Source organism: Acidovorax sp. 59, from assembly GCF_002754175.1.
In the GTDB taxonomy this organism is placed as follows: Bacteria; Pseudomonadota; Gammaproteobacteria; order Burkholderiales; family Burkholderiaceae_C; genus Acidovorax; species Acidovorax delafieldii.
The window spans coordinates 110243-166653 of record NZ_PEET01000001.1; the positions used below are offsets into that span (position 1 = coordinate 110243).

Sequence of the window (56411 nt, forward strand, 5' to 3'; positions counted from 1 at the left end):
GATAGTGCAATATGCGCTGGCAGCTATCAATTTGCTAGTAAGGCAGCTGCCGCAAGCGCTTGGCGCTGATCACGCGCGTGTTCACGCCCATCCAGCCCAGGCCGCCAAACAGACGCGCGTGTTCGATCTTCACGCAGCGGTTTTGAATGACTTGCAGGCCCGCCGCCTCGGCGCGCAGGCCGGCGGCCTCGTTGAACACGCCCAGCTGCAGCCACAGGCACTGTGCGCCGATGGCGACGGCTTCGTCGGCCAGTGGCGGGATGTCCTCGCTCTTGCGAAAGCAGTCCACCATGTCGATCTTCTGGCCTTGCGCTGCCAGCGCTGCGGCCGCCTCGGTCACGCTGGCGTACGCCGTCTCGCCCAAAATCTGCCCGCCCTCACGCGCCACCAGCGGGTTGACCGGCACGATGCGGTAGCCATGCGCCTGCATGTACTTGGCGGCAAAGTAGCTGGGGCGGTGCCACTGCGGCGAAAGACCCACCACCGCAATGGTGCGGCAGGCGGTGAGCAGGTGGCGCAGGGTGCTGATGGTGTCGGGGGTGTGGAGCATGCAAACAGTGTACGCATGCCCCGGGACCGTGGACCAGCGTCACCGCAGCCGGTCAGGCCGGCGACTTGTACTTGATGCTGCACCCATACGGCGCCGTCGTCGCCGCCGAGATCGGCTTGCCCGCCAGCGCTTCGCCCAGCCCCACCTTCACGTAGTTGGTGGCCTTTTCGATGTCGGCCGGGCGGGCCGAGGGGATGCTGTCGATGCCGCCCGCGTAGATCAGCTGGCCCTGTGGGTTGACGATGTACAGGTGCGGCGTGGTGCGGGCGCCGTAGCTCTTGCCCACGGTGCCTTCCTCGTCCATCAGCACGGCGGTGGGGGCGGCCTTGCGCTCCTGCTTCCAGGCCATCAGCCTGGCGGGCTCCAGGTAGTCGCTGCTGGCCTTTTCGGTGGAGTTGATGGACAGCCACACCACGCCTTGGCGGGTGGCGTCCTTCTGTGTGGCGGGCATGTTGCCGCTGTCGTAGTGCTTGCGCACAAAGGGGCAGCCGGGGTTGGTCCACTCCAGCACCACGTGTTTGCCCTTGAAGTCCGACAGGCGCACGGTCTTGCCGTTGGTGTCCTTGAGCATGAAGTCGGGCGCGGGCTGGCCCACGGTGGCGGCGGCCTGTGCGCCCAGGGCAACCAGGGCGGCGGTGGCAATCAACGTACGGCGAAGCAGCTTCATGGCGGGGTCTCCTGAAGGGTTGGCAGGTGGTCGAAAGCGGAAAGGTCGGCTGGCAGCGATCTACAGCTGGGCGATGGTGGCGCGCACCTCGTCCACGCTGAGCACCTCGGTCAGCACCACCGGCGGTTTGCCGGGGCGGTAGAACACGTACACCGGCACACCGCTGCGGCCCAGCGACGCCAGGGCGGCGGTGATGGCAGGGTCGCGGCGCGTCCAGTCGGCGCGCAGCAGGGCCACGTTCTTGGTTTGCAGGTCGGCGATCACGTTGGCATCCGCCAGCGTGGTCTTCTTGTTGTACTGGCAGGTCACGCACCAGGCGGCGGTGAAGTCCACAAACACGGGGCGGCCACCGGCCACGATCTGCTCGGCCGCGCCGGGTGCCCAGGGCTGCCAGCCGGTGGTGGAGACTTGCGGGGACGACGTGGCCGCCTGCGTGGCAGGCATGTTGGCGACGTGCGGCGCAAAGGCCCAGACCAGCAAGGCCATGGCCGCGATGGACACCGTGGCCATCCACACCCGCGCCCGCCCGGCCAGCGACAGGGCCCACACCACCAGCGACAGGCCCACCAGCAGGATCAGCAGCGCCCCCGCGCCGTCGATGCCGCTTTGCTGGCCCAGCACCCACACCAGCCAGACCACGGTGGCCAGCATGGGGAAGGCCATGAGCTTGCGGAAGGTGTCCATCCACGCGCCGGGGCGGGGCAGGGCGCGCGCCACGGCGGGCACAAAGCTGGCCGCCAGGTACGGCAGCGCCAGCCCCAGGCCCAGCGCTGCGAACACGGCCAGCGCCTGCGGTGCGGGCAGCGTGGCGGTCAGGCCCAGGGACGCGCCCATGAACGGCGCAGTGCACGGCGAGGCCACGGCCACGGCCAGCACGCCAGTGAGAAAACTGTCGGCCACCGGGTGGCGCGCCTGCAGGCTGGCCACCGAGGACGGCAGGAAATGCCCGAACTCGAACACGCCCGCCAGGTTCAGCGCGATCAGCGTGAACAGCGCCGCCAGCGATGCCACCACGGCGGGCGACTGCAGCTGAAAGCCCCAACCCACCGCCTCACCCGCCGCGCGCAGGCCCAGCATGAGCGCGCCCAGGGCGATGAACGACAGCACCACGCCCGCTGTGTAGGCGATGCCGCTGATGCGGTGCGCGCGCCGGTCTTGCGCATGCTGTGTGAAGCCCACCACCTTGATCGCCAGCACCGGGAACACGCAGGGCATGAGGTTGAGGATGAGGCCCCCGAGCAAGGCGCCGAGCAGCGCGGCCGTGAGGGTTAGGGACGATGCGCCGGAGGCTGCGGCAGGCGTTGCCGAGCCGCCAGCCTGCGCCGCATTGGCTTTGAGCGCGGCCTCCAGCGCGGGCGACACGCTGGCCACCGATGCGCCCTGCGGCCAGGTGCCCAGCACCTTCAGTTCGGCGCGGTAGCCGGTGCGGGTGTCGGGGCCGGTGCCGTGGCCCGGGGCCGCCTGCTCGGCCAGCACCACGGGCATCAGGCTGGGGCTGGCGCTGCGCTGGGCCGATAGGGGAATTTGCGCGGTCCAGACGCTGCCGTTCCAGCTCTGCTTCCAGCTCGCCGCGTTGTCGATGACCTCGGCGGTTTCGGGGAACAGGTCCAGCGTCTTGCCGCGCAGCGCCACGGGCAGGCCCTGCACGCTGACGTTCAGCAGGTTGCCGTCCGCAATCTGCGCCTGGCTGTCGGGCACGATGCCGCTGGTGCCTGCCACCACGGCGCGGGGATGGGCCTTGGCGGCCGCCTCAAAGGCAGCACTGCTCAGTGCCGTGGTGCTCTGGATGGGCAGCTGCAGCGTGAATTCGCCTTCTTCGGGAATGCACTCCTTGCGGCACACCAGCCACGAGGCACGCAGCTTGATGGTGGCATCCTTGGCCAGCGGGCCGGGGGCATAGGTGCTGGCCACGGTGACGGGCACGGGCAGCAGCACCGTGCCTTCATAGCCATAGTTGGCCAGCGTGCCGATGGGGATCTTCTTGGGCAGGGGCCAGGCAATCTCGCCCGCATCCAGGCCGGCGGGCAGCGTCCAGGCCAGGTCGGTGGGCAGGCCGGAGTCGCCAGGGTTCTTCCAGTAGGTGTGCCATTCGGGCTGGTGGGTGATCGAGAGGCCCAGCCACAGCGGCTGGCCGGGCGCCACGCCCTGGGGTGCATGGGCCAGCAGCTCGGCCCGCACATAGGGCGTGGTGACCACGCTGGTGCCCTGTCCGCTGGTTTTGGTGCCCAATTGGGCGCTAGCGCTAGTCCATAAAGCGCTGGCAGCTATAAAAAAGAGAGTGGCTGCAAGGCGGTGGAACAGGCGTGAAGGCATGGTGCAGTGTGGGAGCGGGCGGGGCGGAATTGGTTCCGGCGCTGCCGCCGTTTCGATTCTCGATCCACCATTGTGCTTGGAGCCGTCCATGTCCGTGGAAACGGGCGCGGCCAGTACCAGGGCCCCCGCGCAAGGGCCGCCCCGCCGCGAAAGCGGCGTATCCAGCCTTTTGCGCTGGGGGCGTCCCCCTCCCGCGTAGCGAGAGAGGGGGAAGGCGCCGTAGGCGACTCAGGGGGTGTTGCTCATTGTGTCGCCAGGCTCAATTCCGCACGCGGTGTCCACTTTTCTGCCTGTTTGCCCGCTTTGGGTGCCGCGACAAACAGCCGCTCCACCGGCAGCTTTTGCGACACCAGGTACGCGCGGATCGCCTGGCCGCGCTGCGTGGCCAGGTCGGCGGCCATGGCCTCGGTGGCGGGCTGGTTGGCCAGCAGCAGGGCTTCCATCTCGGGCACGGTGAGGTCCTTGGCCATGCCGACCAGGTTGCGCGGCTTGGGCATGTCGGCGCGGCGGTACACCTCCTTGAGCAGGGCGGGGTATTCGGCGGCCGATACGGGGGCGGTATCGCCGGGGCTGGCGCGGCGCTTTTCGGCCAGCACCAGTTGCCGCAGGTGCTCGCGCTGCAGGCCTTCGCGCTCGTCCTGCAGGCTGGCCATGCCGGTCACGGTGATCTTGAGCGCGGGTCGGTCGGTCAGGGCCTTGACCACCTTGCCCAGGTTCTGCTCGGCCTCGGGCGTGAGCGTGGCGCTGCCCGGGGCAAAGGGCACGTTGCTCATCTCGTCGCCACCGCCAAACGCGCTGGCCAGCAGGCTGAAGGGCGAGGTCAGCGCCTTGCCGATGAGGTTGACGATGATCTTGAAGATCACGGGGCCGATGCGGAACTGCGGGTCGTTGAGCGAGCCGCTGATGGGCAGGTCCAGGTCGATCACGCCCTGGCGATCGGCCAGCAGGGCCACGGCCAGCTTCACGGGCAGGCTGTTGGGGGCGCCCTCCACGGGCTCGCCAAAGGTCAGCTGGTTGAGCACCAGCCGGTTGCTGGCGGTGAGCTGGCCGTTGGGCAGCACCTTGTAGTTCACATCCACGCTGAGCTTGCCGCGCTCGATGCCGTGGCCCGCGTATTTGACGGAATAGGGCGTGAGCGGGGGGAGCTCCAGGTCGCGCACCTTGCCCACGATGTCGAGGGCCAGCGGTTTGGCCAGCGGGTTGAGCTTGCCGGTGACTTCGAGCGATGCCGAGCCCTCGGCGCGGCCGCGCAGCTCCAGGTCGGCCAGCACGGGCTCGCCGCCCGAGGCTTCGGACGAGAACGCGCTGAGCTTGCCAGTCAGCTCCGTCAGGTCGGCCGAGTAGTTGGGCTTGATGAAAAAGTCCGAGAACAGCACCTTGCCGTTGACCAGGCTCACGGGGCCAAAGACCACCACTGGGGCCAGCGGGTCGGCCTGGGCCACCGCCGCAGGGGCAGGGGCGGTGGGCGTTGCCGATGCGGTTGAGGCGGGGGCTGATGCCGTGGGGGCGGCCGTGCTGGCTGCGGCGCTGGCCGCATTGGCCGCCCGTGCCTCGGCCGGGGTCTTGGCAATGTCGCTCAGGTTGATGCGGCCGGCCTCGTTGATGGTGACCCGGGCAAAAAAGTCCACCAGGCTGGTCTCCTTGACCTCCACGCGCGGCGCGGTGCCGGGGGCGGTGGCCACGGCCAGGCCGCGCAGGTTCAGGCTTTTCCAGGCCAGCAGTTCCTCACCCACCTGGGCCTCGGTCTTGGGGGTGAAGGCGGCGGTGCTGTTGGCCTGCAGGTCTTCCAGCACGGCATCACCGCTCAGACGCAGGCTGACTCCTTTGTCGGTCTGCGCCAGGGCCACCTGGCCCCGGTAGCCCACGTCGGCGCGCAGCAGTTCTACCGACAGCTGGCTGGCCAGGTAGCCGTCCAGTGCGTGCAGCGGCAGGCGGGTGGCGTCGAGCTTGCCCTGGGTGGTCAGCGGCTGCAGGGCCAGCGTGCCCTGGTAGTCGAGCTTGCCCGGCGCGGCCTTGCTGCCCTTGCCCGGTGCGGCGGCGCGGGCGGTGAGCATGAAGGCTTCGGGCTTGCTGCCGTCGCTGGCCAGGTTGCGGGCGGTGATGCCCAGGGCCGTCACGTCCAGCGCCACGGGGCGCGGCTGGGCGTTGTCGGCCAGCGAGACGGTGCCGCCCTGCAGCGAGAAATCGGCCACGCGCAGCTTCCAGGGTGTGCTGGTGCTGGCGGGTGCTGCGTCAGCCGTTGCCGCCGGGGCCGTGGTGCTGCCGGGCGCTGCCTTCAGCCAGCGCTCGAACATCCAGCGCCCGTCGGCGCCCCGTTCCACCGCCAGGTGCGGCTGGCTGATGGCCAGGCGCTCCAGCGTGGCAGTGCGCGCATCCAGGGGCACCTCGGCGCCAGCAACCTCCAGCTTGCCCAGGCTGGCCAAGGTGGCCTTGCCTTGCTTGACGGCCAGTTGCTCCAGCGCCAGGGGGCCTGCCTTGAGGGTGACGCCGGTGGCGCCCGCCTGCGCGGCCTGTGGCGTGGGCGCTTGCCAGGCCACACCCACATCGCCGCTGAGCTGGCCGGTCACCGTGGGCTCCAGCGTCTGGGCCAGGTAGGGTGCGGCCAGTTGCAGGGCCAGGGCGTTCAGGGTGGCGTTGACCTGGGCCTTCTGGTCCGTGGCTTCGCCGGTGAAGCTGAGCGTGCTGCCTTGCAGGTTGAGCCCGCCTTTGAAGCTGAAGGGCTTGGCGTTGTCCTTGGCAAAGGGCAGGGCGACATCTGCCGCATCCAGCGTGATGTCGGTGGCCTGCAGGGCGGCAGCGGGGCGCGTGGTGGCGTCGGCCCAGCGCAGGGTGCCCCCACGCACGGCGGCGGTGGCGACGTCCACCGCCCAGGCGGGGGCGGCTGCCTTGGCCTTGGCTTTGCCTGTGGAGGCGGGGGACGCTGGGGCGGATGCTGCGCTGGCCGGTGGCGAAGCGGCAGTGTCAACTGAGGCGGATGCCGCAGGTGTGGCGGGCTTGCCCTTGGCGGGCGTGGAATGCTGCGCTGGCGGGGTGGGCGTTGCCAGTTGCGCCAGGTTGATCTGACCGCTGGCGTCGCGGGTGGCGGTCACCACGGGCGCCGTCAGCTCCACATGCTGCAGGCGCACCACCTGGTCCAGCGGGCGCACATCGGCCATGTCGATCTTCAGGCGCTCGTAGCTCAGCAGGTCGGCGCCCTGGCGGTCGGCCATGCGCACACCGCTGGCCTGTACGGTGCCTGTCAGCTTCACGGCCATGCGCGGGTGCTGTTCGAAGGCCACCTTCACATCCGCATCCAGTGTGGCACCCAACACCTTGACGGGCAGGTTGGCCGGCAGGTAGCCCAGGTAGGGTGCGAGGTTCAGGCCATCCAGCCGGATCTGCGCGTCGGCTTTGCCGGTCTGTGCAAACGGCGTGCCCTCGGCGGAGGAGTCAAACCGGCTGCCGTCCAGTGTGAACGCCAGGTGGGGCTCCACCTTCACCTCGCGCTGCGAGGGCAGGGTGCTGATGAACGGCACTTTCAGCGCCAGCGCACGCACCTCGTGGGTCTCGCTGACGGTGTTGTCGATGAAGTCGATGCTGCCGCCGGTGAGCGCCAGGTTGTAAAGCGCCAGGCGCGCGGGGCCGGTGTCTGGCTCGGGCTCGCTCTTGGGCGCGGTGACCTTGGCAATGATGTCGTCCACGTCGTAGCGGCCATCGCCCAGGTGGGTGATGCGCAGCACGGGGTTTTCGATGGTGAAGGCGTCCACCACGGGCGCCATGCGCAGCAGCGACTGCAGTTCGCCGTCGGCATAGACGCGGCCAATGGTCAGCTGTGGTGGAGCTCCATTGGCGCCTGCCACGGTCACGTCACGCAGGGCGAATTCCAGGCTCCAGGGCTCAAAGTCGATGCCGCCCACCGTCACGGTGCGCCCCAGTTGCTCGGACGCGATGCGCTCCAGCGGGCCCTTGACCAGTGGCGGAATGGCGAGCCAGGTGATCAGCCACAGGGCGATCAAACCCGCCAGCGCGCGGACGGCGGGGCGGAACCAGCGGTGCTGGCGCAAAGAGGCAAAAGAGACGGAGCGCAGGGAGATCGGCATGGCGGCAGGCAAGGGTGGGCGCCGCAGCCCCGGAACGTTGAGCCGGTCACCGCCGCCCGAGGGCCGGGCGGGTGCTGCGCGCGGGCGCTATTGTCCCCGTTGTCAGCCTGCCTGCGTAAGCCAATGCAACGGGCGGCTGTGGTGGCTCAAGATTGTTGACAGTGAGTGCGGTCGTCCGTGACTGCGCTCACTGGGCAAAGCCCGGCACCACCCTGCGGGTGGTGGCTCAGGACCGTGTCTTTTGGTGCGCACTCACTTGCGCTGCGCACAAGTGAGTGCACCCCAAAGAAAAGCGCTCCTCGCTGCGCTCACTGGGCAAAGCCCAGTACCACCCGCCGGGTCGTTGCGCTCTTTTTCTCGATTTTGGTCACCACAATGCTGCCGATCTCCGACGTGTTGGCCACATGCGTGCCGCCACAGGGCTGCAGGTCGATCAGTGGCGCGTCGGCTTCGCCGCCGATGCGGATGGTGCGGATGCGCCCGGTGCCGCGTGGGGGCTGCACGCTCATGCTTTTGACCAGCGCGGGGTTCGCGTCCAGTTCTTCATCGCTGATCGAGGCCACGGTGAGTGGGTGCGCGGCAACCACCAGGGTGGCGATGGCGGCGGTCAGCTGCTCCTTGTCCAGCGGGTCTGTCATCGCAAAGTCCAGCCGCGCGTAGTCGGGTGTGATGGAGCAGCCGTTGACCAGCTGCGGCACCACATGGCACAGCAGGTGGCTGGTGGTGTGCAGCCGCATCATGCGGTGGCGGCGCTCCCAGTCGATGCGGGCCGTGACGGTGGTGCCGGGCGTGAGCTGCGCCACGCGGTCTTCCTGCCCGGGGGCGGGGATGTGCACGATGTCGCTGGTGGGGTTGCCGTCGGCGTCCTTGCCCTTGCGGGTGTCGGCAATGGTGATCTGTGTGCCGTCTGCCAGCACCAGCACACCGCTGTCACCGGCCTGGCCGCCGCCCAGGGGGTAGAACACGGTCTGGTCCAGCACGATGCCGGTATCGGTGACAGCGGTGATGTGGGCGCTGCATTCGCGCAGGTAGGCGTCTTGGCGGAAGAGGTCTTGGGTCATGGTGGCATGTTAGCGGCGCCAGTGGCCGTTTCCCAGAGGCCGGCAGCGCCGCTACCATGCACGCATGACTTCTGCTGCCTTGACTCCCTTGCCCTCCCGCTTCTGGGCCGACTTGTCCACCCGTGATTTCGCGGCGCTAAAGGCCAGCGGGCGGGCTGAACAGGTGGTGGCCGTGCTGCCTGTGGCGGCTGTCGAGCAGCATGGGCCACACCTGCCCCTGTCGGTCGATGCGACGCTGCTGCAGGGCGTGATCGATGCCGCGCTGCCGCAGCTGCCCGCCGAGTTGCCCGTGCTGTTCCTGCCGCCACAGAACGTGGGCCTGAGCCCGGAGCACATCCGCTTTCCCGGCACGCTCACGCTGTCGCCCGCCACGGTGATCGCGCTGTGGACCGAGATCGGCGAGTGCGTGGCCCGCGCGGGCATCAAGAAGCTGCTGCTGTTCAACGGCCACGGCGGACAGGTGAGCGTGATGGACATCGTGGCGCGCGAGCTGCGCACGCGCTGCGACCTCATCGTCTACAGCGCCAGCTGGTTCAGCCTGCCGCTGCCCGATGCGGTGGCGGGCCAGTTCAGCGCCCAGGAGCACCGCTTTGGCATCCATGCGGGCGACATCGAGACATCGATGATGCTGCACCTCGCGCCCGCCACCGTGCAGATGGCACAGGCGCAAAACTTCCGCTCCACCTCGCAGGACCGGTCGGAGCGCTATGTCATCCTGGGCAATGGCAAAAGCGCCAAGCTGGGCTGGCAGATGCAGGACTACCACCCGGCGGGTGCCGTGGGTAACGCGGCCGCAGCCACGGCCGACAAGGGACAAGCGGTGGTGGACGCTGCAGCGCAGCAACTGGTGGCGCTGCTGCAGGAGCTGCAGGCGCTGCCGCTGTCTACCCTGGCGGATGGCCCCCACTTGCGCTGAATCGGTTTGATATATTTTTCATAGCTTCCGGCGCATGATCCACTAGCGCAAGCGACCTGAAAGGCTCAGAAAAACGAAATATCGGTGCTCAGGCGTGCGTCACCCACTGCGCGTGCTCCAGCTCGTTCAGGTGCGGCAGCGTGTTGAAGGTCTGCAACATCAACCGCTTGGGCGAGATGGAGAACTCCGTCACCGCGCTGTTGCGGATGCGCATGTTCAGCGCAATGGTGACCTCGGGCGCCGTGCCCAGCACCTCGCCCACGGCGGTCGAGATGGGGCCGCCGCTGCTCACCAGCAGCACGTTCTGGCCCGCATGGTGGTGGCGCACATGGTCCAGCGCGCTGCGCACACCGGCCGAAAACTCGTTCCAGCTGGGCATGCCCTGGGGGCTGATGACGCCTGCCATCCACTGCGCCAGCGCGTCGCACAGGATGCGAAAGTGCGCGCGGTAGCGCTCGGGCGTGTCGGCCGGGCCCAGGGGCTGGGGGTGGATGGCGGCGATCAGCGCATGGCTGTCGTATTCATTGAGGCCTGGCAACTGCAGCACTTCGGGGGTGGTCTGCAGGCCCTCGGCGATGCCTTCCAGCGTCTGCGTATGGCGGCGCAGCGTGCCGGTGATGACGGCGTCAAACCCCAAGCCGCGTGCGCGCCAGTGCTCGCCCAGGCGCACTGCCTGCTGGCGGCCCAGAGCGCTGAGCTGGTCGTAGTCTTCCGCGCCAAACGAGGCCTGGCCGTGGCGCACAAGGTAGAGGGTTCCCATGAACGCATTGTGATGAGCAAGTTGACTTGAGGTTTGTCACTGGAGCGACTTCGGGACAGTCTGCGACCGCGCGTTGTTGCTGTGAGGAACGTCTTTCAAGCTCCGCATTCAGGTCGCCGTAAACGCTTTTTCTGCCTTTCCCCGTAGCTACAATTTGCGGAGCAAGGTTGGAGGGGAGGCTGGATGGCAATGCGCCGGGCCAGTAAACCTTGCTGTCATCTGTCACATCAAAAACCATGAAAAAAACCATCTACATCGCGCTGGCTGTTTCCATGCTCATGACCGGTTGCGCGTCGGTCAACATGGCCACCAAAGAGCAATCGGCCGCAGCCAAAGAGTTTCAGCAGCCACCGGCAGGCAAGGCCGGGGTCTACCTGTATCGCAACAGCGTGTTGGGCAAGGCGTTGACCAAGGACCTGCGCATTGACGGCGCTTGCGTCGGTACCAGCGCTCCCGACGTGTTCTTCTACGCGCAGGTCGAAGGCGGCAAGACGCATACCGTCGAAACCGAGTCTGAGTTTTCTCCGAACAAGCTCGAACTTCTGCTCGAGTCAGGCAAGAACTATTTCATCCGCCAGTTCATCAAGATGGGTGTCTTTGTCGGCGGCGCCGATCTCGAGCAGGTGTCTGAAGAGCAAGGCAAGGCGGACATCGCGAAGCTGGAGCTGGCTGAAGGTGGCAAGTGCCGCCCACCCGTGAAGTAACTAGCGTCCTTCGCACATCAAAGAAAAAGGGGGCCTCGCGCCCCTTTTTTTGTTTGGCTGTTTTGCGGGCCAGTCAGGCAGCTTGCAAAGCGTGTGCAAACACCGGCGCATCGACGTTTCCGCCCGTCAACGCCAACCCCACGTTCAAACCCTTCAGGCGGTCGTGCTCCTGCAGCGCCGCCGCCAGCGCCGCAGCACCTGCGCCTTCGGCCACGTTGTGGGTGTCGGTGAACAGGGCATGCATGGCGGCGGCCACCTCGGCGTCGCTCACCTGCACGATGTGGTCGATGTGTGGCGCCATCACGGCCAGGGCCTCGGCATCGGCCACGCGGCAGGCCATGCCGTCGGCGAGTTGGGTGGTCACCGGTGCCTCCACCACGCGGCCTGCGGCCAGCGAATCGGCATAGGTGGTGGCGTGGCTGCTGACCACGCCGACCACGCGCACGGGGTGCTGCAGCGCCAGCTTGGCGGCGATGGCCGAGCACGCGCCCGAGCCCTGGCCGATGGGCACGTACACCACATCGAGCTGCGGCACGGAGCGCAAAAATTCCCACCAGTAGGTGCTCACGCCCCGCAGCAGGTCGGGGTGGAAGCTGGGCACCATGTGGGCCCCGCGCTGGGCTGCGAGCTGGATAGCGTGTTCGCGCGCTTCCTGAAAGTCGTCGCCGTGTTCGATGAGCGTGACGCCCAGCGCGCGCATGGCGGCGTTCTTCTCCACCGAGTTGCCGCGCGGCACGACGATGGTGCAGGCCACGCCGTGGCGGCGCGCGGCCCAGCCCATGCTTTGGCCGTGGTTGCCGCGCGTGGCGCTGATGACCTCAGAGGGCAGCGTGCCGCGCTGGGCGAGCTGGTCAAAGTAGGTCAGGCCGCCCCGGATCTTGAAGGCGCCCACGGGCGTGTGGTTCTCGTGCTTGAGCCAGCAGTCGGTGCCCAGGCGCTGGCTGAGCAGGCCCCAGCGGTACTGGGGCGTGGCGGCGAAGTCGCGGTACACCACCTGGGCAGCGGCTTCGATGTCGGCCAGGGTGGGCAAGAGGGATGCGATGTCGAGGCGGGCGTTCATGCGGCGGCTTTCTTTTCGGTGAGGAGGCGCAGGGCGAGCAGACCGAGCACGGTGCCCATGAAGTAGCGCTGCGCGCGCATCCATGCGGCGTTGCGGTTGAGGAACAGCGCCACGCGCGCGGCGCCCAGCACCAGCAGGGCGTTGACGGCAGCGCTGGTGCTGATCTGCACGGCGCCCAGCGTCAGGCTTTGTTGCAGCAATTGGCCGCGCTCGGGGTGCAGAAACTGGGGGAAGAACGACAGGTAGAACATGGCCACCTTGGGGTTCAAGAGGTTGGTCATGAAGCCCATGAGGAACAGTGTGCGCGGGCTGTCGTGCGGCAGGTTGCGCGCTTCAAACGGCGCAGCGCCACCAGGCTTGACGGCCTGCCAGGCCATCCACAGCAGGTAGGCAGCCCCGGCGTAGCGGATGGCGTCAAACGCCAGCGGCACGGCCGCCAGCAGCGCGGTGAGGCCCAGCGCCGCTGCCAGCAGGTGCACAACAAAACCCAGCACCACGCCGGTCAGCGAGATGAGCCCGGCGCGCGGCCCCTGGGTAAGGCTGCGCGAGACGCAGTACACCATGTTGGGGCCTGGCGTGAGCACCAGCACTAGGGAGGCGAGCGCGAAGAGCAGCAATTCCTGCAAGGAAAACAGCATGGCGGTTTACTCCTGGGGGGTGAACGAAGTGAGGGTGACGGGGCCCCGTGGCGTGCTGAGCTGGGCACTGAGGCGCGGAGCGGCGTACGGCGTGACGAGGACGGAAGCGGCCACGCCCACCGCATTGCACGCCGCCTGCAAGGTGGCGGCTTGCGGGTGCTGTAGTGCGAGTTGTTCCAGCTGCACGCCACTCGCGGGCAGGCTGTCGCAGGGGTGCGCCGCGCCCCACTGGATGAGGGTGGGCAGGCATCCGTCCATCAGGCGCAGGCCGTCGTCCCGCACGGTGATCTGCCATTGCAGCAGGCCATGGGGCGTGGGGCGGCTGGCGGTGATGACGGCGCCGCGATCCATGTCCAGCGCTGACAACGCGGTGCACGCGGCAGCCACGTCGGGCACGCTGGCCACCCAGTGAATGAGTTGGGGGCCGTGTTGGGCCACCTGGGCCTGCAGATTGGCATCATCCATGTCAAACCAGCGTCTTGCGCTAGTGGGTATTGCTTTAGATGCTCCTGGGTTGATAGCAATGATCTCCAGGTAGGCGCGCGAATGCGCCGGGCTGGAGACGTTGAAGATGCGGTTGTGGGTGCCCATCAGCGGGTGTTCGCCGCCCGCCGTGGGGGTGATACCCAGCGTGCGTTCGCACCAGGCCACGCCGCTCGCCAGGTCGGCCGCCAGCACGACCAGGTGGTCCACGCAGGGGGCGTGTTGGGTGGTCGTGGCGGTCACAGCAGCACCTCACCGGCCATGCAGGTGACCGAGCTGCCGCCGACCCAGATGGTGTCGCCGTCCTGCTCCACAAACACCCGCCCGGCGCGGCCCAGGCAGGTGCCCTGGGCGGCCACATACTGCGTGGGGGCCAGCCCGGCGCCGATGAGCCACTGGGCCAGCGCGGCGTTGAGGCTGCCGGTCACGGGGTCTTCGGCCAGGCCGTTGTTGCCGGGGAAGAATGCGCGCACTTCAAAGGCGATGCCTTCGGCGTCGGTGCTGCCAATGACACCCACCTTGCCGCGCGGGCCGACCACGCCCACGTCCAGCTGGCCCAGGATGCTGGCGTCAGGCTTCAGCGCCAGCACCTGCTCGCTGCTGCGCAGCATCACACCCCGCCAGTTGGGGCCGTTGTCGCACCAGGCGTGGTGCAGGATGTCGCTGCGCGCCACGCCCAGGCCCCGGGCAATCAGCGCCACGTCGTCTTCGGCCAGCGGGCCGCTTTGGATGAGGGGCGGCGCGGCGAAGGCCAGGCGCTCGCCGTCCTGGCGCAGCGTGACCAGGCCCACGCCACACTCCTGCACCACCTGGCCTGCCACCTGGGGCTGCCCACCGGCCTTCAGCCACGCATGGCAGCTGCCCAGTGTGGGGTGCCCCGCAAAAGGCAGTTCGCGCCCGGGGCAGAAGATGCGCACGCGGTAGTCGGCACCGGCGGCGCGCCCTTCCGGGGTGGGGGGCAGCAGGAAGGTGGCTTCGGACAGGTTGGTCCAGTTGGTGAAGTCCTGCATGGCTTCGGTGCTGAGGCCGGAGCCGTCCAGCACCACGGCCAGGGGGTTGCCACGGTAGGGCGTGGCGGTGAATACATCGACTTGCTGGAACGGGCGTTGGTGCATGGTGGTCAGGTCCTTGGTCTATCAAACGGGCAGTGAAGCGGGATGGGTCGGGCACGCCGGGGGCTCACCGGGGTGTGGCCCGATGTGCAAGCAGGTGGTTGTGGCTCGGCGCTCTGGCGAGGCCGAGGGGGAAATCAGCCGCTGGGGCGCGGTGCAGTGCGGTGCGGGGTCATAGCAGCACCGTGCCTTCGATGCAGGTGACGGCTCGGCCGCCCACCCACAGCTGGTGGTCATCGTCCTGGCGGATGTGCACGCGGCCCGCGCGGCCCAGGCATTCGCCCTGGGCCACCAGGTAACTGCGGGGGGCGAGGCCATCGGCAATCAGCCATTCAGCCAGGCTCGCGTTGAGGGTGCCCGTCACCGGGTCTTCGGGGTTGCCCATGGGGGCGGCAAAGGCGCGCACCACCACGCCGGGCTGGGCGGTGTTGCTGGCGGCAGGGCCCACATGGATCACGCCCACGTCCTGGCCCAGATCCTTCAGGCGGGCGTGGTCGGGGTGCAAGCCCAGCACCGTGTCAGCGCTGTCGAGCAGCAAGCCCAGCCACACGGGGCCGTTGTCCAGCATCTGCGCACCCAGAATCTGCTGCGGGCGCAGGCCCAGGGCGCTCGCGATCAGCGGCACCAGCGCGGGGCTGGGGGCGCTGCGCTTGAGCGGGGGGGCGGCAAACGCCAGGGTGTCGCCGCTCAGTGCGATGCGGACCAGGCCCAGCGCGCATTCCTGGATCACCATGCCGTCCTGCTGCGGGCGGTGGCCTGCCTGCAGCCAGGCGTGGCAGGTGCCCAGCGTGGGGTGGCCCGCAAATGGCAGCTCGCCATTGGGGCTGAAGATGCGCAGGCGGTAGTCGGCCCCGGCCGCGCGCCCGGCGTCGGTGGGCGGCATCAGAAAGGTAGTTTCCGACAGGTTGGTCCAGGCCGCAAAGCGGCGCATGTCGCTGTCGCTCAGGCCGTCGGCATCCAGCACCACGGCCACAGGGTTGCCGTAGCCGGGGCGGTCGCTGAAGACGTCGATCTGCTTGAAGGGGCGCTGGTGCATGGTGAGGCGCGGTCAGGAAAGGGGTTGGTCCAGTACCCCGCGGGCGCCGGGGCGGGTGCTGACCGTGTTGTACCACCGCTCCAGGTGGGGGCGTGCGGCGCGTTCTTGCGGCAAGCCCCACCAGCGGTGGATCTCACAACCCACCGGGATGTCGGCCATCGTGAACCGCTCACCCGCCATGAAGGGCTGGCGGGCCAGGTGGGCGTCCAGCAGGGCCAGCAGGGGCTCCGTGACCGCCACCGACGCGGCGATCAGCGCATCGTTGCGCTGGGCCGCAGGCGTGCGGATCCACTGAATGAAGGCGTCGCGCCCGGCCGGGTTCAGCGTGGTCTGCTGCCAGTCCATCCACTGCTCGGCCACAAAACGCGAGGGAAGGTCTTCGGGGTACAGGTTGCCCAGCGAATGCCGGGCGCACAGGTAGCGCACGATGGCGTTGGACTCCCATAGCACCACGCCCGTGTCCTCGTCCTCAATCAGCGGCACCAGGCCATTGGGGTTGAGGCCCAGGTAGCGCGCCTCGCGCACGATGCCGTACTGGCCGCCCGCGTCGGTGCGCTGCACCGAGGGCAGGCCCAGCTCCTGCACGGCCCACACGACCTTGCGCACGTTGATGGACGACAGGCGACCCCAGAGCCTCAGCATGGTGAATCAGCCCTTGCTCTCGCGGATGGCTGCCGCCAGCGCCGCGATGCCGGTGGCGATCTGCTCGACGGTGGAGGTCACGAACGACAGCCGCAGGGTGCGGTGGTCGGCGTTGTCGGCATAGAAGGCCGCCCCGGGCACAAAGGCCACATTGCGCTCCACGGCCTTGGGCAGCAGCTCGATGGCGCTCATGCCTTCCGGCAGGCGCACCCACAGGAACATGCCGCCGTCGGGGCGGTTCCAGTGCACGCCCAGGCCCTGCATTTCCTTGTCGAGTGCGGCCAGCATGGCCTCGCACTGCTGCTTGTACAGCGCGCGGATGGTGGGCACATGGCGGTCCAGGAAGCCGTCCTTCATCACTTCGGCCACCAGTCGCTGGTTGTAGCCGGGGGTGTGCAGGTCGGCCGCCTGCTTGGCCTGCAGCAGCTTGGGGTACACGGCCTTGGGCGCCACGATGTAGCCCAGGCGCAGGCCGGGGGCCAGCACCTTGGAGAACGAACCCATGTAGATGCAGCCGTCGGGGTTGCGGGCCGTGAGCGGGGCCGGCGGCGGTGCGTCGAACCACAGGTCGCCGTAGGGGTTGTCTTCCACCAGGGGCAGGTTCAGCTCGGCGGCGGCGGCCACCAGCTCGGTGCGGCGCGCATCGCTCATGGTGCGGCCGGTGGGGTTTTGGAAGTTGGGCAGCACGTACAGGAAACGTGCCTTGTTCGCGCCCGTGCCCACCTTGGCGCGCAGGTCGTCGATCAGCACGCCTTCATCATCGCTGGCCACGGACACCACGTTGGGCTCCATGGGCGTGAAGGCCTGCAGCGCGCCCAGGTAGGTGGGCGTTTCCACCAGAACGCGGCTATCGGTGTCGATGAGGATCTTGGCGATCAGGTCCAGCGCCTGTTGCGAGCCGGTGGTGATGAGGATCTGGTCAGCGTCCACGTCCCAGGGCAGGAAGTCGGCAATCGCCTGGCGCAGCGGGCCATAGCCTTCGCTGGCGGCGTACTGCAGGGCGCCGGGGCCGTCGTTGGCCAGCACGGCGGCAGAAGCGGCAGCAAACGCGGAGACCGGGAAGGTCTTGGGCGATGGCAGGCCGCCCGCCAGGCTGATGATGCCGGGCTTTTCGGTGACCTTCAGGATTTCGCGGATGACCGAGGGGTTCATGCGCTCGGCACGGCGTGCCAGGGTCCACGTGCTGTTGGTGGGAAGGTCGTTCAGTTTCACTCTCGTCTCCTGCGGGTGGCCGCCTGGGCCGCTTCGGTTGCAAAGTTGTCGTCAAAAAATGGGTGTGCAGCAGCCCTGGCGGGTGCGTTCACACCTTCTCAGTCCACGATGAACAGGGTGGCGCCCTGTGGGGAGGTGGACCGATGGGGTTCTGCATTGTCCGCCACCTGGTAACTCATGCCGGGTGTCAAGGTGTACTGGCGGCCGTCGGCCAGCTCGGTGTGCAGCTCGCCGCTCAGGCACAAGAGCACATGGCCCTTGGTGCACCAGTGGTCGGACACGTAGCCTGGCGTGTACTCCACCATGCGCACGCGCGCCTCGCCAAATGTCTGGGTGCGCCAGAAGGCCTGGCCCGCTGCGGCGCTTTTTTCTTCGCGCGGAATGCTGGCCCAGTCGGTGGTGGCAAAGGGAATGTTCTGCAAATGCATGGTTTTCAGTCCTTGATCGACACCACGGCCTCGATCTCCACCGCAAAGCCACGCGGCAGGGAGCCGACACCGACGGCCGAGCGTGCGTGCCGTCCTGCATCACCAAACACTTCCACTAGCAGGTCGGAGCAGCCGTTGATGACCTCGGTGTGCTGCATGAAGTCGGGTACCGCATTCACCATGCCCAGCAGCTTGACCACACGGCGCACGCGCGAGAGGTCTCCGAGTGCTGCCTGCATGGTGGCGATCAGCTGCAGGCCCACTTCGCGGGCGTGCTGACGTGCCTCGTCGGCACTGATCTCGCGGCCCACCTTGGGGACCACCACCATGTCGTTGCGCAGTGGCGAGCCTTTGCCCGACAGGTACAGCGTGTTGCCGTCCAGCACATAGGCGTCAAAGTTGCCGCGCGGGGCGGACACGGTGGGCAGCACCAGGCCCAGCTGTTGCAGTCGCTGTTCTGGGGTCATGGCACTCATGCGGGGGCTCCTTGTTGTTGAACGGGCATCCGTTTGCCCACGAAGACGGTGGCGATCACGGCCACTGCAAACACCAGGGTGACGGCATCCAGGTGTTCGCCCAGCAGGGGCACTGCAAACAGCAGGCTCAAAAAGGGCTGGATGAGCTGGATCTGGCTGACCCGCACGGCACCCAGCGCCAGGGCGCGGTACCACGCAAAGAAGCCGATCCACATCGAGAACAGGGCCACATAGAGGAAGCCCGCCCAGCTCATCGCGCCAATGCTGGAGGGGACGGCGGGAGCGAACCACCAGGCCACGGGCAGGGTGAGTGGCAGGCAACACACCAGCACCCAGCAGATGACCTGCTCGGCCCCCAGGCGGGGCGTGAGGCGGGCGCCGCCGATGTAGCCCAGGGCGCCTGTGGTCATGGCGATCAGCAGGTAGATGTTGGCTGCGCCCAGGTACAGGCCGCCCGCACGCCACACCATGAAGCCCAGCACCAGCCCGCTGCCCAGCACTGCACAGGCCCAGAAGCCTGCCGAGGGCCGCTGCCGGTACCACAGTGCACCCAGCAGGGCGGTGGACAGCGGCAGCAGGGCCGTGACCACGGCGCCATGGGTGCTGGGCACATGGCGCAATGCCAGCGCCAGGAACAGCGGGAAGCCGACAATCACGCCAAACGCTGTGATGCCCAGCAGTGGCCACTCGGCCCGCACCGGCAGGTTCAGGCGCCCTTGCGTGCGCTGCCACAGCAGGTAGCCAATCGACAGCAAGCCGGCCACGGCGGCACGCCCGAACGTGACGAACCAGGGGGACAGCTGGGGCGCATCGGTAGAGCCCACTGCCAACCGCGTCATGGGCAGCGTGGCCGCAAACAGCGTGACGCCGACCAGGCCCCAGAGCAGGGCTTCTTTTTCCTGTGCGCGGTTCATAGGGTGAGCATCCAGTACGCAGTGAGCACCAGCACGAGTGCCAGCGCGCGGTTGAACCACAGCAGCCGCGCGCCCTGCGCCAGCCACTGGCGCAGCAGCGAGCCCACCAGCGCATAGACAAAGTTGCTGGTGAAGGCGAACACCATCATCACGCCGCAAATGATGGCCAGGCGCTCACCCGGGTTGGCGGCGGGCTGCCCTGCGGCATTGACCACCCAGCCTGCGCTGAGCGTGAGGGCCAGCATCCAGGCCTTGATGTTGACAAACTGCAGGCCTACGCCTTGCCAGAAGGTCACGTTCAGGCGCGACGTGTCGATGGCGGTCATCTGGCCTGCGCGGCTGAGCTTGAAAGCCAGCCAGAGCATGTAGGCCACGCCCAGCAGCGTCACCGCCCAGCGCAGGGCGGGCACGCCGGTGATGAGGGCACCCAGGCCCAGCCCGCTGCCCAGCATGAGCAGCGTCCAGCCCGCAGGCACCGCAAAGCAAAAGCGCAGCGCGCGCTTGAGCCCGAGGTTGGCGGCCAGCGCGGTGGACAAGGTGGTGTTGGGCCCCGGCGAAAAGCTCATGGCGGTGCAAAACAGCAGCAGGGCGGTGAGTTCAGCGACGCTCATGGTGGGTGCGGGAAGGGGTGGGGGACTTGTGGGGGATTTGCCTTCAATGTAATCTTGCTACCAATACACAACCAGTACAGACAGTCGGCGCAGTTGCAAATCTGTATTGCCCGGCAAAACAATACACACCGGCGCCTGGCGGCGCAGCGAGCGGAATGCCACCATGCTGATGAAATCGTCGACCCAGTCGCTGACCGAACAACTGTCCGCCCGGTTTGCCGAGCGCATCCGCAACCGCCTGATGGCGCCGGGTGCACGCCTGCCGTCGGTGCGCCAGTGCGCGCAGCAGCACGGGGTGAGCCCGTCCACCGTGGTGGCGGCCTATGACCAGCTGCTGGCGCAGGGCCTGGTGGAGGCGCGCAAGAACCGGGGGTTTTTTGTCCGCGAAAGTGGCCGAGCGGTGGATGCAGCCGACGGCGACCTTGACGCGCGCCCGCGCCCCGACGACCTGGCTCTGGAAAGTGCTGCCGCCAACTGGAGCACGGCGCACTGGTTTGCGGCGCGTGCCGCCGGCAGCGCGGGTCCAGGGGTGTCGCCCGTCAACGCCACGGCGCTGATCCGGGGCATGTTCCACAAGATCAGCGACAAGCCCCAGCCCGGCATGGGGGTCTTTCCGCCCGACTGGCTGGAGTCCACCTTCATGCCCGCCGCCGTGCGCAAGGTCACCAACTCGCGCGCCCTGCAGGAGTTTTCGCTGCAGTATGGCGAGCCGCTGGGCGATGCAGGCCTGCGGCGCGTGCTGGCCAAAAAGCTGTCCACGCTCAACGTGCACACGGTGCCTGAGAACATCATCACCACCGTGGGGGCCACGCATGCGCTGGACATCGTGAGCCGCACCCTGCTGCGCCCGGGCGACCCGGTCATGGTGGAGGAGCCCGGCTGGGCAGTGGAGTTTGCGCGGCTGGCCGCCTTGGGCATGCACATCCTGCCCGTGCCGCGCCGCGCCGATGGCCCGGATCTGGAAGTCATGGCGCGCTACTGCGAGGTGCACAAGCCCAAGCTCTACGTGAGCGTGAGCGTGTTTCACAACCCCACGGGCTACTGCCTTACGCCGGGCAGTGCCCACCGCGTGTTGCAGTTGGCCAACCAGCACAACTTCCATGTGGTGGAAGACGACACCTACAGCCACATAGCGCCGGAGCACGCCACGCGCCTCACGGCGCTGGATGGCCTGCAGCGCACCATCTATGTGAGCGGCTTTGCCAAGATCCTGGCGCCCAACTGGCGCATTGGCTTCATGGCTGCGCCGCCTGCGCTGGTGGAGCAATTGCTGGACACCAAGCTGCTGGCCACGCTGACCACCCCGGCGCTGCTGGAGAAGGCCCTGGCACTGTGCATCGAGCAGGGCCAGCTGCGCCGCCACGCCGAACGCATCCGCACCCGGCTGGATGCCGCACGCGCGCGCAGCGTCAAGCTCGCCCTGGGGGCGGGCTGCACCTTTGCGGCCGAGCCGGTGGGCCTGTTTGGCTGGGTGGAGACCGGGGTGGACACCGATGCGCTGTCGCAGCGCATGCTGGACGAAGGCTATCTGCTGGCGCCCGGTGCGTTGTTCCATGCCGAGCGCAAACCCAGTACGCTCATGCGCATCAACTTTGCAACGACGCAGGACGCGGCGTTCTGGCGCATCTTTGAGCGTGTGCGGGCTGAGCAAGGGCGGTGAGCCGCAGACATTGCCCTGGGGTCGCGCAATCGCATGGTGGTGTCGCCCACCGAAACCGGCGCAGGGGCCTACTTTCTTTCCACTTCCAGGTCAGACAACACCCGCAGCAGCGCGCGGTTGACCTCTTCCAGGTCCATCTCGAAGGTCTCGCACAGCTGGCGGATGGCGCTGGCGTCATCTGTCTCCAGTGCACACGCCATCTGCAGACCGCCGGTGTAGGGGCCAGTGCGCAACACGGTGGCGTCGTAGATGCGTTCGGACAGGGGCAGGCGCTTGAGGATGGTGCCCAGGGGCTCGCCCAGCAGCTCATCGAGCTGGGAGAGCAGGCCACACAGGTAGATCTCGCGGCGCAGGTCGTTCTCGATGCCCGCGTCCAGCAGCCGCGCGGTGAGCTGTGCGCGGATCACCATGGCTTCGCGCACCGGCTGCATGTTGGCCTCGGTGCTCGCATGGGGCAGCTGGTCGGACAGCCAGCGCTTGATGGAGCTGTAGCCCATCATCACCAGGCCCCGGCGCAGCGAATCAATGCCGGTGCGCAGGCCCAGGGCGGCCGAGTTGGTATAGACCATGAAGCGGTACGCGAGCAGCGGGTCCTCGCCCATGATGTCTTCAAAGGTTTCCAGCGACTGCTCGTCGTCGATGGCCTTCATGAGTTTGAAGATCACCGCGTGCGAGGGCTGCTGCGGGTGGTGGCGCAGGCTGTAGAGCACGTCCTCCGTCGGCCACCCAGCCAGCGCCATCGCGTTGCCCTGGTCCAGACAGTGCTCCATGAGTGCCCGGCTGGCGATGTTTTCGTACATCTGGCCAGCCAGCACCGGGCTGGGGGTGCGTTTGGCAACAGGTCCTGCTGCGGCGGCGGCACTGCCTGGGCGTGGGGGCGTGGCTTGCAGCGCAGCCACGGCGTCTTCCGGGCGCAAGGTCAGCAGGCTGTTGTCGAAGCAGCGGGCAATCTCGGGCTCGGGCAGCTTGTCCATGTCGCCCCGCCACACCATGCGCAGCCCGCGCTGGTGCGCGGCCTTCACGCGGTCATAGATGGCAGAGTCCGACAGCCACTCGCCGCGCACCTCGATCCACGGTGCAGCCCGTGGCGCGTTTTCGAGCAGGTCGCACAGCAGCTGGCGGGTCTGTGCCGAGATCAGCAGCGGCGGCGAGCTGGACGACCACAGCTCCTGCAGCGTGCGCAGCAGGTGCCCGCCATCGACGGTTGCCGAGGCCTCGTTGTGGGCATACAGCTGGATGCCTGCGAGTTTGCGGGCGCGGTTCCACAAAGGGCGGTAGCCCAGGATCAGGCTACCTAGGACGGATTGGACCATGGGCTCTCAGGCAAAAAAACAGGGCCAGCCAGCGCTCGCGGGATGGGTGTCGCCACGGTGCACCAGCCGGTGCTGAAGCCTGCTGGCACAGGGTGCGATGGGCTCTGCGCCCGAACACCCTCTGCCGCACAGGCTCCTAGCCAATAAAGTTGAACAGCGACAACTTCTGAACCTGCGCATAGGACTTGAGTGCAGCCTCATAACCCACCTGCTGGTTCTGGAAGTCGGAAATGCCCTTGATCATATCGAGATCCTCTGCCCGCGAACGGTCGCCTTCCAGCTGGATGGAGCGCTTTTCCTGGTCGCCGGTGATGCGGTCTGCGCGATTGAGCAGCTCGCCGGCGTAACTGCGCATGTTGTGTACGCGCTCCAGTCCAATATCGATGTTGGCCAGTGCCTGCCCCACGGCCTGGATGGCGCCGTTGTTGTTGGGAGCGTTGCGGATGCCATTGATGGCACTGTCCATGGTGCTGAACATGCTCGCGCTGGGCTGCAGGGTGACGGTATCCCCGTTGGCCGGGTTGCCCTTGATGTCGAAGGAAAGCCCCGGAATGCCTGGAACGGAGATGGTGACCGGCTTGTCGGTCGGGTAGTCCGGCACCACCACCGGGGCGGAGACGGCGCCCGTGGTGGTATTGGTGATGGTGTACGTGGCTGTGCTGGTGCCCGTGGTGGCGCCTGGACCCACTGCGCTGAAGGTGACGGTGTAGTTGTCACCCGTCACCAAAGCTTTGTTGGTGGGCGTGATGGCCGTGGTGGTGAGCTGTCGGCCGACCGGGATGTTGCTGACCCCGGCGGTGTAGACACTGTCGCGGGTGGGGTCGAACATGAAGGCAGAGTCGCCGTCGAGGGCCCCCGGTACCGTCACGCCGTTGCTCGCCGTCTGACCCGGCAAGCCCTGGAAACTGTAGTCGGGGGAGCTGCTCAATGGGCCCAGGAACGGCGCCAGCGCGCTGCCCAATGCACTCAGCAAGGGGATGCCGTTGGTGTCTTTCCGGTTGGCGACTTCGAGCAGCTGTTCCCGCAAACCCTGGAGTTGGTTGGCCACGGTGGCCCGGTCGTTGGGAGTCATGCTGGCGTCGCCCGCACTGACCACCAGCTCCCGAAAGTTCTGGATCAGATTCACCGCGTCGCCCAGTGAGGATTCACCCTGTGCAATCGCATTGCGCTGGGTCTCCAGCGCACGTTGTTCGGTCTGGATGCGCGACAGGCGGTTGAGGGCCCGCTCGGCCTGGGCTGCCGACACTGGGTCGTCGCTGGCGCGCACCACGCGTTTGCCTGACGTCAGGTTCTCTTGCAGCGTGGTGAGGCTGGTCTGGCGCGCGCCCAGGTTGCGCAGCGCGTTGTCGTACATGTTGGCCGTGCCGACGCGGTAGATGTTTGTGCTCATGTCGAACTCCTCACGCCAGGGGCGGAATTTATCGGCCCAGGCCCTGGATCAGCGAATCAAAAATGTTCTGCGCAATCTGGATCATCTTCGCCGAGGCTTGGTAGGCCTGCTGGTATTGGATCAGCTTGGCGGCCTCTTCGTCCAGGTTGACTCCCGACACTGCCGTGCGGTCGCGCTCCAGGTTGGCGGCAATGGTGGAAGACAGCTGTTCTGCAAACTTGGCACTCTGGGTGCGCGTTCCCACCTGGGCAATGGCACCCGCATAACCGTCGGTGAGGGTGGACTCGTCAAACATTTTCACGTCGCGCAGGCCCATCAGGGCATTCGCGTTGCCTGCGTTGCGGGTGTAGGCGTCTCCGTACTGCGGGTCCAGCGCATTGCCGATCACCACGGTGTCGCCCGTCTTGGGGGTGCCCTGCAGCGTGATTTGCCAGCCGTTGATCGAGATGGGCTGGCCCGAGGTGTAGGGCTGCGCAGTCGCCAGCGAGGTGGGTGGCGCGGTCCCGCGGTCGAGCACATCGTAGGTTGTGGGCGGCCCGGCGGTGAACTGCAACTGGATACCCCCCAGGATGGGCGGAATGGCTGCTGGGTTGGCATTTGCCGGCAGCACCAGCCCCGGCGGGTTGGGCAGGCCCGTGGCCTTGAGGCTGCCCAGCTGCATGGTGCCGCCGTTGGCCGTGCCCATGGCGGCGTTGATGGGGTTGGCGGCGGCCAGGTCGCGCGGCGAATACACCAGCGCCTGGATGTTGTTGGCAGCCGTGCTGAACGGCTTGAACAGCATGCGCTCGCCAGGGTTGCCGGGCGTGGTGAGGTTGAAGTTGAGCCCATCGATCTGCAGCGTGGCCAAGTTGGCAGCGCTGGTGAACGGGGTTGATTGGCCGTCGGACAGGCGCACCACCTGCCCGGCCGTGCCCGTGGTGAAGCGGATCTCATAGTCGGACGCAGCAAACTGTGTGGGGCCGGTGAACGACACCGTGCCCACCCCTGCGCCGTTGGTGTGGCCCGGCATGCTGGTGGGAAAGGCGAACAGATCCTTGCCTGGCACGCCATCGAGCGTCAGGCCCAGGTTCTGCTGATCGTTCATCGTCATGCCGATGGCCAGCGCCATGCGGCCCAGCAGATTGCGCCCTTCGCTCAGGTCCGTGTTCTGAAAGCGCAGCAGGCCCGAGACGCTGCCACCGCCCAGCACGTTTTCGTCCAGCTCCACGGGGGTGGCGCCGGGGCGGTTGAAAAACAGCTTGGACTGTCCGCTGCCCGGGAAAGTCGTTGCATCGTCGATCGACAGGCTGGCGGCCGTGCTGCCCAGCACCAGGGGCTGGCTGCCCGCCACGAACAGGCCCACGGTGCCGTCATCCGCCGGGATCTGGGTGGTCTGCACATACTGGTTGATGTCGCGGATGATCTGGTCGCGCTGGTCCAGCAAGTCGTTGGGGCTCTGGCCGTTGCCGGTGGCCCGGGCAATCTGCTCGTTGATGGCCGCCATCTGCGTGGCCAGGCTGTTGATGGCGGTCACGCTGCTCTGCAGCTGTTCCTTGACGGTGTACTCGATCTCGTTGATCCGGTCGCTCGCGGTGCGCATGCGTGCGGCCGTTTCGTCCAGCCGCGTAAGGACCACCGTGCGTGCCGTGATGTCGGTGGGACTGCTGACCACGTCCGAGAACGCGTTCATCATGTCGTTGATGGCGGCGCCCAGGCCCTGGGTGCCGCCGCTGAACACTTCCTGCAACTGGCTCAGGCGCTGGGCGCGGACGGCGTCGGCCGCCTGGGTCGATCCAGCCGCGGCCGACTGGCGCGTGAGCAGCTCGCTCTGGTTGCGCAAGATGGTCTGCACATCCACGCCCTGGCCGATGTAGCCACCGCCCGTGAACTGGCCCTGCACGGTCTGCAGCACCACCGTCTGGCGCGAATAGCCGGGTGTGTTGACATTGGCAATGTTGTGGCCTGCCGTCTGCAGGGCCACCTGGTTGGCCAGCAGGGCGCGGGCGCCGACGTTGAGCAGACTCATGGCTTACCTCGGTTCTTCTCGTCCATCACGCCTGGGCGCGCTGTACACGCAGCGCGCTGTTGATAGCGCCGCTGAGCTTCTTGGCGTACTCCGGGTCGGTGGCGTAACCGGCCTTTTGCAGCTCGGCCGCGTAGGCCACGGCAGAGCCCGTCTTGGCGGTGGCCTGGGCTTTTTCGTAGCGCGGGTTGTCGGTGATCAGCTTGGCGTAGTCGCGGAAGGAGTCCTCGTACGAGTCGTACGCGCGGAACTTGGCCACCACCTTGCGCGGTGTGCCGTTGATGTATTCGGTGGTCGTGATCTCGGCCACCTTGCCGGTCCAGCCCTTGCCCGCCTTGATGCCGAACAGGTTGAACGAGTTGCCGCCGTTGGCGGTCTTGATCTCGCTCTTGCCCCAGCCGGTTTCGTGCCCGGCCTGGCCGAGCATGAAGCTGGCGGGAATGCCGCTTTCCTGCGCCACGCGCTCGGCGGTGCCGCTCAGGTGCTGCACAAAGCCTTCGCGGCCCTTGGGGACGGGCAGGGTGGTATCGACGGAAGACGTGGTGGCGGAGGTTGCAGACCGGTTCTGTGCCTGCGGCAGGCTCAGCGTGGACGGCACCGAGAAGTTGGTGTCCGCACCGCCCATCTGGCGCGAAAGCTGGCGGGCGATCGCTTCCGACAGGCCGCCCTGCAGGCCCGACATATTCACGGACAGCTGCTGGTCCAGCATGTCCTGGCCCAGGTTGGCCTGCTCGCCCTCCATCAGGCCGGATTTCATGGTGGCGTCGCGCATGCTCTTGATGAGTTCGCGCATGAACAGCGATTCAAACTGCTTGGCTGCCTCGCGCGTGACCTGTGCGCTGTTGCTCGTGCCCGCGTCGTATTTGAGGGAGTTGAGCGAGCGGATATCGACCGCCAGCGCGTTCGAGGGGCTGGTGGTGCTGGACGAGGGCAGGGTCAGGGCCATGGTCGCTCCCGGTGGATGGTGCGCGCAGCGGCGGCAGCAGGGCGAGCCATGTCAGATCACCTCCAGCTCGGCGTTCAGCGCGCCGGCGGCCTTGATGGCCTGCAGGATGGCCAGCAGGTCGCCGGGTGTGGCGCCCAGCGTGTTGAGGGCCTTGACCACGTCGGCCAGCTGCGGCGACGCGGGCATCTGGATCACGTTGCCCGGTTCCTGGTTGATGGTGATGTCGCTCTTTTGCGTGACCACCGTCTGCCCCTGCGAGAACGCATTGGGCTGGCTGACCACGGGCGTGGAGCTGATGGTGATCGACAGGTTGCCGTGGGCGATGGCACAAGGCCCCAGCGTGACCGACTGGTTGAGCACCACCGAGCCCGTGCGGGCGTTGATGACCACCTTGGCTGAGGGCGTGGAGGATTCGAGCGGCAACTCTTCCAGGTCGGCAATGAAGCCGACGCGGGCGCCGGGGTCGATGGGAGCGCGCACCTGCACCGTGCGACCGTCCAGCGCGGTGGCCAGGCCGTTGCCCAGCTTGGCGTTGATCACCTGCGCCACGCGGCGGGCGGTCTGGAAGTCCGAGGCGTTCAGGCCCAGGTTGATGGTGTCGCCTTCGTTGAGCGGGGTGGGCACGGCCCGTTCCACTTGCGCACCGAGCGGAATGCGGCCTGCGCTCAGGTGGTTGATCTGCACCTTGCTGCCACCGGACGACGCGCCAGCGCCGCCCACCACCATGTTGCCCTGGGCCAGTGCATAGATCTCGCCGTCAGCGCCGCGCAGCGGTGTGACGATGAGCGTGCCGCCCTTGAGCGACTTGGCATTGCCCATGGACGAGACGTTCACGTCGATCTGCTGGCCCGGCTGGGCAAAGGCGGGCAGTTGCGCCGTGACGATCACCGCTGCCACGTTCTTGAGCTGCAGCTGCGACGCCGTGCCGGGTGGCAGGCTGATGCCCATCTGCTGCAGGTAGTTGGACATGGCCTGCGTGGTGTAGGGCATCTGCGTCGTCTGGTCGCCCGTGCCGTCCAGCCCTACCACCAGGCCGTAGCCGGTCAACTGGTTGCTGCGCACGCCCTGCACCGCCGCCACTTCCTTGATGCGCAAGGCCTGTGCAGGCGTTGCCAGCCCTGCGGCCACCAGGGCCAGCAGCAGCCACAGCACGCGCGCGGTGCGGGGCAAGAGGGAATGGGACGAGGCTTTCATGGCATCCATTGTGGTAGGCCATGGCCAGAACTAAAACCCAAAAAGAAGCGGGTTCACCGGCTTATTGGCTGGGTCTGAAGCCGCGTTGGCAAGGTGCGCGCAGAAACGGCCCGTGGGCGCTCTGGGCGGCGGTTTTTGAGTAAAAACGGCCAGAGGCGCTAGTGCTATATGCGCCAATAGCTATCAAATTTGTAGTGGTGAAGGGACGCACCCAGCCCTCCGTCGGATGCCGGAAGGACTGGGGACCTGGGCGCTTTCGGTGCGCCCAGTGCGGTCAGAACGGCGTGACGGTGTTGAAGAACCGGCCCAGCCAGCCCATGGCCTGGGCTTCGTTCTGCGCACCGCGTCCGCGCGATTCGACGCGCACATTGGCGACCTGGGTCGAGTTCACGATGCTGCCGGGTTGCAGTGCGCGTGGGTCCACCGTGCCCGAAAAGCGCAGTACATCCACGTTCTGGTTCACGCCGATCTGCTTTTCGCCAGTGATGACCAGGTGGCCATTGGGCAGCACATCCACCACCGTGGCGGTGATGGAGCCGGTGAAGGTGTTGGCGCTTTCGGTGCCGCCTTTGCCGGAGAACGCATTGCCCGAATTGGCGCCCACGCCCAGCTTGTCGGTGAAGGTCTTGCTGGTGAAGGGCAGGGCGGTCACGCCGGCAGATACTTCGGAGGTGCGGTCCACCGTGGACGACGACTTCTGGCTGGCCGTCACGTTCTCCACGATCTGGATGGTCACGTTGTCGCCCACCAGGCGCGCGCGGCGGTCTTCAAACGCGGGCCGGTAGCTGGCGTTGTGGAACAGTCCGCCCGTCACCGGGGGCGGGGTGCGCGGTGCAGCGGCGAGCGGGGGCGGGGTGGTGGGCAGGATGTCCACCGGCGGCGGTGGCGACAGGGTGGCGCAGCCGGCGCACAGCAGTGCTGCGCCCAGTGCGGGGATGCCCGCACGCAGCGAGCCAAGTGCCTGCAGCAGGCGAAGAGGGCGTGTGAAAGTGCGCATGGCGAAGGTCCTGGGCAAAAGCGCGGGGGGCAGTCCGGTCACAGCTGGGCGAGCTTGGCGAGCATCTGGTCCGAGGTCTGGATGGCCTTGGAATTCATCTCGTAGGCGCGCTGGGTCTGGATCATGGTGACCAGCTCTTCCACCACGTTGACGTTGGAGGCTTCCAGAAACCCCTGCTTGATGATGCCCAGGCCGTTCGTGCCGGGGGTGCCCTGCTGGGGCTGGCCGGAGGCGGCGGATTCCTTGAACAGGTTCTGCCCGATGGGCTCCAGGCCGGCCGGGTTGATGAAGCTGGCCATGGCCAGGTTGCCCACGGTCTGCGGCTGTGTGTTGCCCGGCACGGTGACTGCCACGGCGCCTTCGGCACTGATACTGACGCTGGTGGCGTTGGCCGGAATGGTGATGCCATTGACCACGGGCAGCCCGCTGGACGTGACCATGCGGCCCTGGGCATCGACCTGGAAGGAGCCGTCGCGGGTGTAGCCCACGGTGCCATCGGGCATGGTCACTTCAAAGAAGCCGTTGCCGTTGATGGCGACATCCAGGTTGTTCTTGGACTCCTGCAGGCTGCCCTGCATGAAGTTGCGGCTGGTGGCCACCGTGCGCACGCCCAGGCCCAGGTGCAGGCCGGTGGGCAGCTGGTTTTGTTCGGTGGTGTTGGCACCCACCTGGCGCAGGTTCTGGTAGATCAGGTCTTCGAACACCGCGTTGTTGCGCTTGTAGCCCGTGGTGGAGACGTTGGCCAGGTTGTGCGAGATGACGTCGAGCTGGGTCTGCTGGGCAGACATGCCGGTCTTGGCGATCCAGAGGGAGTTGATCATGGTGCTTCCTTATGGCAGGTGCGTGCTGGGGGTGGCAGCGGCATCAGCCGTTCATGCTCAGCAGCTGGCTGGCGGTCTTGTCGTTGGTTTCGGCGGTCTGCAGCAGCTTCATCTGCTGCTCGAACTGGCGCGATGCAGCGATCATCCCGACCATGCATTCGACCGGGTTCACGTTCGAGCCCTCCAGCGCGCCCGACAGCATGCGCGCGTTGGCGTCGTTGGGCATGGGGTCGCCCGACGTGGTGCGAAACAGCCCGTCGTCGCCGCGCTTGAGCGGGTCTTCCGGCGTGGGGGTGCCCAGCTTGAGGCGGCCAATGGCCTGGGCGGGCTGGCCCGGGATCTTGGAGGTCACGGTACCGTCCGACCCGAGCGACACATCGGCACCAGGCGGCACGTCGATGGGCGCTCCGCCATCGGACAACACGGGCAGCCCGGTGGGGGTGAGCAGCTGGCCGGTGGCGGACACCTCAAAGCTGCCCGCACGGGTGTAGGCCTCGGTGCCATCCAGCCCCTGCACTGCAAACCAGGCATTGCCGGCCGCCATGGCGTCGAGGTTGCGGCCGGTGCGTTGCACAGGGCCGGGGGTGTTGACGTAGCCGGAGGTGGCCTCCAGCGCAAACACGCGCGTCTTGGCGCCGTCGCCTTGCAGCGGCACCGAGCGGAAGGTGGACATCTCGGCGCGGAACCCGCCGGTGGACACGTTGGCGAGGTTGTTGGACAGCACCGCCTGCCGGTGGGCGGCGGCGTTGGCGCCTGTCATCGATGTGTAGATGATGCGGTCCATGGGGGATCTCCGGTGTCCTGGGCGGGTTCAGTGGGGGGGGCAGCCGGTCAGCGCAGGTTCACCAGGGTGGACATCACCTGGTCTTGCGTCTTGATGGTCTGTGCGTTCGCCTGGTAGGCGCGCTGGGCAGTCATCATGTTCACCAGCTCGGCCGTGAGGTCCACGTTGGAGTCTTCCAGGGCGCCCGAGCGCAGCGAGCCAAAGCTGCCATCCGTGGCGGTGCCGACGACGGGCTGGCCCGACTCGAACGTGGCCACCCAGTTGTTGCTGCCCACCGAGGCCAGGCCCTGCGTATTGCGGAAGCTCGACAGCGCCAGCTGGCCCTCGGCACGCGTCACGCCGTTGGAATAACGGGTCATGATCATCCCGTTGTTCTCGATGTTGATGCCGGTCAGCTCGCCCGAGGTGTAGCCGTCCTGGCTCAGGTTGGACACCGCAAACTTCTTGCCGAACTGCGTCACCTTGTCCAGGCTCACGTCCACGGTATAGGTGGGCAGGTTATTGGGGTTGGGCGGCGTGGGGTTGATGGTGAGCGGCAGCGAAAAGCCCGTGGCGGGTGGCGTGGCCACCGGTCCGGTGATGGCGCCGTTGTTGTCGAACGTGATCTGGCCGATGGGCGTGGCCACCACGGGCGGCACAGCGGTGGGGTCGTCCAGGGCGTCGTATACGTCCCAGGTGTTGGCGGTGGCGGTTTTCTGAAAGTACAGGCTCACCGGTTTGGCCACGCCCTGGCTGTCGAACACGTTGATCGACGTGCCATAGGTGGCGCGCGGCGTGGCCGGGATGGGGGGCGTGGCTGCGGGGTTACCCGCCGCGTCGGTGGCGCGGGCGTCCAGGTTGAAGGCCGCCGTGATCTTGGTGGTCTGCTTGGCGGGAATTGGCTCGGCGGTCGGGAACACCATGGGGATGGGGTCGGTGCCGGTGCGCAGACCCGTCACCGGGTCTACCGGGTAGCCCATCACCGACGCGTTGTCGTTGGTGATCATGTTGCCTTCCTTGTCCAGCTTGAAGTTGCCGGAGCGGGTGTAGGCGGCGGTGCCATCGGGCAGCGTGAGGGTGAAGAACCCATTGCCATTGATGGCCACGTCCAGGCTGTTGCCGGTGATGGTCAGGTTGCCCTGGGTGAATTGCTGCGCCACGGCGCCCACTTCCACGCCGATGCCTGCATTGGAGCCCCCTGCCGAGCCGATGGCAGAGGCCACCATCTCGGCAAACTCGGCCCGCGAGGCCTTGAACCCGACGGTGTTGGAGTTGGCAATGTTGTGCCCGATGACATCGAGGTTCTTGCTGGCGGCGTTCAAGCCGGACAGGCCTTGCTGAAAACTCATGGTGTTCTCCTGTTGACGCGATACGAAGCAGGCTGGTGTTACACCAAGGCCTTGATCTGGCTGTAGTTGATGGTTTTGCCGTTGGACAGGCTCAGCACCAGCTGTCCGTCCTCGGCGCCTGCGGCCGTCACCTTGGCAAGGTTCAGTGCGGTGGAGTCCAGCTTGGTGGAGCCATTGACGGCCGTCACGCGGAACTGCAGCCCATCGGTGGAGCCGGTGTACTGGCTGGCGTCCCAGTCGAAGGTGTGGCGGCCCGCCGCCTTGGCACCCAGGTCGATGGTGTCCACCACCTGCCCGCCTGCGGTCGTGACCTCGATCTTCACGTTGGTGGCGGCCGAGCCCAGCTCGAAGCCGCCCTTGCCGGTCTTGTCCGCCACCGCCAGGCTGGAGCCCTCGGTCAGCACATTGCGGCCCACCAGGGCTGTGCCCTGCATCACCTGTAGCGAGTTGAACTGCGAAGCCATGCTCTGCATGGTCTGGTTCAGTTGCTGGATGCCGGTCACCGTGTTGATCTGCGCGATCTGCGAAGTCATCTGGGCGTTGTCCAGGGGGTTCATCGGGTCCTGGTTGTTCAGCTGCGCAACCAGCAGTTTCAAAAAGCGGTCTTGCGCGGCAGCCGGATCGGTGGACGCGTTGGCTTTGGTGCTGGACGAGTCCGTCACCGTGGGGGCGTTGGTGGCACTGAGAATCATGGTGGTGTCCTTCTTGGAGCAGGCTCTTGCCTTACTGGCCCATCTGCAGGGTTTTGAGGAGCAGCGACTTGGCCGTGTTCATGACCTCGACGTTGTTCTGGTACGAGCGCGAGGCAGAGATCATGTTGACCATCTCCTCAACCGCGTTGACGTTGGAGTGCGTCACATACCCCTGCTCGTCGGCCGACGGGTGGCTGGGGTCGTGCACGCGGCGGCCCGGCACATTGCTTTCGCTGACACCGCTGACCTTGACACCCGCAGAGCTGTCGGCCCCCATGGGCGCTGTCTGGAACACCACCTGGCGTGCCTTGTAGGCCTGACCATCGGGGCCTGCCACGGCGTCCACATTGGCCAGGTTGCTGGCCACCACGTTGAGCCGCTGCGACTGCGCGCTGATGGCGCTACCCGATACGTTGAAAATCGAAAACATGGACATGGGGTGGCTCGCTTTCTGCGCTGCGGGGCTGGCTGGTTATTGGCCCTGGATGGCGCTGAGCATGGTTTTGGCGTTGCCGTTGATGAACCGCAGCGTGGCTTCATAGCGCACGGCGTTGTCCACGAAGTTGGCGCGCTCGCGGTCCAAGTCCACCGAGTTGTTGTCCAGGCTCGGTTGTGTTTGCACTGCATAGCCCAGGGCGCCTTGCCGGTCGATGCTGGTGCTGGAATTCACGGTGGGCAGCGGAATATGGTGCGGATCGGTTGTGCCCGCAGTTCCGTACGAACCTCCGGTTGCCAGCCGCGTGACCGCTGCGCCGGCAGTGCTTGTGGCGGAAGAAGTCATGCCTGTGGCCTCGCGCAGCGCGTCGCCGAACTTGAAGTCGCGTGCCACATAGCCAGGGGTGTCGGCGTTGGCAATGTTGCTGGCGATGGCGCGCTGACGTTCCCCACGCAGCACCAGGGCGTTGCCGTGAAAATTCAGCTGGTTGGTCATCTTGTCAAGCATGTGTGCCTCACACCGTCGGTTGCAAAGTCGCCATCCCCGGGGGGCTTTTGGCGTGGCTCGATTATGGAAACCGCGCCCTTTTTCTAAAGCGCGAAGAAGTGGCAAATGGATGCGCAGTTCCGGGTTTTGCGTCCGGGTCATCTGCCTATAGTTCCAGGGGTGAAATGGCCCCTGCCTTCCGTAGCACCCCGTGCGCGGGCAGCCTGGCCAGCCGATGCCCTGGAGGCCCCCATGACCGCCCACTTCCTTTTCTCTGACACCAACACCGACGTCGCGCTGTGCGGCGCCACCCGGCAGTCGCTGGCTGTGCGTGCTGGCGCCTTGGTGCGTACGTTCTGCCTGGCGGGTGTATTGGCTGTGGCTGCGCTGGGCCCCCATGGTGTTGCGCACGCCCAGTCGGCGACAGACCCCGCGGCGGACCTGGGGCCGCTTACCCAGCGCTGGCTGGACGATGCGTTGGCCCGCAACCCGTCCTCCGCCCTGCCACTGCGTATGGAAGTGAGTGTTGGCTCACTGGACTCGCGCCTGCGGCTGGCGCCCTGTGCGCGCGTTGAACCCTATCTGCCCGTAGGTGCCCGCCTGTGGGGCCGGACCCGTCTGGGGCTGCGCTGCGTGGAGGGCGCCACCGCATGGAACGTGTTTTTGCCCGTCACCATCAAGGCGTTTGGCCCAGCCTGGGTGTTGACCAACAATGTGGCGCCCGGTGCCGTGTTGACGGCCAATGACGCCACAGAGGCCGAAGTGGACTGGGCGGCCGATTCCTCTCCAGTCATGGCCAATCCCGACCTGTGGGTAGGGCAGACCGCGGCCCGCCAACTGGTGGCGGGGCAGGCAGTGCGCCAGGCCATGGTGCGTGCCCCCTTGCTGTTCAAGGCCGGTGCGCAGGTAAAAGTGGTGGCCCAGGGGCCGGGCTATGCGGTCAGTTCTGCGGGCCAGGCGTTGACCGCAGGCTCTGCCGGGCAGACTGTGCGCGTGCGCATGGAGAATGGCCGCATCGTGAGTGGAACTGTGAATGATTCTGGGACAGTGGATGTCACTCTGTGATGACGCCCCGGTAATAAATGGCTAAAGTCCGGGCCAAATGGGTCGAAAACATTGCTACTGATGCCCCACATCCAACGGGGTGGTGGAGAGAGCGATGAAGATAGGTCAAACACCGGAACTGCCGGGCGGGTTGCCGCCGACGGGGCTTGCCAAGCAAGCCAAGGCCCCAGCCAGCGCTGCTGAAGGAGCCACGAAGGACGCACTGATGGCGTCATCTGCCGGTGTGCCTGTCACTGTGTCCACCGCGGCCCGGGCGCTCAGCCCTGCCACCCGCAGCACGGCAGATTTTGACGCGGGCAAGGTCAAGGCAGTGCGCGCTGCCATCGAAAAGGGCGAATTCTCGGTCGACGCCGAAGCCATTGCCGACAAGCTGTTGTCCAACGCCCAGGAGATCCTGTCCCGCTCGCGGGGTTGACCGGCGTTTTGCTCCCGGGCGCAATCCATCGCACAATGCGCCATGTCTCTGGAAGAATCTCTCTCGGCTGTTGAGCAGCTGATCGAACAAGTCTCCGCCGCACTTCTCGCGGCCGACCCCACCTCCCTGGAAAAAAACAGCACGGCCTTGCGTGATGCAGCGGCCGATTTTTCGCGTGCGCTGGAGCAGGCGGCCGCGCGGGGGTTGCCCTTCCCAGCGTCGCTGCAAAAGCGCGCGGATGCGATCCGCAGCATGCTGATCCTGCACCGTGAAAGCCTGGCCCGGCTTGCTGCCAGCACGGACCGCCAAGCCGCCGGCCTGTTGCCCCCCAATGCGGCGGCTACCTATGGCGATGGCCTGGGGGCGCGCGGAGCCGCGCCGGGTGTGGCACGCATCTACCGCTCTGCAGGCTGAGCGGCATCCATTGTTCTGAAGGGGTTGTGGGCCCGGTCGCGAAAAGCGGCGACCCGTCACCCTATGGCCCTGCGCAACGATCTGCGCGGCGCCTGGTGTCCGCCGGTGGGGGCGCTCAGTGCGCGCGCATCTTGGCCCGCAGCCGGGCAATGGACTGGCTGTGCAGCTGGCACACGCGCGACTCGGTGACGCCCAGCACGGCGGCAATTTCCTTGAGGTTCATGTCATGTTCGTAGTACATGCCCATGATGTGCTGCTCGCGCTCCGGCAGGGTTTTGATGGCGTTGACCAGTGACGTCTTGAGCCGTTGATCACGCAGCAGCTCCACCGGGTCGGCTGCACTGTCGGCAACGTGGCGGTCCAGAAACCCATCCTCGTCGTCGTTGCCATGCGTCATGTCTTCGAGGTACACCAGCTGGGTACCCCGGACCTTGCCCAGAAGATTCTGGTAGTCCGCCAGGCTCATGCCCATTTCGCTGGCTATTTCGGACTCCAGCGGGCTGCGTCCCAGCTTTTGCTCCAGCCGGTGCACAGCGTGTTCAATGTCTTTCTGGCTCTTGCGCGAGCTGCGGCTCATCCAGTCGCCCTCGCGCAGCTCGTCGAGCATGGCGCCCCGGATGCGCTGGGTGGCAAAGGTTTCAAACTGCACGCCCTGTGCCACTTCGTAGCGCGACAGGGCTTCGGCCAGCCCCATCATGCCGACCTGGATCAAGTCATCCAGCTCGACATTGGGAGGCAGCTTGGCGATCATGTGGTGCGCAATCCTCCGGACCAGCGGTACATGCTGGCGGATCATGGCATCGCGATCAAGCTGGCCTTTGGCGGTGTACATAGAGAGGGTGTTATGCACTGGTAGGGCGGGTATGCGATCTTGTTCTGGAGCCGCTTGGGGGGGCCATCACCCGATCTTTTTCCGCCGCCCGGGGCCAGCAACTTGCCAGACCGTGGGAAGCGTTTCGGGTCAACGTGCGTACGTAGAGGTGCATCACAGGCTCTGGTCAGTGGCTCCGGACAAAATGCGCAGGCATGCCTGTCAAGTTGCTGGGTGTCAGCGCAGCCAGCGCTCCGTTCATAGTGCCCGCATTTTCCAGCAGTTGCAAGGCCAGGCGCTGAAGCTCCTGGGGGTTCTGAGTGGCAATGGTGGTGGTTCGTATCGGGCCGCCCAGATGGCGCTCGGCACATGCCTGCAAGGTCATCAGCTGGGACTGGGCCTTGCGGCGTTCGGCGGCGGTGTTGCCGTGCAGCAAAGCGGCCACCATGCAGGGCAAGCCAGTGTGTAGCGCAATCTGCTTGAGGCTCTTGTAGCTGGTCATCACGCCCGCTGCGCCACTGCCCATGACCACCAGCGGCACCGTGGCCGTGTGGGTGAGCAGGGGCCCCAGGGTGGAGGCTGGTGCGTGAATCACCATGAGGCCGTAAGTCCTGAAGCAGGGCAGCAAGCTCTCCATGGGCGAGCGTGTGCTGCCGCTGGCCTTGCGGCTCAGGTGCTGCAGCCCCTTGGCCGCTGGAATCACGGCGAGGGAGGATGCGGTGGCGCCCAGGTTCAGGCTGGCGCCGTCATTCCACGTTGCATGTTGCAGCAGGTGCAGCAGCCCGGGGCTGTCGTCGGACTCCTGCGCCGTGCCGTCGAGTACCACCACCGGATAGCCCAGCCGCTGCAGGCTGGCGCAGATCTGCCATAGCGTTTCCAGGCCGCTCGCCGTGTTGCCCTGGCTGGCGACTGCCAGCAGCCGCAGCTCTGCCTGCGGGGTGAGGCTGTGCAGGCTGGCCGCCTGGTGAAAACCCAGATCAAGCATCGACCAGCCCCCCCTCCGTCACGGTGTCAGGAGAGTGCGAGAAGAAGAAGTTCAGGTCCGTGGCCTTGGGGTCGAAAGCCGACTTCGCCGGCGACCGCATGGAGGCGCTGATGAGCTGGTGGGCGTTGGCACGCTCCCAGTCCTCGGGCACGCGCTGGCCGTTGGTCACGCCGCGCAGCACCATCTGGTGGCGGATCAGTGCGTCGATCGCGGGGCCCAGCTTCACGGCTTCGTCCACCTTGGACAGGATGGCCTGCTGCGAGCCGTCGGTCTTGAAGGCGGTCAGTACGTCATCCAGCGTGTCGCCATGGCAGCCGGCGTTGAGCACCAGCAGGCGGTTCACATGGGGCAGGTCCAACACATCCAGCATGTCGCGCTTGCGGGGGTCCCTGGGGGCCACGCCGGTGGTGTCGATCAACACCATTTTCTTGCCGCTGAGCAGGCCCAGCAGGTCTTGCAGCGCGGCACGGTCGTGCGCCAAGTGGGCCACGATGCCCAGCATGCGCCCGTAAGTGCGCAGTTGTTCGTGCGCGCCCACACGGTAGGTGTCCAGTGTGATCAGCCCCACACTGCCGGGGCCGTGGATGCGGGCGCACATGGCAGCCAGCTTGGCGGTGGTGGTGGTCTTGCCCACACCCGTAGAGCCCACCATGGCGAAGATGCCGCCCTGTTCATAAAGGGGGGGATCGGTCTGGTCGGTCTTAAGGTTGCGTTCCAGCACCTCCATCAGCCAGCGCACCGATTCGCCCGCCGACAGGTCTTCGGGCATGCGTTCGAGCACGGCGCGGGCCAGCGATGGGGAGTATCCAGCACGGATCATCTTCAGCATCAGGTTGGACTGGATCGGGTTCTGGCGCGCCTGCCCCAGCCAGGCCAGCGTGTTGAAGCGGTCTTCGATCAGCTCTTTCATCGCGTGCAGCTCGTTCATCACGCTCTGCTGGTTGTTCGACTGGATCAGGTGGGCGCTGGGAGCTTCCTGTCGACGGCGCGGTGGCTCGGGCGGCATGTCCATCGGGATGGTGCGCAGCGGGTTGTGGCGTGCCACCGAGGGCGCGGGCATGCGTTCACGTTCCGGTTCCTGGTCGCGGCTGCGTTCAGACAGTGTCTGGGGTTCCGAGGGACCATTCAGTGCCTCGTGGCGACGGCGCAGCATGCGTTCGCGCACATAGTCCTGGAACGACAGCGTGCTCATGGCCAGCTGTTCGGTGTCTTCCTCGACCGGGTTGCGGCCCAGGCCCGACGCTGCTGCCGATTGGCTGGCGCGCTGTGGGGTGCTGCGCGCAGTGCTGGGCGCCAGCAGGGGCGGATTGGACGAAGCGGTGGGCGCACCACCGTCCAGAGCCGACAGCGTGTCCTCGGCCGTGGCCACCACTTCCACGCCGTTGGCCGTGGGGCGGTTGGACAGAATCAGCGTGCCGTCGCCAAAGGCCATGCGCGCCTTGGCCAGAGCCTCCCGGGAGGTGGGGGCGGTAAAGCGTTTGATGTTCATGCTGATGCACCTTTAAGGATCGGCCCAATACGGATGGTGTGGGTCTCTGGAATTTCACTGTGTGCCAGCACCTGCAGGCGGGGCGCTACGCGGCGCACCAGGCGGGAGATGGCATTGCGGATCTGGTCGGGAACCAGCAGGCAGGCGGGCAGGCCCATCTCTTCCTGCTTGAGGGCCACTTCGGCGGCCTTTTGTGTGAGGATGTCGGCCACGCCGGGGTCGAGTGCGGGGCCTGCCGTGTTGCCCAGGGCTTGCACCAGCAGGCGCTCCAGGCCGGGCTCGATGGCAATGACGTTGAGCTCGCGGGTGGGGCCGTAGATCTGCTGGACGATGGCGGGCGAGAGCGCAATGCGCACGCGGCGGGCCAGTTCGACGGGGTCCGAGACGCCACCAGCATGCTCGGCCAGCGTTTCGATGATGGTGCGGATATCGCGGATGTGCACAGACTCTTCCAGCAGCAGCTGGAGGACTTTCTGGAACGTTGCGATGGAGACCATTTTCGGAACCACTTCTTCGATGAGCTTGGGGGCCAGCTTGGCCACGTGTTCCACCAGTTGCTGCGTTTCCGTGCGACTGAGGAGCTTGGCGGCTTGCACTTGCATCAAGTGTGACAAATGGGTGGCCATCACGGTTTCGGAATCAACGACGGTAAAACCGGCCATTTGTGCGGCTTCCTTTTGCCGATCGTCGATCCAGTGTGCTGGCAGGCCAAAGGCAGGGTCGGTGGTGGCCGTGCCGATCAGCGGCGTGGTGATGCCGCCGGGGTTGATGGCCAGGAACATGCCAGGGAAGGCTTCGCCCTCGCCCACCACCACGCCGCGCAGCGTGATGCGGTAGCCGCTGGGCTTGAGTTCGAGGTTGTCACGTACGTGCACGGCAGGGGGCAGGAAGCCGACTTCCTGTGCAAACTTGCGGCGCACGCCCTTGATGCGGGTGAGCAGGTCGCCCTGGCGGCTCTTGTCCACCAGGCTGATGAGGCGGTATCCCAGTTCCAGGCCCAGCAGGTCCACGGGCTGCAAGTCGTCCCAGGTGGCTTCGCCATCGGTGGCGGGCGGCGGTGGGGCTTCGACCACCAGGGGAACCTTCTGGCGCTCATACATCACCCAGGCGCCGTAGCCCAGCAGGCTGCCCATGGTCAGGAACACCACATGCGGCATGCCGGGGATCAAACCCAGCAGGATCAAGATGCCTGCCGTCACACCCAGCACGCGGGGCGACATGAACAGCTGCTGAACGATCTGGCGGCCCATGTCGTGGTCCTTGCCCACGCGCGAGATCACCATGGCGGCTGCCACCGAAATCAGCAGGCCGGGAATCTGTGCCACCAGCGCATCGCCAATGGCCAGCAGGATGTAGCTGTCTGCGGCCTGCTTGGCCGACAGGTCGTGTTGCAACACACCAATAGCGAAGCCGCCAATGATGTTGATGAGCAGGATCAGGATGCCCGCCACGGCGTCGCCGCGCACGAATTTGGACGCGCCGTCCATGGAGCCGAAGAAGTTGGCTTCTTCGGCCACTTCGGCACGGCGGCGCTTGGCTTCTTTTTCGTCGATCAGGCCGGCATTCAGGTCGGCATCCACCGCCATCTGCTTGCCGGGCATGGCGTCCAGGGTGAAGCGCGCCGACACTTCGGCAATGCGCTCGGCGCCCTTGGTGATCACCACGAAGTTGATCACCACGAGGATCGCAAAAACGATCAGGCCGACGGCGAAGTTGCCGCCGATCAGGAAGTGGCCGAAGGCCTCGATCACTGCACCCGCTGCGCCAGGGCCCTGGTGGCCTTCGAGCAGCACCACGCGCGTAGAGGCCACGTTCAGCGACAGGCGCATCAGTGTGGTCAGCAGCAGCACCGAAGGGAATGCCGCGAAGTCCAGCGGACGCAGCATGTACGCCGCCACCATCATCACCATCAGCGCGACGGCGATGTTGAGCGTGAAAAATGCATCCAGCAGCCACGGGGGGATGGGCAGCACCATCAGCGCCAGAATCGCCACCACCAGCAGTGGTGCCGACAGGCCCTGCAGGGCGCTGGCATTGGTGCCCGCCCATTGCTGCAAAGACTTTACGGAGGTGTTCATACGGCAGCACCTTGCACCGTGGTGCGGTTCAGCGGATCGAGTTCAGGCGGCACGAAAGGCTCCACCAGGCTGTCGGGCATGCGGCCTTCGCCACGCAGGGCTGCCTTGAGGCGGTACACATAGGCCAGCACCTGGGCAACGGCGGTGTAGAGCGTCGCGGGGATGGCCTGGTCCAGCTCGGCATGGGCATACAGCGCACGGGCCAGTATGGGCGACTGCAGCACAGGCACGTTGTGCTCCTTGGCCACGTCGCGGATCTTCATGGCGATGAGGTCGGTGCCGCGCGAGATGACCTGGGGCGCACTCATGGTCTTCTCGTCGTATTTGAGGGCCACGGCGTAGTGGGTGGGGTTCATCACCACAAAGTCGGCCTTGGGGACGGCGCCTACGCTGGCCCGGTCGGCGATCTCGCGCTGCTTCTGGCGGATGCGGCCCTTGGTGTGGGGGTTGCCGTCAGACTCCTTGTGCTCCTGCTTGACTTCCTCGTGCGACATCTTCAGTCGTTCCTTGAAGAAGAACGCCTGCAAAGGCACATCCACCAAGGCAGCCAGAAACACGACCAGCAGCAACAGGCTCATGCCCGAGGTCAGCCAGTCTGCAATCTGGCGAATGGCCAGCGGCGAGGGTTGCAGCACCAGCATGGCGACCGTTTCGAGGCTGTTGCCCAGGAACTTCCAGGCCACGTAGGTCAGGATGGCGGTCATCAGCACCATCTTGGCCACGTTGGCCATCTGCTGCTTGGAAAACAGGTTGGCCAGTCCGGAGATCGGGTTGAGTCGGTTGAACTGCGGTGTGATGGGCTTGGCACTGAGAATCCAGCCGCCCGCCCCGATGGCGCTGATCAGCCCCGCAGCGCTGGTGAGGGTGGCAAACACCGTGCTGGCCACCAAGCCCACGATGACCATGTCCTGCAGCCGCGAGAGCATGGTGCCTGGCGCCATCACCGTGGCCGCATTGAACGCCAGCTGCTGGCTCATGGCCCACTGCATGCGGTCCATCAGCTGTGGGGCCAGCAGTAGCATGCATGCGGCGCCCGCGCCCAGGATGGCCAGGTGCGACAAGTCGCGCGAGCGTGCCCCTTGGCCGTCTTCGCGCGCTTTTTGCAGCTTGCGTTCTGACGCGGGGAGGCTTTTTTCTTGGCTGGATTCCATGGTGGCATGACGGCTGGTGTCATGCCATTGTCGTGAGCGACCTGGAAATCTAAAGGCTGATAAGGGGGCTGCAGCCCCCTCTTTTCGGTGATGTCTGGGGTGTGTCTAGCGGCGGGTCCGTGTCTGACCCGCGCCGTGGATTGCTACCATTCTTTTCAAAAATGATAGCAATCAGGTCATATCGCACTAGCGCTGGAGGGTTGTCAGACTGAAAACGGAGCGTCAGAAGCCCAGACTGGCCAGCAGGTCGTCCACCTGGGACTGGTCGGTGACCACGTCGGGGGTGTTCTCCGGGTCCACCACCGGGCCCTGAAGATGCGCTGCGCGGGCGGGCTCGGCGGGCACCTGGGCGCTGGGCGGAGCCGTCTGGATGAGCAGTTGCACCAGCTGCTCTTCAATGGTGGCTGCCAGGTTCACCACGCGCGCAATCACCTGGCCGGTGAGGTCGTGAAAATCCTGCGCCATCATGATTTCGGTGAGGTGCGTGTCGGCTTCCTTGGTCACGCGCTCCACGTCGGTCAGAAAGTTGAAGATCTCGCCCTTGGCCACAGCCGCCACCGGGTCCGCCACCAGCGAGTTGACGACCCGGCGCGTTTCCGCCGCAATGTAGTCGTGCTGGGCCTTGGCCTGTTCGACGCGGTTGAGCACCTTCTCGGCCGCTTCTCCCGTCAGGCGGGCGATATAGGAAAGTCGGCTCTGTGCGTCGGGCAGCTCGCCCATGGAGCCGCGTAGCTTGTCGGCATAACCCAGCTCGTTGAGCGAATCGTGAAGCTGACGTGTCAGCAGGCCAATCTTGTGATGAACATCGGCAGGCTGGCTGTTGTCCGGTGTGTCGTCCATGGTGTCATAACCCCATCTTCTTCAGAATCAAGGTCACTTTCTCTTCCAGAGTTGCCTTGGTGAAGGGTTTGACGATGTAACCCGCAGCGCCTCCCTGGGCGGCGGCAACGATGTCTTCCTTGCGGGCTTCGGCGGTCACCATCAGGACGGGCAGGTGTTTGAGCTTGTCGTCCTTCTTGATCTCGGCCAGCAGCTGGAAGCCGTTCATGTTGGGCATGTTGATGTCGGTCACCACAAAGTCAAACTTGCTGTTGCGCAGCTTGTTGAGTGCGGCGACACCATCCTCGGCCTCGTCGGCGTCTGCAAACCCGCTCTCCTTGAGCAGGTTGCGAACGATGCGTCGCATGGTGGAGAAGTCGTCAACGATCAAAAAACGAAGGGCTGTGGTCACTTGGGACCCTTTCAGTCGAGATTTACTGTAAGCATTGTCATGGGTGGCAGGTTTGGTGACAAGTCGTAACTGTTACCTGCTTGGGGGGGGATTTTCCCGCTTTTCCGTCAACAGTTCTGTGGACGTGATTTCAGGAATCCCTTTGCCCATGAGGCGTTCTTCGGCCTCCCGGGTCAACACCGTGATGGTGATGCGCCGGTTGGAGGGGGAGCGTGGGTTCTTGGGGTCCAGCAGATCACTGGCGGCCAAGCCCACCACGCGGCCCAGTTTAGCGTCTGGCATGCCAGCAGAGACCAGTTCCCGCCGCGAGGCGTTGGCGCGATCTGCCGATAGCTCCCAGTTGCTGTAACCCTTTTCGCTGTTGCCATAAGGTACGGCGTCGGTGTGGCCTGCAAGGCTGATGCGGTTTTCGACGCCACCGAGGGCTGCGCCAATTTCGCGCAGGATGTCGCGCATGTAGGGTTTTACCAACGCGCTACCGCTGTCGAACATGGGGCGGTTCTGGTCGTCGATGATCTGGATCTGCAGCCCGTCGGGCGTGATGTCGATGCGGATCTGCGACTTGTACTCATTCAGGCGCGGGTTCTCGGTGATCAGCGCATCGATCTTGGCCTCCAGGGCCTTGATGCGTTCCTGGTCCTGCTTGGCGCGTTCGGCCCGTGCGGCATCGATGCTCATGCGGCGCTGCTTGGCTTCTTCCACATCGGAGCGGCGCACCTGGCCATGCACCTTGGCCAGATCGTTGCCGCCACCGGGGATGACGCTGGAGCTGTTGCCTGCACCGTCGCCTCCGGTCATCGCCACTTTGAGCGGCGAAGCGAAATATGCCGCAATGCCCTGCAGCTCACCTTTGGCCGTGGAGCCCAAAAGCCACATCAGCAAGAAGAACGCCATCATCGCCGTCACGAAGTCGGCATAAGCGATCTTCCAGGCGCCACCATGCACCGCGTGGCCGCCTTTCTTGACGCGCTTGATGATGATGGGCTGGAGCTTTTTTTCTGCCATGGTGGTGGTGGGGCGTTACGGCGCGGCTACCGCATTCGCGGCAGCTGCTACTTCTTGCCCTTCACGTGTCCTTCCAGCTCCGAGAAGCTGGGGCGTACGTTGGAGAACAGCACCTTGCGGCCAAACTCAATGGCGGTGGCGGGGTTGTAGCCCTGCATGCTGGCGAGCAGGGTGGACTTGATGCACTGCAGTTCCTTGGCAGCGTCCTCGGTCTTTTGCTCGACGAGTCCACCCAGGGGCTCGACCACGCCGTAGGCCAGCAAGATGCCCAGGAACGTCCCCACCAGCGCCGAGCCGATCATCCCACCCAGTACAGAGGGCGGCTGCCCCACCGAGCCCATGGTGTTCACCACGCCCAGCACGGCGGCCACGATCCCGAAGGCGGGCAGGGCGCCTGCCAACCGGGCCAGCGCAGCCACGGGAGCATGGGCCTCCTGGTGGTGGGTATCGATTTCGCTGTCCATCAGCGCCTCGATCTCGTGGGAATTGAGGTTGCCCGACACCATCATCCGCAGGTAATCGGTGGTGAATTCGATCACATGGTGGTCGCTGCCCACCGTGGGGTATTTCTTGAAGATCTCGGATTCGTGAGGCGCTTCCACATCCTTCTCAATGGCCATCAGCCCCTCTTTGCGGGCCTTCTGCAGGATGTCATAGAGCATCGCCATCAGCTCCATGTAGCGCTCTTTCGTGTATTTGGAACCCTTGAGCGCCATCGGCAGTGCGGCCAAGGTGGCCTTGATCACCTTGGGCTGGTTGTTCACCACAAACGCGCCCAGTGCGCCGCCCAAAATGGTGATGATCTCAAACGGCAGTGCCTTGAGAATCACGCTGATATTGCCTCCGTGCATGATGTACACACCGAAGATGCAGCCGAGGCAGACGACGTAACCGATGATGACAAACATGCTTTAGACGTTTAGGGCGGCGGCAGGGGCACGACTGCGCTGGGGAGGGCTGCAGTCCACGGATTGACCGAAGGTTACTGCAAATGTATCGGATTGCAGAACGCGAAATGCCCCAAGAGGGCGGTCAACAGGCTGCTTCTCGGGCGAATGGACGCTGGCCGCTGCCACCGATGGGACGTTGGTGGTCTTGCGCGCGGGGATGGGAGTGTTCCGATGGCCCTCGGGTGCCCAGCAAGGGGTCTGAGCGGCCTCCCGGGGGCAATGCATACCCGGGTTTGTGTCAAGGCGTGGCGATGTGCTGATATTTATTGACTGTGGCGCTATCAATTTGATATTGATCTAAGTGAGCCCTTGCGCAGCGTGTCCGCCATCCGTGCGCCCACATCGCATGCAAACGCCTCATTTGGACGGTGTTTCTGCTGTGACTGGACCTTTTTGGCCGTGAGGGCCTGCACTATGCTGCGGGCATGAAAGCTGTACTGCTGGCAGGCGGGCTTGGTACCCGCATTTCGGAGGAGTCGCACCTGCGGCCCAAGCCCATGATCGAGATCGGTGGGCGGCCCATCCTCTGGCACATCATGAAGATGTACTCTGCCCACGGCGTCAATGACTTCATCATCTGCCTGGGCTACCGCGGCTACGTTATCAAGGAGTACTTCGCCAACTACTTCCTGCACATGTCCGACGTGACGTTTGACATGGCCAACAACCGCATGGAAGTGCATCATCGCCATGCCGAGCCCTGGCGGGTGACGCTGGTGGACACCGGCGAAAGCACCATGACCGGCGGTCGCTTGCGCCGGGCGCAGGAATACCTGCCTGCAGGCGAGCCCTTCTGTTTTACCTATGGCGATGGCGTGGCCGACCTCGACATGACGGCCCAGTTTGCCTTCCACCGCGCCCATGGCCGCCAGGCCACGGTGACGGCCGTGCAGCCCCCGGGCCGTTACGGCGCCCTGGTGCGTGATGGCGACACCGTGGCGGGGTTCGAGGAAAAACCGCGGGGCGACGGTGGCTGGATCAATGGCGGTTTTTTTGTGCTGCAGCCCGAGGTGATCGACCTCATCGACGGCGACGCCACCAGCTGGGAGCTGGAGCCCATGGCCCGCCTGGCCACCAGCGGCCAGCTGCGCGCCTTTGAGCACACCGGCTTCTGGCAGCCCATGGACACGCTGCGCGAGAAGAATCTGCTCGAAGACCTGTGGCAATCGGGCCGCGCCCCCTGGAAGTGCTGGTAAACCACGATGCGCCCTGATCCCGACTTCTGGCGCGGCAAGCGCGTGTTGCTCACCGGCCACACCGGCTTTAAGGGCGCGTGGCTGGCCCTGTGGCTGCAACGCCTGGGCGCGCAGGTGACCGGCGTGGCGTTGCCCCCTGCTAGCGAGCCTAACCTGTTCAGCCTGGCCCAGTTGGGGCAGGGCGGCCCGGGCATGGAGAGCCATTTTTGCGACATCCGCAACGCCCCGGCCCTGGCCCTGCGCGTGCACGCCGCCCGGCCCGATGTGGTGCTGCACCTGGCCGCGCAGGCGCTGGTGCGGCCCGGCTATGCAGAGCCACTCGACACCTTTGCCACCAACGTCATGGGCACGGCGCATGTGCTGGACGCGCTGCGTGGGCTGGAGGGCGTGCGCGTGGCCGTGGTGGTCACCACCGACAAGGTCTACCGCAACCGTGAATGGGCCTACCCCTACCGCGAAGACGACCCGCTGGGCGGGCACGACCCCTACAGCGCCAGCAAGGCGGCGGCGGAGTTGGTAACCGCCAGCTACCGTGATTCCTTTCTTGCAGCCCAGGGCGTGGCTGTGGCCACCGCCCGCGCGGGCAATGTGATTGGCGGCGGCGACTGGGCGCAAGACCGCTTGCTGCCCGACGCCGTGCGCGCCTGGGAGAAGGGTGAGACCCTGCGCATCCGCCGCCCCCAGGCAACGCGTCCCTGGCAGCATGTGCTGGAGCCGCTGGCCGCCTACCTGCGCCTGGCCCAATGCTTGTGGGAATCGCCCGCACTGGCCGGTTCCTACAACTTTGGCCCACTGCCGCACGAGGCCGCTACGGTCAAAAATGTCATCGAATTAGCCTCCAGCGCATATCCTTCCAGCGCAACAAGCTATGAAAAAGAGAGTGATGGCCCCCACGAAGCCGGCTGGCTCGCGCTGGAGACTGCCCACGCCCGCCAGGTGCTGGGCGTAGCCCCGCATTGGGCGCTGAACACCGCCGTGGCCCGCACCATGAACTGGTACCGACAGCACCATGGCGGCGCCGATGCGCGCGCGCTGTGCCTGGCCGACATCGACGCGTGGGAGGCCCGCCCATGAGCCGCCTGGCCCTGGCGCCGCTGCCCCTGGCGGGGTTGTTTCGCGTGCAACGACAGCCCTTGGTGGACGAACGCGGCTTTTTTGCGCGCCTGTTCTGCGCCGATGAAGTGGCGGGCGCGGGCTGGACGGTGCCCGTCGCCCAGATCAACCAGAGCTACACGGCACTCAAAGGCACTGTACGCGGCATGCATTACCAGAAGCCGCCGCACGCCGAGATGAAACTCGTGAGCTGCCTGCGTGGCGAAGTCTGGGATGTGGCTGTGGACTTGCGCCAGGGCTCTCCCACCTTTTTGCAGTGGCATGCCGAGCATTTATCCGCAGACAACGGCAACGCGCTGCTCATCCCGCCCGGTTTTGCCCACGGCTTCCAGACGCTGACCGACCATGCCGAGCTGCTGTATTGCCACTCTGCAGCCTATGCGCCCGCCGCCGAGGCGGGGCTGCACCCGCTCGACCCGCGTCTGACCATTGCCTGGCCGCTGCCGGTGGGGCAAATGTCGCCCCGCGACGCAGGCCAGCCCGGGATGACCGAAGAATTTGAAGGAGTGCGCCTGTGAAGTGCCGACACTGCGGCAGCCCGCTGCAACTCACGTTCCTGGACCTGGGCAGCGCGCCCCCGTCCAACGCCTACCTGAGCGAGGCCGCGCTGCGCGCGCCCGAGACCTGGTTCCCGCTGCGCCTCCTGGTCTGCGAAACCTGCTGGCTGGTGCAGTCCGAAGACCACGCCGGGCGCGAGGCGCTGTTCACCGACGACTACGCGTATTTCAGCTCGTTCTCATCGTCGTGGCTGGCCCACGCCCAGGCCTATGTCGAAGCGATGCGCGAACGCCTGGGGCTCAATGCCCGCAGCCGCGTGGTCGAGGTCGCGTCGAACGACGGCTACCTGTTGCAGTATGTGCAGGCGGCTGGCATTCCTTGCTACGGCGTGGAGCCCACCGCCAGCACGGCGGCGGCGGCTCGCGCCAAAGGCATAGCGGTGGTGGATCGGTTCTTTGGCGTGGCGCTGGCCGACGAGCTGGCAGCCGCCGACCGCCAGGCCGACCTGATCGCCGCCAACAACGTGCTGGCCCATGTGCCCGACATCAACGACTTTGTGGGCGGCTTCACGCGGCTGCTCAAGCCCCACGGCGTGGCCACCTTCGAGTTTCCGCACCTGCTGCGCATGGTGGAGGGTTGTCAGTTCGATACGGCGTACCATGAGCACTATTCGTACCTGTCGCTCACGGCGGTTCAGCGCATCTTTGTGGCCAACGGCCTGGTGGTGATCGATGTGCAGGAACTGTCCACCCACGGCGGCAGCCTGCGCGTGTTTGCCGCCCGTGCCGACACCGTGGGCCACCCCCAGGCCACGCCCGAAGGCGCCGCCCGCGTGCAGCAACTGCTGGTCACCGAGGCTGCAGCCGGCATGCTGGGGGCAGGTTTCTATTGCGATTTTCAGACCCAGGCCGTACGGGTCAAGCGCGAGCTGCTCACATTTTTACTTCAATGCCAGGCCGAAGGCATCACCGTGGGTGCCTATGGCGCTGCGGCCAAGGGCAACACCTTGCTCAACTTTGCGGGCGTGCGGCCCGACCTGCTGCCCTACGTGGTGGACAAGAACCCCGCCAAGCAAGGCCAGTTCCTGCCGGGCAGCCACATCCCCGTGGTGAGCGAGGCGCACCTGCTCGCCCACAAGCCGCAACGTATCCTCATCCTGCCGTGGAACCTGCGCAGCGAGGTGGCGGAGCAGCTCGACTACACGCGCAGCTGGGGCGCGCAGATGGTGGTGGCCGTGCCGCGCCTGATCGCCCAATCATGAGGGTTCTGTTGACAGGCGCAAGCGGTTATTTGGGGCGGCATGTGCTTGCCTGTTTGCGCGAACGGGGCATTGATGTTGTTGTGTTGGGGCGTAGCCGTCCGGTGGGTGGAGGCGATTTTCCCTGGCTGCCCGTCGATCTGCTGGATGTCCACGATATGGCTTCAGTGCTGTGCGAAGCGCAGGCCAGCCACTTATTGCATCTCGCATGGTATGCCGAATACGGAAAATACTGGGGCTCTCCGCTGAACCTGCGGTGGGTAGACGCCAGTTTGCGTCTCTTACAGGCATTTACCGAGCAGGGCGGCAAGAATGTGGTCATCGCTGGTACTTGCGCCGAGTACGACTGGTGCGGTGATGGTTTGTTGCATGAGGATATGACGCCGCTGAATCCGGCCAGTCTGTACGGCTCGGCCAAGGACGCCACGCGCCGCCTGGCCCAGGCCTGGTGCCGTCAGCAAGACGTCACGCTGGCATGGTGTCATTTGTTTTTTCCCTTTGGCCCGGGGGAGGCTCGGCAGCGTATGCTGCCGTCGTTAATTGACGTGTTTCGCGGCAATTCAAAGCCTTTTGGTGTTAACGCCGAAGCCTGGCGGGGCATGCTGCCTGTTCGCGATGCGGCCGACGCCTTGGTGCATCTGCTCGCGCAGGGCTGTGATGGCCGTTTCAACATCTGCTCCGGCCAGCCGGTGCAGGTCGGTGAGGTCGTGCGTACGTTGGCACGATTGTGCGGCGCTGACCCTTCTCCCGTATTGACGCTGACCACCGCCCGTCCTGGAGACCCAGCCATGTTGGTGGGGGACAACACGCGGTTGCTCGCTACAGGTTGGCGGCCCACTCAGACTTTGGAGCAAGGCTTGTCGCTTCAAGTCGATTCACAGCTCTGATTTTTTATCCTCAAAAGGAGAACACTGATGACACCTGAAGAACAGTTTGAGCAAGAACGTCGAGAGCGTCTGAATGCCTATGCGCAGGACAAACCCTTTCAGCAGCTATCCCGCCAGTGGCTGCAGGAATCCATGGCCAAGAAGTACGTTTACAACTTTGATTGGCTAGGGCGTCCCATCATTCAGTACCCGCAAGACATGGTCGGCGTGCAGCAGTTAATTTGGCAGTTGCGTCCGGACCTCATCATTGAAACCGGCATTGCGCATGGAGGCTCGCTCGTTCTCAGTGCCTCCATGCTGGCCCTGCTGGACATGTGCGACGCCATCGAAGCGGGCACCACACTGGACCCGCGTCGCTCCACGCGCAAGGTCATTGGGATTGACATCGATATCCGGCAGCACAACCGGACTGCTATTGAGGCGCATCCCATGTCCAGCCGTATTCAGATGTTCCAAGGCTCCTCGGTGGCCGACGAAGTCGTGCAGCAAGTCCACACGGCCGCTCACGGCCACAGGACGGTGCTGGTAATGCTGGACTCTATGCATACGCATGACCACGTACTGAGCGAGTTGAAGGCCTACGCACCCCTTGTCACTGCAGGGAGCTACTGCGTGGTCTTCGACACCTTCGTGGATGACATGCCCCCCAGATTTTTTTCCGACCGCCCATGGGATGTCGGAAATAACCCCAAAACAGCCGCGCGCCAGTGGCTGGCTGAGCACCCAGAGTTTGAGCTAGATACCTTGATGGAGCAGCGCTTGCAGGTGACGGTGGCGCCGCAGGGTTTCATGCGGCGAAAAGGCTGAGGTCTTACCTTACGAGGGCTGAGCTGCTGGTGTGGCTCAGCGCAACATGAGCCATCTTCAGTCGCTCAATGGAGCCTATCTATCGGGCCTCGCTCTGCGACGACTGAGGCGAATTGGCAAGGTGCTCAAGTGCTTGCTTGACGTATTCCCTGGTCCGGGCGAGTAGCTGTTCGGCGGGCTCCGGGTCTGCCAAAGATCGTATGGCCTGTTCCAGATACACACGGCCAAATTCCAAATGTCCGTGGGCGTTTTCAATCTCAGCCAGCACGGTCAGCGCCACAGGGTCATGTGGCTTTGCGCACAAAATGCGCTCGGCGAGGGCCGTGGTTGCCTGCCAATTCGGGTTAGATAAGACGTTGGACGGTACTCCAGCCGTCGGCTGCAGGCCTTGTTTTGCTTTGTCGAGCAACGTTTGAAGACGCTCGTACGCCAATCTCAGCGGAATCCTTTCGCCGGGGGCGACGCCTACGTGGAATTCGGTTGATGGCTCTCTGTCAGCAGGGCGCTTACGGAGCCATTCATTCACCTGTACGTCGACTTGCTTCGCAGTCCAGTCGGGGTGGGCAGATTCCGCCAGCCAATGCATCCACATCTTACGTAACGCATGCCCGAACTCCGCGACGAAAACGTCCTCGCGCATGAGTACGCTACTCTCGGTCTCTTCGCGCAATCCTAGTCGGGTTTGATTGAGCACGTCCACGTCTGATGCCAAGTTGGCGGCAATGCGCAAATACTCATCTTGGTCACGGGCGATCCACTCATTCCGCCCCAGGTAGGCCAGCGAGCCAACCCCCATGCGTGACCGTAGGCTGTCGCCGTCCATGGTTACCAGAGGCACACCCATCCAAAGTAGATCGTTGGATGTCGTCCCGCCCACCAGTGGGAAAGGGTCTAGGGCAATATCGATACGGTGGTAGGTCAGGTACTGGTTACCACCATCAAGGGCCACTAGGATGAGCCGCTCGGTATCGACCCCAAGCCGCGCGCAGCGCTCGCGGTAGCTTAATGCGGTGTCGGCGTTACCCAGATTCTTACCTTCAATGAGCAAGCGCGCGTTAGGGACTGCCTCCAAGATTCTGCCCCACAGCGTAAGTACCTCGTCTGTGAGCTTTCCCAGATTGTTGCAAGAGCCGAAAGTGATGTAGCCCTTGGCAAGGGCTGGAGTGGGTGTGACCTGGTAGGCTGGCTGATAGCGCCACAGTGGATTGCGGCTCATCGGTCGATAGCACGTCCAACGTGTCGGAAGTCGGTACAGGCGCTCCACGTAGAACCGATCAGCCCCAGGAGGATCGGTCACATCATCGCTGATCCACCAGTCCATGGCGCTGAGCCCGGTGGTCCCCGGGTAGCCAATGGTGCTCACCTGCACGGGCGCCGGCTTGTGGACCATGGCCAACAACCCGTTGTGACCGGTGTGACCCGCAAGGTCGATCAGTACATCGATCCCCTCGGTCTGGATGGCTACAGCCTGCTCTCTCGCTGTCTTGCCATCCAGTCGAATAAAGTGATCTGCATGGCAGCGAATTCGCTCTGTGGCGGTGTCCTCGCTCGGGTAGAGATAAAAAGCAAAGACCTCAAACTGACTTCTGTCGAGTTGCGTGAACAGGCCCTCAATGAAGTACATCACTGCATGATGACGAAAATCGGGTGAAATAAATCCAACGCGCAGCTTGCGCCATGGATCTCGCACTAATTGTGCAAAGTCGGGCCATGTGGCGCGCACAGGGTCTTCGAATGTCTTTGCATAGGTTTTTGCACCTTCCAGCATATCCTTTGCGCCGTAGCTAGGGTCAGCCAACATGAACAACATGCGGTTGGTGTGCCCCGCTGGGTCGAATGGTGATAGACGTATCGCTTCTTCGCAGTCCATGACGGCTTGCCGTACCTCACCCAGCTCGCGGCGGTGAATGGCTGACTGAGTCAAGGCCGCAACCCGTTGCGTATTGTCTGTTGCAGACTCCAATGCACGCTGGCTGGCGTCAAACCCTTTTTGGTGCAAGCCCAAAGCGTAGCAAGACTGGGCCAGCTTGCTCCAGCAAACACTATGGTTTGGGCGCAGCTGAACGACTGTCTCCAGCAGGGCCAGGGCTGGTTGATGGCGTGCCAACTCCAGCAAAACATTAGCGTAGTTAATAAGTAACTCTGCGTCTTGGGGCAGGAGGGCTGCGCCTTGGCGGTAGGCGGCTATTGCACCCTCCGTGTCTTGTTTGCGATGCAGCGCAAAGCCCAGCAAACGATGAGCTGTCAGATGGCGGCTGTTCTTGCGCAGTGCTTGGCGACACAGGCGGACCAATAAAGACCAATCTGCCGACGCCATGGCCGACTGGAGGCGGGGCGTCATCGGATCAGGAATAAAGGAAGGCTGCATTTGGCAGGTATCTTAACCTTTGCATCTGCGCGACCACGCACTCCAGACGTGGTCGTGTGTATTTGACAATCACTTACTCAAGGTCGAAATTAGCGATTGAGCAGTGCCAATACGCCCTGCGGGATTTGGTTGGCCTGCGCCACCATGGCTGTGCCGGCCTGCTGCAGAATCTGGGCGCGAGACAAGTTTGCCGTCTCCGCTGCGAAGTCAGCGTCCAGAATACGCGAACGGGAGGCAGAGAGGTTCTCTGAAGTAATGTTCAGAGAGGCGATGCTGGTTTCAAAGCGTGATTGCAGGGCACCCAACTTGGCACGCTCGCCGTTGATGAACGACAAGGCAGAGTCCACCGTTTTCAGTGATAGCGTTGCTTTGCCGAAAGTGGTGATGTCCAGCTCTGACACCTTTTTCAAACCAGAGTTGAGGGTGCTCGCGGCGGCTCCGAGAGCCGTGGTGGTGTCAGACACTGCGCTGAACGATTTGTCTGAGTCCAGGGTGATGTACCCACTGACACCGACGAATCGGGCGGTTCCAACGCCACCTGCAGAGCCGAGAGCTTGACTTGAAGCAGTCGTTGCAAGACCTCCGCTGCCATTGCCGATCATTTTTGTAACTGTCACGTCCGCTGCATTTGCCGAGTCGGTGTCACCCACGGCGATGGTGTTGCCTGCTTCGTTGCTCAGGACAATGCCTGTCCCTGTGTCATTGAGTTGTGCTATGACGCCCGTCTTTGACGATTTGTCGTTGATAGCCGCGATGGCGCCAGACAAGCCCTCGGCGCCTGCCGTTCCTGTAATCGCGAACGATACTGTTTGCGGGTCTGCATTGTCAGATTGCAGTGTCAGGCTATAAGCACCCGAGGCACCGAATGCCAGTTGTGCTTCCGTACGTGCCGTGGCCGTCACCCCGGTTTTGCTGGTTTGGAGGTTGATGTCTGCAGCCGTTTTCTTACTGTGATCGTTGGCGATTACATCTATTGACGCGCTGCCAAGTGCGCCATTGATAACAATTGCACCTGAAGCCACACCATTTGATCCGTAGGCAGCACTGGCTGCAGTTGCGAGTGCAGTAACCGCCGCGCCACTTGCCGAGCTGCCCGACACCTGGTTGTTTCCATACACATTGGTGCGCAGATTAGCGGTGGCAGCGGTAATGGTTTGGTTGGCATTAGCGCCCACCTGGAACTGCTGGGTACCGAAACTTCCATCGAGCAGCTTCGCGCCGTTGAACTCGGTGGTTTGTGAAATTCTGTCTAACTCAGAAACGAGTTGGCCGACTTCTTGCTGGAGAGCTTGACGGTCGCTCGCACTGTTGGACGCGTTGGCTGATTGCACCGCCAATTCACGCACGCGCTGCAGAATGTCTCCAGCTGCCTTCATCGCTCCTTCAGTCACCTGAGCCAGGGAGATACCGTCGTTCGCATTGCGCGCCGCCTGGTTCAGGCCGCGTATCTGGCTCGTAAAACGCTCCGAGATGGCCAAACCGGCGGCATCGTCCTTGGCGCTGTTGATACGCAAGCCCGAAGACAGGCGCTGGATGGACGTGTTCAGAGATGCCTGGCTCATGCCCAGATTGCGCTGGGCCGTCAGGGACGCTACGTTGGTGTTGATAGTGGCTGCCATGGATGTGCTCCTTGAGGCTCGGTGTGGACATTGGCGCCTGGTGGGGGACTACCGTCCGGCAGGCAATATGGGAACGATGGGGAATTGTGGGGACGGACCACACAATTCGTTGGCGCGATAAGAAGCAGAAAAACCGGCCAGCTTTTGCGTTTGCCCCTAAAGTTTCCTGAAGGGGGGTCGAAAAGACTTGCAACGGAAGGTAAATGCCTTCCGCCGTTCAACAGAGAGCCCGGGTGGGCCTGTGGACCGTATAGCCGGGTGCCTTGCCTGGCGCCAGGTTGGCGGCAACGCCATATTCAGTCAGTTCTTATCAGGAGCATTTGCTATGGCCGCTACCATCAATACCAACGTCGCCTCACTCACCGCCCAGCGCAATCTGGGCATGAGCCAGACCTCTCTGAACACGTCCATCCAGCGCCTGTCTTCGGGCCTGCGTATCAACAGCGCCAAGGATGACGCAGCTGGCTTGGCCATTTCGGAGCGTTTTTCTAGCCAGATCCGTGGCCTGAACCAGGCAGTGCGTAACGCAAACGACGGTATCTCTCTGGCGCAAACTGCCGAAGGTGCGCTCAAAGCCTCCGGCGACATCCTGCAGCGTGTGCGTGAACTGGCGGTGCAATCGGCCAACGCCTCCAATAGCGCCAGCGACCGCCAGGCTCTGCAGGCTGAAGTCGGTCAGCTTGTGTCGGAACTCGATCGGATTTCGCAAACCACCGAGTTCAACGGCGCGAAGCTGCTCGATGGAAGTTTCGGTACCCAGCAGTTTCAGGTGGGCGCTAATGCCAACCAAACCATTACCGCCGCTACCGCTAATCTGCGTACCAATGTGTATGGTAATAACCAGGTGTCGGGTACTGCGGCTAATGGCGCAGATGCCACTGCCACCGTCGCAGCATCGTCTACAGCTTACGGAACGAATGGAGTGGCAGCAGGCACCATCGCCATCAACGGCGCGCTGGGCAGTGCGGCTATCACCGTTACCGCCAATGACCACAGCAAGAAGACGGCGGAGGACATCAACCTGCAAACCAGCAAGACCGGGGTGACGGCCACGGCCCGTACCCAGGCGCAACTGGGTTTTGGTGCCACCGGCGCTTACACACTGACGTTGCAGTCAGACAATGCCACGGCACAATCGATCTCGTTTTCCATCTCGGCAACGGCGGGCGCGGATGGCCTTTCCAGCGCGGTGGCTGCGATCAACGATAAATCGTCCAAGACCGGCGTGGTCGCCTCTCTCAATGAGGCTGGGACAGCCGTCATTCTGACCAACGCTACTGGCAACACGATTGCAGTGGGCGATACTGCATCGGCCAATGGAGGTGATGTGACTGTCACCAAGCTGGTGGGCGACGGCAGT

53 protein-coding genes (1 of these 53 cut by a window edge) are annotated in these 56411 nt (G+C 65.1%); 13 read left to right on the plus strand and 40 right to left on the minus strand.

Annotated elements, in window-relative coordinates; translation table 11 throughout:
* Positions 1-34 precede the first annotated feature (34 nt).
* From CLU87_RS00580 to CLU87_RS00600, 5 genes are all read right to left on the minus strand, one after another.
* Positions 35-550 (minus strand): CoA-binding protein, encoded by a 516-nt coding sequence (locus tag CLU87_RS00580; RefSeq protein ID WP_056065594.1) that lies wholly within the window; start codon positions 548-550, stop codon positions 35-37.
* Between the two features lie 52 nt (positions 551-602).
* Complete coding sequence (locus tag CLU87_RS00585; RefSeq protein WP_099729156.1) at positions 603-1217, minus strand: thioredoxin family protein; 615 nt, start codon at positions 1215-1217, stop codon at positions 603-605.
* A 60-nt stretch (positions 1218-1277) separates the two neighbouring features.
* The gene (locus tag CLU87_RS00590) at positions 1278-3530 is read right to left on the minus strand and encodes a protein-disulfide reductase DsbD (protein WP_199170769.1); all 2253 of its coding nucleotides are present in this window, start codon (positions 3528-3530) and stop codon (positions 1278-1280) included.
* 242 nt (positions 3531-3772) lie between these two features.
* On the minus strand, positions 3773-7609 hold the full coding sequence (locus CLU87_RS00595; protein WP_099729157.1) for a DUF748 domain-containing protein: 3837 nt from the start codon (positions 7607-7609) through the stop codon (positions 3773-3775).
* A 308-nt stretch (positions 7610-7917) separates the two neighbouring features.
* On the minus strand, positions 7918-8670 hold the full coding sequence (locus tag CLU87_RS00600) for an alanyl-tRNA editing protein (RefSeq protein WP_099729158.1): 753 nt from the start codon (positions 8668-8670) through the stop codon (positions 7918-7920).
* 64 nt (positions 8671-8734) lie between these two features.
* On the opposite strand from CLU87_RS00600, the gene CLU87_RS00605 reads away from it, so the two are divergent.
* Positions 8735-9586, plus strand: a complete 852-nt coding sequence (locus tag CLU87_RS00605; RefSeq protein WP_099729159.1) for a creatininase family protein — start codon at positions 8735-8737, stop codon at positions 9584-9586.
* A gap of 88 nt (positions 9587-9674) precedes the next feature.
* Here the strand turns inward: CLU87_RS00605 and CLU87_RS00610 are convergent, their stop codons facing one another.
* Positions 9675-10346, minus strand: coding sequence for a histidine phosphatase family protein (locus tag CLU87_RS00610; RefSeq protein ID WP_099729160.1), 672 nt, complete (start codon positions 10344-10346; stop codon positions 9675-9677).
* 236 nt (positions 10347-10582) lie between these two features.
* Here CLU87_RS00610 and CLU87_RS00615 point away from each other — a divergent pair, with 236 nt between their 5' ends.
* The gene (locus CLU87_RS00615; protein ID WP_099729161.1) at positions 10583-11050 is read left to right on the plus strand and encodes a DUF2846 domain-containing protein; all 468 of its coding nucleotides are present in this window, start codon (positions 10583-10585) and stop codon (positions 11048-11050) included.
* Between the two features lie 73 nt (positions 11051-11123).
* Here CLU87_RS00615 and CLU87_RS00620 read toward each other — a convergent pair whose 3' ends face one another.
* The 11 genes from CLU87_RS00620 to CLU87_RS00670 all read right to left on the minus strand — a co-directional run bounded on the left by CLU87_RS00620 (position 11124) and on the right by CLU87_RS00670 (position 19662).
* The gene (locus CLU87_RS00620; protein WP_099729162.1) at positions 11124-12110 is read right to left on the minus strand and encodes a threonine dehydratase; all 987 of its coding nucleotides are present in this window, start codon (positions 12108-12110) and stop codon (positions 11124-11126) included.
* On the minus strand, positions 12107-12748 hold the full coding sequence (locus tag CLU87_RS00625) for a LysE family translocator (protein ID WP_099729163.1): 642 nt from the start codon (positions 12746-12748) through the stop codon (positions 12107-12109). Before CLU87_RS00625 ends, CLU87_RS00620 begins: the two co-directional genes overlap by 4 nt.
* Positions 12749-12754: 6 nt before the next feature.
* Positions 12755-13474 carry a VOC family protein gene (locus tag CLU87_RS00630; RefSeq protein WP_099729164.1) on the minus strand — a complete coding sequence of 240 codons (720 nt, stop codon included), beginning with the start codon at positions 13472-13474 and terminating at the stop codon, positions 12755-12757.
* Positions 13471-14346 (minus strand): PhzF family phenazine biosynthesis protein, encoded by an 876-nt coding sequence (locus CLU87_RS00635; RefSeq protein ID WP_099729165.1) that lies wholly within the window; start codon positions 14344-14346, stop codon positions 13471-13473. The genes CLU87_RS00630 and CLU87_RS00635 overlap by 4 nt, the downstream gene beginning before the upstream one ends.
* Positions 14347-14515: 169 nt before the next feature.
* Complete coding sequence (locus CLU87_RS00640; protein WP_056065622.1) at positions 14516-15379, minus strand: PhzF family phenazine biosynthesis protein; 864 nt, start codon at positions 15377-15379, stop codon at positions 14516-14518.
* A 12-nt stretch (positions 15380-15391) separates the two neighbouring features.
* On the minus strand, positions 15392-16021 hold the full coding sequence (locus CLU87_RS00645; RefSeq protein WP_056747994.1) for a glutathione S-transferase: 630 nt from the start codon (positions 16019-16021) through the stop codon (positions 15392-15394).
* Between the two features lie 6 nt (positions 16022-16027).
* Entirely contained in the window at positions 16028-17233 is a 1206-nt protein-coding gene (locus tag CLU87_RS00650) for a PLP-dependent aminotransferase family protein (protein ID WP_199170770.1), read from the minus strand.
* Between the two features lie 98 nt (positions 17234-17331).
* Positions 17332-17661 (minus strand): DHCW motif cupin fold protein, encoded by a 330-nt coding sequence (locus CLU87_RS00655; RefSeq protein WP_056065628.1) that lies wholly within the window; start codon positions 17659-17661, stop codon positions 17332-17334.
* Between the two features lie 5 nt (positions 17662-17666).
* Positions 17667-18137, minus strand: a complete 471-nt coding sequence (locus CLU87_RS00660) for a RidA family protein (RefSeq protein WP_056065629.1) — start codon at positions 18135-18137, stop codon at positions 17667-17669.
* The gene (locus CLU87_RS00665) at positions 18134-19051 is read right to left on the minus strand and encodes a DMT family transporter (protein ID WP_056065632.1); all 918 of its coding nucleotides are present in this window, start codon (positions 19049-19051) and stop codon (positions 18134-18136) included. The genes CLU87_RS00660 and CLU87_RS00665 overlap by 4 nt, the downstream gene beginning before the upstream one ends.
* The gene (locus CLU87_RS00670; RefSeq protein WP_056747996.1) at positions 19048-19662 is read right to left on the minus strand and encodes a LysE family translocator; all 615 of its coding nucleotides are present in this window, start codon (positions 19660-19662) and stop codon (positions 19048-19050) included. The genes CLU87_RS00665 and CLU87_RS00670 overlap by 4 nt, the downstream gene beginning before the upstream one ends.
* Before the next feature lie 163 nt (positions 19663-19825).
* Here CLU87_RS00670 and CLU87_RS00675 point away from each other — a divergent pair, with 163 nt between their 5' ends.
* Positions 19826-21322, plus strand: a complete 1497-nt coding sequence (locus tag CLU87_RS00675) for a PLP-dependent aminotransferase family protein (RefSeq protein WP_099731969.1) — start codon at positions 19826-19828, stop codon at positions 21320-21322.
* Positions 21323-21390: 68 nt separating this feature from the next.
* Here CLU87_RS00675 and CLU87_RS00680 read toward each other — a convergent pair whose 3' ends face one another.
* The 12 genes from CLU87_RS00680 to CLU87_RS00735 form a co-directional block, all read right to left on the minus strand.
* Positions 21391-22635 carry an HDOD domain-containing protein gene (locus tag CLU87_RS00680; protein WP_099729166.1) on the minus strand — a complete coding sequence of 415 codons (1245 nt, stop codon included), beginning with the start codon at positions 22633-22635 and terminating at the stop codon, positions 21391-21393.
* A 136-nt stretch (positions 22636-22771) separates the two neighbouring features.
* Positions 22772-24025, minus strand: coding sequence for a flagellar hook-associated protein FlgL (gene flgL / locus CLU87_RS00685; RefSeq protein WP_056065641.1), 1254 nt, complete (start codon positions 24023-24025; stop codon positions 22772-22774).
* Between the two features lie 28 nt (positions 24026-24053).
* Complete coding sequence (gene flgK, locus CLU87_RS00690; RefSeq protein ID WP_099729167.1) at positions 24054-26030, minus strand: flagellar hook-associated protein FlgK; 1977 nt, start codon at positions 26028-26030, stop codon at positions 24054-24056.
* Between the two features lie 25 nt (positions 26031-26055).
* Positions 26056-26973 (minus strand): flagellar assembly peptidoglycan hydrolase FlgJ, encoded by a 918-nt coding sequence (flgJ, locus tag CLU87_RS00695; RefSeq protein WP_099729168.1) that lies wholly within the window; start codon positions 26971-26973, stop codon positions 26056-26058.
* Positions 26974-27024: 51 nt separating this feature from the next.
* Positions 27025-28176, minus strand: coding sequence for a flagellar basal body P-ring protein FlgI (locus tag CLU87_RS00700; protein ID WP_369804281.1), 1152 nt, complete (start codon positions 28174-28176; stop codon positions 27025-27027).
* A 265-nt stretch (positions 28177-28441) separates the two neighbouring features.
* Positions 28442-29164 carry a flagellar basal body L-ring protein FlgH gene (locus CLU87_RS00705; protein ID WP_055398313.1) on the minus strand — a complete coding sequence of 241 codons (723 nt, stop codon included), beginning with the start codon at positions 29162-29164 and terminating at the stop codon, positions 28442-28444.
* Positions 29165-29202: 38 nt separating this feature from the next.
* Positions 29203-29985, minus strand: a complete 783-nt coding sequence (gene flgG / locus CLU87_RS00710; RefSeq protein ID WP_056648212.1) for a flagellar basal-body rod protein FlgG — start codon at positions 29983-29985, stop codon at positions 29203-29205.
* A 43-nt stretch (positions 29986-30028) separates the two neighbouring features.
* Positions 30029-30769, minus strand: coding sequence for a flagellar basal-body rod protein FlgF (gene flgF, locus CLU87_RS00715; RefSeq protein ID WP_056065654.1), 741 nt, complete (start codon positions 30767-30769; stop codon positions 30029-30031).
* A gap of 47 nt (positions 30770-30816) precedes the next feature.
* Positions 30817-32097 carry a flagellar hook protein FlgE gene (flgE, locus tag CLU87_RS00720; protein WP_056065656.1) on the minus strand — a complete coding sequence of 427 codons (1281 nt, stop codon included), beginning with the start codon at positions 32095-32097 and terminating at the stop codon, positions 30817-30819.
* Positions 32098-32135: 38 nt separating this feature from the next.
* Entirely contained in the window at positions 32136-32789 is a 654-nt protein-coding gene (locus tag CLU87_RS00725; protein WP_056065659.1) for a flagellar hook assembly protein FlgD, read from the minus strand.
* Between the two features lie 31 nt (positions 32790-32820).
* Positions 32821-33225, minus strand: coding sequence for a flagellar basal body rod protein FlgC (gene flgC, locus CLU87_RS00730; RefSeq protein ID WP_056065662.1), 405 nt, complete (start codon positions 33223-33225; stop codon positions 32821-32823).
* A gap of 36 nt (positions 33226-33261) precedes the next feature.
* Complete coding sequence (locus tag CLU87_RS00735) at positions 33262-33732, minus strand: flagellar basal body protein (protein ID WP_099729169.1); 471 nt, start codon at positions 33730-33732, stop codon at positions 33262-33264.
* Positions 33733-33963: 231 nt separating this feature from the next.
* On the opposite strand from CLU87_RS00735, the gene flgA reads away from it, so the two are divergent.
* The 3 genes from flgA (at position 33964) to CLU87_RS00750 (ending at position 35605) form a co-directional block, all read left to right on the plus strand.
* Entirely contained in the window at positions 33964-34776 is an 813-nt protein-coding gene (gene flgA / locus CLU87_RS00740) for a flagellar basal body P-ring formation chaperone FlgA (RefSeq protein ID WP_233193674.1), read from the plus strand.
* Positions 34777-34870: 94 nt separating this feature from the next.
* Complete coding sequence (gene flgM / locus CLU87_RS00745) at positions 34871-35191, plus strand: flagellar biosynthesis anti-sigma factor FlgM (protein ID WP_056065669.1); 321 nt, start codon at positions 34871-34873, stop codon at positions 35189-35191.
* Positions 35192-35233: 42 nt separating this feature from the next.
* Complete coding sequence (locus CLU87_RS00750) at positions 35234-35605, plus strand: hypothetical protein (protein WP_099729170.1); 372 nt, start codon at positions 35234-35236, stop codon at positions 35603-35605.
* 115 nt (positions 35606-35720) lie between these two features.
* On the opposite strand, the gene CLU87_RS00755 is transcribed toward CLU87_RS00750, so the two are convergent.
* The 9 genes from CLU87_RS00755 to motA form a co-directional block, all read right to left on the minus strand.
* The gene (locus tag CLU87_RS00755; protein WP_056065675.1) at positions 35721-36437 is read right to left on the minus strand and encodes an RNA polymerase sigma factor FliA; all 717 of its coding nucleotides are present in this window, start codon (positions 36435-36437) and stop codon (positions 35721-35723) included.
* A 166-nt stretch (positions 36438-36603) separates the two neighbouring features.
* Entirely contained in the window at positions 36604-37401 is a 798-nt protein-coding gene (locus CLU87_RS00760; protein WP_056065678.1) for a hypothetical protein, read from the minus strand.
* Positions 37394-38890, minus strand: a complete 1497-nt coding sequence (gene flhF / locus CLU87_RS00765; RefSeq protein ID WP_056748015.1) for a flagellar biosynthesis protein FlhF — start codon at positions 38888-38890, stop codon at positions 37394-37396. The genes CLU87_RS00760 and flhF overlap by 8 nt, the downstream gene beginning before the upstream one ends.
* Positions 38887-40968, minus strand: coding sequence for a flagellar biosynthesis protein FlhA (gene flhA / locus CLU87_RS00770; protein ID WP_099729171.1), 2082 nt, complete (start codon positions 40966-40968; stop codon positions 38887-38889). The genes flhF and flhA overlap by 4 nt, the downstream gene beginning before the upstream one ends.
* Positions 40965-42119, minus strand: coding sequence for a flagellar biosynthesis protein FlhB (locus CLU87_RS00775; protein WP_099729172.1), 1155 nt, complete (start codon positions 42117-42119; stop codon positions 40965-40967). The genes flhA and CLU87_RS00775 overlap by 4 nt, the downstream gene beginning before the upstream one ends.
* Positions 42120-42341: 222 nt before the next feature.
* Positions 42342-42959: a protein phosphatase CheZ gene (locus CLU87_RS00780; RefSeq protein WP_056065691.1), complete on the minus strand. Its 618-nt coding sequence runs from the start codon at positions 42957-42959 to the stop codon at positions 42342-42344.
* 4 nt (positions 42960-42963) lie between these two features.
* The gene (gene cheY, locus CLU87_RS00785) at positions 42964-43350 is read right to left on the minus strand and encodes a chemotaxis response regulator CheY (protein ID WP_010466076.1); all 387 of its coding nucleotides are present in this window, start codon (positions 43348-43350) and stop codon (positions 42964-42966) included.
* Between the two features lie 72 nt (positions 43351-43422).
* Positions 43423-44355, minus strand: coding sequence for a flagellar motor protein MotB (motB, locus tag CLU87_RS00790; RefSeq protein WP_056065694.1), 933 nt, complete (start codon positions 44353-44355; stop codon positions 43423-43425).
* A 47-nt stretch (positions 44356-44402) separates the two neighbouring features.
* Entirely contained in the window at positions 44403-45263 is an 861-nt protein-coding gene (motA, locus tag CLU87_RS00795) for a flagellar motor stator protein MotA (RefSeq protein ID WP_056065696.1), read from the minus strand.
* 467 nt (positions 45264-45730) lie between these two features.
* Here motA and rfbF point away from each other — a divergent pair, with 467 nt between their 5' ends.
* The 6 genes from rfbF to CLU87_RS00825 are packed head-to-tail and all read left to right on the plus strand — an operon-like array spanning position 45731 to position 51064.
* A complete protein-coding gene (gene rfbF, locus CLU87_RS00800) occupies positions 45731-46501 on the plus strand; it encodes a glucose-1-phosphate cytidylyltransferase (protein ID WP_056748022.1) in 771 nt (256 codons plus the stop codon).
* A gap of 6 nt (positions 46502-46507) precedes the next feature.
* Positions 46508-47575: a CDP-glucose 4,6-dehydratase gene (rfbG, locus tag CLU87_RS00805; RefSeq protein WP_099729173.1), complete on the plus strand. Its 1068-nt coding sequence runs from the start codon at positions 46508-46510 to the stop codon at positions 47573-47575.
* Complete coding sequence (locus CLU87_RS00810; protein ID WP_099729174.1) at positions 47572-48132, plus strand: dTDP-4-dehydrorhamnose 3,5-epimerase family protein; 561 nt, start codon at positions 47572-47574, stop codon at positions 48130-48132. The genes rfbG and CLU87_RS00810 overlap by 4 nt, the downstream gene beginning before the upstream one ends.
* On the plus strand, positions 48129-49373 hold the full coding sequence (locus CLU87_RS00815) for a class I SAM-dependent methyltransferase (protein ID WP_099729175.1): 1245 nt from the start codon (positions 48129-48131) through the stop codon (positions 49371-49373). The genes CLU87_RS00810 and CLU87_RS00815 overlap by 4 nt, the downstream gene beginning before the upstream one ends.
* Positions 49370-50257, plus strand: coding sequence for an NAD(P)-dependent oxidoreductase (locus tag CLU87_RS00820; protein WP_099729176.1), 888 nt, complete (start codon positions 49370-49372; stop codon positions 50255-50257). Before CLU87_RS00815 ends, CLU87_RS00820 begins: the two co-directional genes overlap by 4 nt.
* A gap of 27 nt (positions 50258-50284) precedes the next feature.
* Entirely contained in the window at positions 50285-51064 is a 780-nt protein-coding gene (locus CLU87_RS00825; protein WP_099729177.1) for a cephalosporin hydroxylase family protein, read from the plus strand.
* A 79-nt stretch (positions 51065-51143) separates the two neighbouring features.
* Here the strand turns inward: CLU87_RS00825 and CLU87_RS00830 are convergent, their stop codons facing one another.
* Together CLU87_RS00830 and CLU87_RS00835 are read right to left on the minus strand one after the other, a co-directional pair.
* Positions 51144-53432, minus strand: coding sequence for a tetratricopeptide repeat protein (locus CLU87_RS00830; RefSeq protein ID WP_099729178.1), 2289 nt, complete (start codon positions 53430-53432; stop codon positions 51144-51146).
* 89 nt (positions 53433-53521) lie between these two features.
* A complete protein-coding gene (locus CLU87_RS00835) occupies positions 53522-55051 on the minus strand; it encodes a flagellin (RefSeq protein WP_099729179.1) in 1530 nt (509 codons plus the stop codon).
* A 325-nt stretch (positions 55052-55376) separates the two neighbouring features.
* Here CLU87_RS00835 and CLU87_RS00840 point away from each other — a divergent pair, with 325 nt between their 5' ends.
* A protein-coding gene (locus CLU87_RS00840; protein WP_099729180.1) for a flagellin crosses the window boundary here: on the plus strand, positions 55377-56411 show its 5' portion. The gene runs 483 nt beyond the window's last position; only the first 1035 of its 1518 coding nucleotides appear in the window; it begins with the start codon at positions 55377-55379; its stop codon lies beyond the right edge, outside the window.

Coding starts and splice junctions, on each gene's coding strand:
- CLU87_RS00700 (WP_369804281.1), bottom strand. CDS start 28,176: ATGGATGCCATGAAAGCCTCGTCCCATTCCCTCTTGCCCCGCACCGCG.
- CLU87_RS00645 (WP_056747994.1), bottom strand. CDS start 16,021: ATGCTGAGGCTCTGGGGTCGCCTGTCGTCCATCAACGTGCGCAAGGTC.
- CLU87_RS00660 (WP_056065629.1), bottom strand. CDS start 18,137: ATGAGTGCCATGACCCCAGAACAGCGACTGCAACAGCTGGGCCTGGTG.
- motB (WP_056065694.1), bottom strand. CDS start 44,355: ATGGCAGAAAAAAAGCTCCAGCCCATCATCATCAAGCGCGTCAAGAAA.
- CLU87_RS00615 (WP_099729161.1), top strand. CDS start 10,583: ATGAAAAAAACCATCTACATCGCGCTGGCTGTTTCCATGCTCATGACC.
- CLU87_RS00600 (WP_099729158.1), bottom strand. CDS start 8,670: ATGACCCAAGACCTCTTCCGCCAAGACGCCTACCTGCGCGAATGCAGC.
- flgF (WP_056065654.1), bottom strand. CDS start 30,769: ATGGACCGCATCATCTACACATCGATGACAGGCGCCAACGCCGCCGCC.
- flhA (WP_099729171.1), bottom strand. CDS start 40,968: ATGAACACCTCCGTAAAGTCTTTGCAGCAATGGGCGGGCACCAATGCC.
- CLU87_RS00655 (WP_056065628.1), bottom strand. CDS start 17,661: ATGCATTTGCAGAACATTCCCTTTGCCACCACCGACTGGGCCAGCATT.
- CLU87_RS00835 (WP_099729179.1), bottom strand. CDS start 55,051: ATGGCAGCCACTATCAACACCAACGTAGCGTCCCTGACGGCCCAGCGC.
- CLU87_RS00620 (WP_099729162.1), bottom strand. CDS start 12,110: ATGAACGCCCGCCTCGACATCGCATCCCTCTTGCCCACCCTGGCCGAC.
- flgM (WP_056065669.1), top strand. CDS start 34,871: ATGAAGATAGGTCAAACACCGGAACTGCCGGGCGGGTTGCCGCCGACG.
- flhF (WP_056748015.1), bottom strand. CDS start 38,890: ATGAACATCAAACGCTTTACCGCCCCCACCTCCCGGGAGGCTCTGGCC.
- CLU87_RS00590 (WP_199170769.1), bottom strand. CDS start 3,530: ATGCCTTCACGCCTGTTCCACCGCCTTGCAGCCACTCTCTTTTTTATA.
- CLU87_RS00610 (WP_099729160.1), bottom strand. CDS start 10,346: ATGGGAACCCTCTACCTTGTGCGCCACGGCCAGGCCTCGTTTGGCGCG.
- CLU87_RS00665 (WP_056065632.1), bottom strand. CDS start 19,051: ATGAACCGCGCACAGGAAAAAGAAGCCCTGCTCTGGGGCCTGGTCGGC.
- CLU87_RS00780 (WP_056065691.1), bottom strand. CDS start 42,959: ATGGACGACACACCGGACAACAGCCAGCCTGCCGATGTTCATCACAAG.
- motA (WP_056065696.1), bottom strand. CDS start 45,263: ATGTTTGTCATCATCGGTTACGTCGTCTGCCTCGGCTGCATCTTCGGT.
- CLU87_RS00760 (WP_056065678.1), bottom strand. CDS start 37,401: ATGCTTGATCTGGGTTTTCACCAGGCGGCCAGCCTGCACAGCCTCACC.
- CLU87_RS00735 (WP_099729169.1), bottom strand. CDS start 33,732: ATGCTTGACAAGATGACCAACCAGCTGAATTTTCACGGCAACGCCCTG.
- rfbF (WP_056748022.1), top strand. CDS start 45,731: ATGAAAGCTGTACTGCTGGCAGGCGGGCTTGGTACCCGCATTTCGGAG.
- CLU87_RS00625 (WP_099729163.1), bottom strand. CDS start 12,748: ATGCTGTTTTCCTTGCAGGAATTGCTGCTCTTCGCGCTCGCCTCCCTA.
- CLU87_RS00775 (WP_099729172.1), bottom strand. CDS start 42,119: ATGGAATCCAGCCAAGAAAAAAGCCTCCCCGCGTCAGAACGCAAGCTG.
- CLU87_RS00580 (WP_056065594.1), bottom strand. CDS start 550: ATGCTCCACACCCCCGACACCATCAGCACCCTGCGCCACCTGCTCACC.
- CLU87_RS00585 (WP_099729156.1), bottom strand. CDS start 1,217: ATGAAGCTGCTTCGCCGTACGTTGATTGCCACCGCCGCCCTGGTTGCC.
- CLU87_RS00595 (WP_099729157.1), bottom strand. CDS start 7,609: ATGCCGATCTCCCTGCGCTCCGTCTCTTTTGCCTCTTTGCGCCAGCAC.
- CLU87_RS00725 (WP_056065659.1), bottom strand. CDS start 32,789: ATGATTCTCAGTGCCACCAACGCCCCCACGGTGACGGACTCGTCCAGC.
- CLU87_RS00820 (WP_099729176.1), top strand. CDS start 49,370: ATGAGGGTTCTGTTGACAGGCGCAAGCGGTTATTTGGGGCGGCATGTG.
- flgK (WP_099729167.1), bottom strand. CDS start 26,030: ATGAGTCTGCTCAACGTCGGCGCCCGCGCCCTGCTGGCCAACCAGGTG.
- rfbG (WP_099729173.1), top strand. CDS start 46,508: ATGCGCCCTGATCCCGACTTCTGGCGCGGCAAGCGCGTGTTGCTCACC.
- CLU87_RS00675 (WP_099731969.1), top strand. CDS start 19,826: ATGCTGATGAAATCGTCGACCCAGTCGCTGACCGAACAACTGTCCGCC.
- CLU87_RS00750 (WP_099729170.1), top strand. CDS start 35,234: ATGTCTCTGGAAGAATCTCTCTCGGCTGTTGAGCAGCTGATCGAACAA.
- flgL (WP_056065641.1), bottom strand. CDS start 24,025: ATGAGCACAAACATCTACCGCGTCGGCACGGCCAACATGTACGACAAC.
- CLU87_RS00755 (WP_056065675.1), bottom strand. CDS start 36,437: ATGTACACCGCCAAAGGCCAGCTTGATCGCGATGCCATGATCCGCCAG.
- flgE (WP_056065656.1), bottom strand. CDS start 32,097: ATGAGTTTTCAGCAAGGCCTGTCCGGCTTGAACGCCGCCAGCAAGAAC.
- CLU87_RS00825 (WP_099729177.1), top strand. CDS start 50,285: ATGACACCTGAAGAACAGTTTGAGCAAGAACGTCGAGAGCGTCTGAAT.
- CLU87_RS00680 (WP_099729166.1), bottom strand. CDS start 22,635: ATGGTCCAATCCGTCCTAGGTAGCCTGATCCTGGGCTACCGCCCTTTG.
- CLU87_RS00605 (WP_099729159.1), top strand. CDS start 8,735: ATGACTTCTGCTGCCTTGACTCCCTTGCCCTCCCGCTTCTGGGCCGAC.
- CLU87_RS00830 (WP_099729178.1), bottom strand. CDS start 53,432: ATGCAGCCTTCCTTTATTCCTGATCCGATGACGCCCCGCCTCCAGTCG.
- CLU87_RS00635 (WP_099729165.1), bottom strand. CDS start 14,346: ATGCACCAACGCCCGTTCCAGCAAGTCGATGTATTCACCGCCACGCCC.
- CLU87_RS00670 (WP_056747996.1), bottom strand. CDS start 19,662: ATGAGCGTCGCTGAACTCACCGCCCTGCTGCTGTTTTGCACCGCCATG.
- flgC (WP_056065662.1), bottom strand. CDS start 33,225: ATGTCCATGTTTTCGATTTTCAACGTATCGGGTAGCGCCATCAGCGCG.
- flgJ (WP_099729168.1), bottom strand. CDS start 26,973: ATGGCCCTGACCCTGCCCTCGTCCAGCACCACCAGCCCCTCGAACGCG.
- CLU87_RS00810 (WP_099729174.1), top strand. CDS start 47,572: ATGAGCCGCCTGGCCCTGGCGCCGCTGCCCCTGGCGGGGTTGTTTCGC.
- CLU87_RS00640 (WP_056065622.1), bottom strand. CDS start 15,379: ATGCACCAGCGCCCCTTCAAGCAGATCGACGTCTTCAGCGACCGCCCC.
- CLU87_RS00705 (WP_055398313.1), bottom strand. CDS start 29,164: ATGCGCACTTTCACACGCCCTCTTCGCCTGCTGCAGGCACTTGGCTCG.
- flgG (WP_056648212.1), bottom strand. CDS start 29,985: ATGATCAACTCCCTCTGGATCGCCAAGACCGGCATGTCTGCCCAGCAG.
- flgA (WP_233193674.1), top strand. CDS start 33,964: ATGACCGCCCACTTCCTTTTCTCTGACACCAACACCGACGTCGCGCTG.